We start from the raw sequence: 57671 nt of genomic DNA on the forward strand, positions 1-57671 counted from the left end.
ATATTGGCGCGAAGCATGAATTCTTCGATCAGCTTCTCTGCGTCGCCCCGTTTTCTGACGGTAACGTCTACGGGAACGCCCTTCCGGTCCAGTATGATTTCCGGTTCGTCGATATTGAAATCGATACTGCCCTTCTCAAAGCGCCGCGCCCGCAGTATCTTTGCAAGCCGGTTCATCTCCATAAGCGTATCGGCAATGTCCGTATATTTTTCACGCTCCTCCGCATCGCCTTCCAGCAGGCGGTTTACCCCGCCGTAAGTCAGCCTATGGGCAGACCGGATCACCGTGTTTTCCATTTTCTGAGCTGTTACGTTCCCCTGGGCATCAATTTCCATGATGCATGAAAGCGTCAGCTTGTCTTCTCCCGCGTTCAGCGAACAGAGGCCGTTTGAAAGCTCCTGGGGAAGCATCGGCACCACCCGGTCCACCATGTAAGCGCTCGTTCCCCTGTGGAGCGCCTCTTTGTCAAGCGGCGATCCCTCGCGTACATAATAGCTCACGTCCGCAATATGAACACCAAGCTCATAGTTGCCGTTTTCCAGCATTCGGAGCGATACCGCGTCATCAAGGTCCTTTGCGTCCGCGCCATCGATCGTAAACACCGTCTGCCCGCGCAGGTCAAGCCGCCCCTCAAACTCCATTTTTTCCTGTGCCAGGGCCTGTGCCTGCCTTTTGCACGCATCCGGGAACCTGGAAACCAAACCAAAACGCCGCGCGTAGGCAAGAATATCCACGCCCGCTTCTCCCGTCCGCCCGAGAATCTCCATGATTTCTCCTTCCGGGCTCTTTCCCTGATGGGCGCGCTGTGTGACATTCACGACGACCTTCTGTCCGTTTTTTGCTCCGCGCGTCCGTTTCTTGGGAATATAGATATCATCCATGCCCGGCGAATCGCTCACAACGAATACCGTTCCGTTTTTGGCCTGTACCGTCCCTACCGTTTCTACCGGAAGCAGCGAGAAGACCTTCACGACTTTTCCTTCCAGGTGCTTTCCGCCCTGCTGCCGTTTAGACAGCCTGACGAGAACGTCTTCTCCGTTAAAAGCGCCGCCTTTATGTGAAGGTGAGATAAAGATGTCCTCCATATCCTCCGGCGTACGCAAAAAGGCAAAACCGCCCTGTTTACAGTCAAGCGTTCCCCGGAACAGCCCCATCGTGGATGCCAGCGCGTATTTCCCGCCCTTGGTCCGTTTCACAAGGTATTCCCGTTCCAGTTCGCTGAGAACACCCTCAAGCGCCTCTTTGGGCATATCCACCGCTCCAGCAAGTTCGTCAATGCCGATATAAATCCTGTCTCCGATCTTTTGCAGAACCTGTTCTGTTTTCTCCAAATAAATATCTCCTGTCTTTCATAAAAAACACACCCTCAAACGCGTGGGTGTTTTTCCGATTCCAAATTCTTATTTGCCTACATCCAATACTTTTGCATGATGACAAGCAGAACCGCGAGTACCATGAAGCCGATTGCTGCGATTCTTGTAAGCCGCACCAAGGTCGCTTCCATGCCACGCGCCTTTTTCTTTCCCCACATTGCTTCCGCACCGCCACTAATGGCACCGGGCACGCCCGTCTTCGCTCCCGACTGGAGCAGTACCACGACAATCAGGAAGCCTGAAAAAACAACCAATACTATTTTAATAATGAGAGCTAATATCTCCATAATAACCTCCGATTAAAATACATAACAGAAGTATGATAGCATGAACCGCCATAAATTGCAACCTATTTTTTCTACAGGCAGGACAGCAGAATATCTTCAAGCTGTGCATAGGTCTCCACCCTCACGACCTGTGCACGCAGCTGCGCCGCCCCCTTCATCCCTTTTATATAATGCGGGGCGTGGCCCCGCATTTGCCTCATAGCAAGCGCTTCCCCTTTCTTCCGCACGGCAATGCGCGCCTGCCGGAGGCACATGTGGATTCTTTCTTCCGGCATAGGGAGGGTCTGCACGCTTCCCGTCCGCAGCAATTCACTGATCTGGGTAAATAAAAAGGGATTCCCCTGCGCGCCGCGCGCTACCATCACCGCGTCGCACCCAGTTTCCCGGAACATAGTTACCGCATCCTGTGCGGCAAATATATCTCCATTGCCAATCACCTTGACCTTTACGGCCTGTTTTACTTCGGCAATGATACCGAGGTCCGCTTTCCCTCTGTAGTACTGCTCACGCGTCCTCCCATGCACCGCAACCGCATCCGCGCCAGCATCTTCCATCACCTTTGCAAAGGCCGCAGCATTCCTGTCTTTTTCCGTAAAGCCAGCCCGGAACTTGACGCTCACCGGAACGGGAACCGCCTTTTTGAGCGCGGAAACGATTCTTGCCGCCAGCGCGGGTTCGCGCATAAGCGCGCTTCCCTCGCCATTATTTACGATCTTGGGTGCGGGACATCCCATGTTCACATCTATAATAAACAAACGTTCTCCAAGCAAATCGCATATTTTCCGTGCAGTATCGGCAAGGATCTGCGGTTCGCGGCCAAACAACTGGACCCCTGCTTTTTCCTCCGCATCCGAAAGCTCAAGCAGCTCGTGGGTGCGTCCGTTTTGGTAGGCAATTCCCTTGGCGCTCACCATCTCGGTGAAGGTCATCTGCGCGCCGCAGAGCGTACAGACCTCGCGCATGGCCGCATCCGTCACGCCCGCCATCGGCGCGAGATAAATTTTTGGTTCGTCCATTTCCTCTTCCTCCCCGCCGCACGGCTTTTTGCACCCCTACGGCACGGCCCCAAGGCCCCAAACAACAAAGCGCGCTCTGCGGCGCGCTTTGTTGTTATTCTCAAGCTTCCGGGCTTTCCGTCCCATCCGGCTGTGCCGCGGCCCCGCCGGTGATTCCAGCAGCTTCCTCCGCCGGCGGCGTTTCCGACGGCTCAGGCGCGGCTGCTTCAACAAGCTTCATGTCGTCAATCACCCAAGCGTCTCCCGCCTTCACCATGGAAAGCTCATATTTCCCGTTCAGCCATTCCGGTGGCTTTTCGCCGCTTTGATCGGCCTCTTCGTTTTCGTCTGTCACAGAGATCTTATGCCCCGCAATTTCAGTGATGACATCGTCTGCCGATACGGTAACCTCCGTCTGCCACGGCCAGACGATCGGGGGGTTAATGTCCGTCCTCTGGTAATAATTCGTAATCTGGAACTCTTCATAGGCGGCTCCCGTCAGAACCGAATCCGTCACCAGGAAATGCTCCGTAAAAAAACTGCCGAGCTGGGATGAATCCACTTTCTCTTCGTCGTGCATAAGCACGGCCTCCGCCCGCAGCGAAAGCGCATCTTTCGCCACCATCCGAATATTCATCGTATTCATCGCGGCATAAAAAGCGACGATTACAAGCGCAACAACGACAACAACGATTGCAAGCCGCGATAGTACGTATAAAATACCTCTGGCAGGCTTATTGCCGCCTTCTTTTGCCACCATAATTACCTCATTCTCAGGATCAGAGCGTATCCTTTGGTTTCATTGTCGGGACCCTTTTTGTGGTTCTTTCATACTCGACCAAGCTGGTGTTAATACTATTAAATTCTCCATATTCCAATTATCCCCCATACTTCATATTTTTGCTCTACTTTGAGTCACTTTGCGGGCAAATGATGTAAAATATGATGTAAATGATGTAGGGCGATAGTAGTATATGCAAGAGCATATTTATATACAAGAAATTATAACTTCTCTTATTTACAATGTCAATCCACATCAAAGTAACGCTGCCTTATCTTTTCCTGCTTCAGAACAAGAAAAAAGAACACACAACACTCTGTATGTTCTCTTTCTGTATGTGAAGTCCAATATTATACTTTGAAGTAGCTATCCAATCCTTTGAACTCTGCCGCTTTCATTTCTTTTGTAACATCAGCATAGATGTTCAGTGTAGTTGAAATATCTGAATGTCCAAGTGCATCTTGAATGACCTTTATATTTACTCCAGCTTCACACATTCTTGTTGTAAATGTATGTCTAAGCGAATGACAGCTAAAATGAGGAAGTAACACATCAGGTTCATCACTGTGCAAAAACTGCTCATCATTGCAATCACGGATAATTCTTCGGATTGCTTTGTTGAGTGTGGCTTGGTGCTGTACCTGACCAAAACGATTGATGAAAATAAAATCTGTATATCCGTCAATCGTGACCTCGCAATGAAGTCCTAAATCTTCCTGCTTCTGTTTCTCCTGTTCAAATGCTTCTCTCACAAAACCGAGCATTGGAACCTGCCTCATACTCGCCGGAGTCTTCGTTGTATTTACATTGAAATAACAGCCACTTTTACTCCCCTCAGTTCTGTGGTCATAATATACAAGAGTATGATTAACATCAATCATTCCACTTTCCATATCAATATCACACCATCTCAATCCAGTTACTTCCCCCACACGAAGTCCAGTTCCTATCATTACTGCAAAGACCGGATACCAATGTTCATATACAGGGTGGGTTTTCATGAAATTCAGAAATAGCTCCTGCTCAAGTTTCGTCAACGCTCTACGCTTTTCCGACTGAAAACAATGTGCTTTTTTCAATTCTCTCAACACATTATCTGACGGGTTATTTCTGATAAAGTCATCATCGACAGCAATCTGTAAAACCTGATGAAGAACCGTATGTATATTATCAATCGTTGAAGGCTTCAAATTTCTTTCATCAACAAGATAATTGTAGTATTTCTTAATATCTGATTTCTTCAACGTTGATATTCTTTTACTTCCAATCACTGGTCGCACAAAGGTATTGTACATATATTTGTAATTTTCAAAGGTATTATTCTTCAGCCCTCTTTTCATATTTGCCCAAAGGTCAAATAATTCATCAATGGTTGTGTATCGTGCTTCGGTCTTAATACCATCACATTTATCTTTCTGAATACGCTTCTCTTTTTCTCTCAGGTCATCTAAAGTTCTTGCGTAAACAAATCTTCTTTTCATCTGGCTGTCCTGCCAGCTAAATTGATAAGTACCGTCTTTTCTCTGAACCTCTCCGGTTTTCAGAACAACTCTTGATTTATCTTTTCTTTTTGTCGCCATTGTGTCCTCCTAAATTCTAAACTGCTTATCTATATATTTGTCCAGTCGTTCCCTCACAATATGAATTTTATTGCCTATCCATATTGCAAAGGGACAACCTGCTTGATTAGACAACTCACGCAACTTCGTTCTTCCTATACCGGAATATGCTGCGGCTTCTTCGATTGTCAGCCACTTTCTTTCCCATATTGGTTCTTCAGCATTGCTTATGAGTTTTTCCTGATATGTTCTTACTTCGGCAAGTAAGCGTTCATCATCATTCAAGGAAAGTAAGTTTTTCAATGTATTCATCAAAAATCCTCCTCTTAATCATTCGACGATTTCCTATATGAAGAACAAATGGGCATTCTTCTTGGCTTGTTAGTTTTCTCAGTCTTTCTCTACCTATGCCAGAATATTCAACTGCTTCATCAATCGTCAAATTAGACTTATGCCATATCGGCACATCATATTTTTTTCGGATAATCTTTTCTGTATCTGCCATTACGGAAGCACCTCCTTGTTTTTTTCTGCCCTTATGATAATTAAAAAATGGCGATGAGCCTATTATGCGAACCGACCCATCGCACATTTTACAAATCAGCTATATCGAATACGCATTATCAAGATATTCGTCCAGTTTTCTTCTTTTAATCAGTCGCTTACTTCCATTCCAAAGAACAAAAGGGCAAAACTCCGAGTCGGACATTTCTCTTAATTTTCTTGAGCCAATACCACAATAAGCTGCGGCTTCTTCTACTGTAAGATTGGACTTCTTCCAGATAGGAATAATGATTTTATTTTCTGTCATTGCTCCCCCTCTTTTCTTCCTTTGATGAATATCTGTCGGTAACAACATAATCCCAACCATCTCCATCACACTTATCACATCTGTCTTTTCGCTTTGCAAATGGGTCAAGTCGTCTTACGATATAGTCTGGATTGTGAATGTAATCATTCAGGCACTTCGGGCATAAGCAACGAATATTTTCTTTCCCCTCCGGCTTGTAAACCCAAAGTCCAAAAGTCTTTTTCAAAGTTGCGTTTATCTGCCTGAAAAGTTTATCATCATCTACCGTACCTATGTATTCACGCAAATCTTCTCTATTGACTGTCCGTATCTGTTCCAAAAGAACCATTGACGGTTTCTTCAATCCAAACTCCTCACCAAGAATAATGTGCGATGGCAAATATCTTTTCTTGATTACACTTGTAACCGCTGCAACAATAATCGTCGGAGCATTCTGGTTATAATCGTCTGCCTGAACGACAAGCACCGGACGCTCTCCGCTTTGTACTGAACCACTGTTATCTCCAAAGTCATAGTAGAATAAATCCCCACGACAAATCATTTTTTCTTTCATATACATAACCTCACAAGAATCAAATTTTTAAAGTGTCATTCGTATCCGGAATGAAATAACCCCTTCACTCATTTGGACAAAGGGGTCTGAAATGCACACCCAAAATCAGAGATTTTCATAAAATTTGATAAAGTTTTTCTTTGCCGCAGCAATAGACTTATCTACGGAGCTGTAATATACTCCCTCCTGCTTTGCAATCGCTCTGGAACTCAGACCGCAGCACACATTCTTCATAAGGCGTTCCCTTTGAAGTGGCTGCAACATTGAAAGTGCTATCCTTGCTTTCCTGATTTCACACTGACGCAATTCTTCTCTTTCCAGTTCAAGCCTTTCTTCCTCTGCTCTTTCAAACGGGTCGTCAAACAAAATGGCAAGTTCTTTATGGAACTGTGAGGACATTTCATCGTCATATCCATAGCAGTCAAGTGTGCGACTGCTTCTCTTTGCATACTTGTCCTCATTTCGGTTTGCATCGTCAATTACCTCTCCCTGAGCAATGGAAAGATGAACAAACGGAGAATATCTTTCTATAACAAGGGGATACTTCTCCCAAAGCTCTTTTACAGATAATTCCGTAATAATCGCCCATCTTTCATCTCCGGTATAACCGTTATATTCGTATTTAAGGTTTATCAGTTTACAATCCTTTGCAAATAATTCTTCTTGTTCTGTTAATGTAAGTTTGTTTGTCATTTCCGTAATCTCCTTTGAATTTTGAAAAATTGATAAGTTTCAAAATTCGGAGATTACGGGTACTCAGCTATCTGGCACTGCCAAACGGTATAAAACATAAAAGTCCTTTCCCAAGTAAGGGAAAAGACCTAATACTGCACGAAGCATAATCGAGTAAAACAGCAACAAAAAAGCACCGTCGAATCTGGACAGCAAAGAATACTTCTATTCTTCACTTATCCGGCTTCGTACGGTGCTTGGTAGTTTAGCAAATAAATTGCTTATCTCCGCTTACTCGATTAGAAATCGTTTCAATATTTACTTGTAATCTTCATCGCCTGCAATTCCTGCCATATCCGTTCCTACGGATTCTGCGGAAGTAAGCGAGATTTAAGATGTGGACATTCTTGCATTTCTGACACTTCACACTCAAATGTCCGGTTGCATCTGAAAAAACTCTCTGTATCCTGAACCCACAAGTCGGGCAGAGAATATCACGCTCTTTCAGGCTTTCTGCTTCTACTCTTGACAGAAGCAATCTCTTTTGTATTTCAGGTGCTACCTGAGTCTGTAACCTCATTGTGAAACACCTCCCAGATTTAACTCATTGGAAATGTACTCAAGGATATTGTGATACTCAAATAGTCCCATATCTCTCAATCTGATAACCAAGGCTGTATAAGATACTCCGATATAAGCTGCCATTCTGCGGATAACTGCTTTATCCTTTGAAGTAATGGTATTATCGCCATAAACTCTTATCGGATTTGACTGATTATATTTCGCCAAGGCATTTTCAATAATTCTTCTCGGCATAAGAAGCGAAGCTCCCATTGTATCTGCCTGCCACTCAACAGACGCAAACATCTGAGCCAGTTCCTCTTTGGAATAACTACGCTCACTGTCATACTCTGCATGAAAGCGTCCTTCACTCGGCATTGCATACATCTTACTCAAGATATGATGTGACGCTTCGTGTGCCATTGTAAATCTGCGACGTCCCTGCTCCTTTTCAGCAAGAAGAAATTTATCAAGTACGATGGTATCTTTCGGGAAAACAAAGGGAATAATTTTTCCGTCCTGATGTACCAGCAGTGGTGTTGCTCCATCTGCCAGAAAACCAATCCTGCCTGCATCATCTTCTGCGAAAGAAGCGTATTCAATTCGTAACATAAGAAATTCTGTAATGAAATGTTCTATGTCGATGGATTGAATCACTCGATTGCTAAACTTATTAGCATAAGCTGTTATCAAGCCTTCGCTGATTTCTTCCAACTCGGCTCTTGACATATAAATACTCAAGTTGTGTCCACCTCCGACTCCACCTTGTCCGGCGGTGCAACTCCTCCGGCAAAGTTCTGTTGTATTTCCGCACTATCCAAATTGATTAGATAGCGAATTCCTTCAAGTGTTCTCATTCGTCTGTCCTCTGCTATAGTTCTTTGATGATGTGACAAGCCACACCCTGAATGCAGCACTCATCTACAATGATGTCTTTCATCTTCTTATTTTCCGGATGGAGAATGATTTTCTTATTCTCATCATCTCTGAAGTAACGTTTCAATGTATTCTGATTATCCACAAGGGCAACTACTATATCGCCCTCATTGGCTTCTACCTGCTTTTTGACAACCACAAGGTCGCCGTCATCAATCCCTGCTTCAATCATAGACTGACCGCTTGCTCTTAATATAAAGAAATCTCCTTTGCCGAAAATAGCAGTAGGAAGTGATACATATTCTTCAATATTTTCTTCCTCATACTGAGGACTACCACAATGAATAGAACCTACAATCGGTGTCTGTGTCTGTTCGCCACTGTACTTACGGGTCACATTGGTGCGAATCTCCTGCCCGTCGTACTCAATCATATTCTTCTCAGCCATTTCTACCAAGTATTTGTATGCTGTACCTCTGGCAATACCAACAGCTTCAGCAATCTTTGTAGTCGATGGGGATTGTCTGTTTTGCAGGTAATAATCCTCGATATATTTTTTTATCTCACTCATAAGTTCAGGACTCTTGCTTCTCATACCTGCACCTCGCTTTCTTTTCTATCGGAAGCAGTTTGCTTTCGATAGTTTTATTATACCTGATACGAAAAATTTTTCAAGTAGGTTTTTCGCAAAAGAAAAGAGGTGTCGCAATTTGCTAACACCTCAAAATTTCTTTGCTTGCACTGAAATCATTAACTCCAATGGCTTACTATTTTTCTCTATCCTCATCTTTTCTTATACAATACAAGTTCCGGATTCTTACCGTCTTCTTCATAAGTGCAAATAAGAATAAAATCCATATCTGCAACAACGCCGAAACATCTATCGCCGCCGTATTCACATTCAAGCTGATTGCCCAGATATGTCTTTGCCTCATTCAAAAACTTAGCCGCTTGCCCATTCGGAAGCCGGTACTCAAGATTCACATACTTTCCCACAAGGGTATTCAGTTTTTCCACCTTTGGCATTCCGTCAACATTCAATTCGTTAATTTCATTGATTAACTTTTTCTTGAATTCTTCAAACTGACCGTTATCACTAAGCTCATCATATTTCTTCCAGTAATCCAAAGTAGGAAGCAGCTCTTTCATATAAGAACGGGCTTGTTCCTCCGTGAAATTCTCGCTTACCATATTCTTAACACAAACTTCAATCAAATCGTCCATATCATTGTAAGTATATGTTCCATCGGCATAACACCACTTACAATAGTCCTCGTTGAAAGAACCGTCGTGATTGTGTCCGATAATATCATCATCTTCAAGCGGCATTCCGCAGCATTGACAAATAAGCTTTCTCGGTGAGCCTAAAAGTGTATTTATGGAAACATCTAATACTTTTGACAGCAATTTCAATGTTTCCGTATTCGGAACTGTTTCTCCGTTTTCCCAACGTGAAACTGCCTGACGACTTACAAAAACTTTTTCTGCAAGCTCATCCTGCGACATTCCCTTTTGAGTGCGAAGTTCAAGTATAACCTGTTTTGTATCCATTATGCAGTACCTCCCTTACACCTTTATTATAGTCTCACGCATTATCTCAAACAAGCAACTCGCAGTTGCTGTCCTTATTACTCAGCTTTTTCGTTCACGGCTAACAAATTTTCACAATAATAGTTTGGGTCGGTTGTATCCGCAGACGGATAAACTTCAAACTCCACGCCCTCGGCATATTCATACTGCGAGCTTTTCAAGAAGATTCTGCCGTTTCTTGACATCGTATGCTTTGGAGTGTTAGATTTCCTGTTCTTTGTTTTCTTTTTGCTGCATACCCTCATCGGCTTGTGCAATCATCTGCCTGTACTGTTCTTTCACACTTTCCGGTGCAAGTATTTGTACCTTGCCATTAAAGCCAAACACCCAACCAAAAAAGGTCGGACTGGCTGATACTTCGGTCTGTACTCTGAAAGAAGTCATATCATACGCAAGGGTTGTCACATCTTCTCCAAAACGGTCAACCATTGTTTTCATCAAGCTGTTATCACACCGTAAATCCACAAGAACTTTCTCGCCTGAGAACATAAAGAAAACTTCCTTTGTGTAATTCTCAATATCAAAATCATCCGGCATAGGAATAATATCTTTATCCAATATCTCCGGCTTGGAAGCAATACGGTCTACCCTGAAATTGATAACCTTGCTTTTCTTCTCTGAATATCCGAGAACATAATAATAGTCCCCACACCAGAGAAGTTTATACGGGCTGAGCTTATACACTTCGCCCTTGTTCTTCAGAACCTTTTTCTTTAATCCGGTATAATCATAATACTGAAAAGAAATCTGTTTACCTGTATTGATGGCATCGTTTATAGCGTCAATGATATAATATATCTGCTCATTATCCGGCTTAATTCGATTGACCACATAGTTATTACGCTTCAACTTTGCCACCTGCCCCGGACTGGTCATCGTATGTATCTTCTCAATCAGCGTTTTGCTTTTCTTCTTTGTAATAAACTTCGATGACTCCACTGCATCTATCAGCAGTTTCAGTTCCGGCAATTCAAACTTACGACTGGCTACAAAGTATTTGCTCTGAGTAGAATGGATAGTAACAATATCCATTCCAAACTCCTGAAGTGCAGCAATATCTTTTGTGACCGTCGTTCTATGTGCAGATATTCCGTATTCATCATTCAATATATTGATTAGCTGCGTCGTCGAAAGCGGATGTTCCTCGTCCGTTCGTTCCTCTAATATTTTCTTTAAGTATAATATTCTCGGCTTTGTTTCCATTGTTTGCCCTTTCCAATCTATTACTCATATAGTCCTTTGAACATTTCTCCCTGTATCACGCTGATTTGTTCAGTCGGAATTACTGTTTCATCCTGCATAATCAGTTTGCGTTCAAATTCATCAATCTTTTTCACTATGCCGGAATGCGTGAGATATGCTCCTCCGGATTTTTTATCATCAGGCACGAAATAAGTTATTGATATTTCCTGTTCTGTGCCGATATTATCTCTAATCATATTTAATTGGTCATTTAATTTCATAATGACTTCATCGCTTAACTCTAACCGTTCATCTGTTAGCCTTGCAGTCTCTTTAATGGCTGCATCGTGTCCTGTAAGTGCCGCAAAAGGTGCAAACTGTGCTGCTCTGTCGTGAAGTGACATACGAGGATGGTTCTTCGATGTCGGATTCGGCAGATTGATTATATCGTCATAGGAATGTTCATCCATCTGTTACAGCACCTCCTTTGCTCGACAAATTTGAATTTATAGTCCTCTCAAAACCAATTTGCTTTTTCTTCTCGAAATACGGGAATATCACTATCTCGATATGGATTGTAATTATGAAGATTGCAACCAAACTCTTTTAATGATTTTATTTTGTTATCCTGTGTCCATACAATTAAAGATATTCCGTCAAATTCTTCAACATTTACTTTTTTTATCAAAGTAATTATCAAATCCCATCAGAACATCATCATTCAAATCAAATTTTCTTGAATTAAAAACTATTTCTAATATGCCCATATTTTATTCCTCAAATTTCAGTTTGTTTAAGCCTTATGACCGCCGATTTGCTCGTTTCGGTCTTTGGCGGTTGCACCTTCTTCAAGGTTCATTCCCTTCAACACAGCATTCTTGCCAAACTTCTTTTTGATACTCAGCATTGCTTCTTGCATACGCCTTTCCCGTTCTAATTTTTCTTCTTCCTCCGCCTGCTTCTTCCTCTGTGCTTCGTAATCGGTAAAGAGGTCGAGTTGCTGGTATTCATCTTCCTGCTTGACGGATTTTTCATCAACAAGTTTATTCGCTGTGATTGTTATTCTGCGTACAAGCAAATGCTCGTCAACTATCCTGTCATACAAGTCCATCACGGCGTTGGTAATCAATCGAGTAGAGGAAGTCTTTTTCTCAAGATTCGCTGTTCCGTGTGCGTGCTTTGGAACTTTGCGTCCATATCGGTCAATCGTAACCTCGCCTTTGTATTGATATTTTAGGTTCGGATTACTTAAATTCTCAATATCATAGCCGATTGTCAACACAAGCTGGTCAGTTACAAGTCCTTTATCCACCAAATCAAGCACCATTTGGTCGGTCATTTCTTTTACAATCAACTTTGCCTTTTCGTAATCATACGGGCAGTGAAGTACCTGTCCTGAACATACACTATTGGTTTCCGGCTTATAGGCTTTGACCTGCTCCATCGTACAAGGTTCATATCCCCAAGCATGGTCAATTAGCAATTCCGCATTGATACCGAACAGCTTGTACAGCAATTCCTCGTTATACAGTTCATTCGGCTTTCCGATAGAACATCTTGCAATATCGCCCATTGTATAAAGTCCGTGTTCCTCTAACTTCTTCGCATAACCATTTCCGACTCTCCAGAAATCGGTTATCGGGCGATGACTCCACAATTTCCGGCGATATGACATTTCATCCAATTCAGCTATTCGCACACCGTCCTTGTCCGGCTCAATATGCTTTGCCACGATATCCATCGCAATTTTACACAAGTACATATTCGTGCCGATTCCGGCTGTTGCTGTGATTCCTGTTGTTTTCAAAACATCCTGTATCATCGTCATGGCAAGTTCCCTTGCAGTCATCTGATAGGTGTTCAGATAATTTGTTGCATCTATGAATACTTCATCAATCGAGTAAGGGAATATATCTTCCGGAGCAATGTATTTCAAGTAAACACTGTAAATCTTAGTGCTATACTCCAGATAGTATGCCATACGAGGTGGTGCAACGATATAATCAATCTCCAATGCTGGATTCGCATTTAATTCTGTACTGTCATCAGATGAACCAGTAAATGTACGATTTGGTGCTTTCCATCTTCGGTTGTTATTAGCTTCTTTTACCTTTTGCACGACTTCAAACAAGCGTGGTCTGCCGGGTATCCCATAACTTTTTAATGACGGAGATACCGCAAGGCAGATGGTTTTCTCTGTCCTGCTTTTATCTGCAACCACAAGATTTGTTGTCAAAGGGTCACGATTTCGCTCTTTACACTCCACAGAAGCATAGAATGATTTGAGGTCAATTGCGATATAGGTCTTTTGCTTTGCCATCATTCTATGCTCCCTTCTAAAATTCCTTCGAGTAAATTATGCTATCGTTAGTGTCAATCCTCGGTATAAAAACCATCCAATACATATGTTGTGACTGGTGTTATATACAATTCATATTTAATAACCAGTCTGATTAAATCATTTCCGTCAATCAATGTTATCGGCGTACCTTCTCTCGCAGCCTCTCTTGCCTTATTGGTAAATCGGCTATTAGTAATAAATACTCCATAATCGGCTTGATATTTGTTCATTGCCCCAAGAAATTGATTGATATCCGGCTCACTCACTGGATTTGAATTAAATCTTTTACACTGAATAACCACTCTGGTTGTTCTAAAATCATCGGCATCTACGTGATATCCATAGCCATCAATACCACCATCATTTGACACCTGAACGCCTTTGTTGGTAAACTCCACTCCCATCTTTGTAAGAAGTGCTCGTGAAAATTGTTCAAACTTTGCTGGAGACATATTTGCGATTGCACTCTGAAGTTTTACCTTGAAATCATCTAACAATTCGTCATCTGTGGATTCATTCTCCTCATCTTCAACCTCCAGTGTTTCTACTGGCTTGTTTTTCGATTTGTTCTTAGTCGAATGTTCCTCCCAATAGCTTCGTGCCTTATCCCTTACTTCTGTCTTAACATCAAAATCTGTTAAATCTACATTTGCTCCATCTTGAGTAAGTGTAATCTTTGGATTGAATTTCACATAAGATATGAGTCCGACATAACTAAGCTCTTTAATAGCAAAATTAAACTTAAAATCAAATTTTTTGTAATGATTTCCTGTTTTATTAGATGTATATAGTTTCTGTTCAAATTCAGCAATATGCTCATCTAACTCACTAATTCTGTCTCTAATTTCAGAACGCTCTAACTGTCCACCTGCTTCCTGAAGGACTTGAAGGATTGGTTTAATAAGATATGATACTTGTTCTTCTGTATTTAAATCGTCATAAAACATATTTACATTTACACCTCTCATTTACTGTGCATACTTCTTGAAATTCTCTGCCTGCTCAAGAACTTCCTTGTAAACATCATCAATGGTTACTGGCGGATAGCCGAACTCATCAAGCAGCAATATCAAATCCACTTGCAAGTTTGCCTTAATATCATCACGGGCAGACCAATCGGTATAGCGTGACTTATCATCAACAATCAGCTTTATCCTTTTGGAAAGTTCAATCATTTTATCGTCCGGATATTCAAACTCAAACTTCTTGGAAACTGCTTTCAAAATATCATAGAAAGCCTTTTCTTCATAATCTATTCCCATATTCTTGAAGGAGTTCTTTTCTGTTTTCAGTTCAGACAACAACTGTGCAAGCTGCTCCGCAACATCATCAAGGACTTCATTGGCATACGCTTCATCACGACGTCGGTTATTATACTCATCAACAACTTTCTTGAGTCTGTCTGCAAATTCCACACCCATAATTTTATTAACTTTCTTAAACTCGTCAATCGCCTGAGAAAGAAGTCTTTGAAGTATCTTGATTTTCGTATTCGGCAACTGAATAGCATTTATCTTATCCATATACTCATCGCTGAAAATATCAACCGATATATGTTTTCCGGTTTCAAACAATTCCTCAATTCCATCAGACTGAATTGCACCCTCAAGCATTTTGCGGACACGAGCGTTCATCTGCTCAATATCCGGTGCATCGCCTTTTGTCAACTTGAAAAGGATAGAACGGACAGCACAATAAAAATGGATATAATCCTTATCTTCATCGGAGAATTTCTCACTTGAACTACAAAGGTTAAATGCCTGTTTCATTCTCTTGACTGCTGCCATAAATCTTCTTTCCAGTTCTTCAGACAACTGCACATACTCAACCGCACGGTTCAGGCAGGCAAGCTGTTCGGTAGGCGAACCATTGAAGAAATCACTACCGTTAAAGTTATGGAACATCTGACCGAGAACTTCTAACTGGTCTTTTACAATCGTGATGGACTGCTCAACACCTTCAAATTCTTCACTCTCAAAATTCGTATATTTCTTGAGGGCGGTATTCATATTTTTCTTGATACCTATGTAGTCAACAATCAAACCTTTATCCTTGCCCTCGCATACACGATTTACACGGGAAATCGTCTGAATAAGGGTATGCTGCTGAATAGGCTTATCAATATAAATCGTATCAAGCTCCGGCACATCAAAACCAGTCAGCCACATATCTACAACAATGGCAATCTTAAAGTTCGATTTCGGGTTCTTGAACTGACGGTCAAATTCTTTCCTGTCCTCTTTTGTGCCAAGCATATCAAATAGGTCTTTTTCATCATCTTTATTACGAGTCATAACCAACTTGATTTTTTCCATTGGCTTCAACTCTTTTTTATCTTTCTCACTCAGAACAACACCGTCATCACAAATCTTCTTTTCTGTCCATTCCGGTCTGAGTTCCTTTACTATCTTATAGAAATCGTATGCTATATTTCGGTTGGAACATACAAACATTGCTTTGCCTGCTACGGTTGCACCTTCTGCCACACGGGTTTCATAATGCTTGATAAAATCCTCCGCAACAGCACGAAGTCTATCAGGGTCGCCAATAATAACTTCCATTTTGGCAACTGCTTTCTGACTTTCTTCTACTTGATGTTCATTTGCCCCCTCAAGTTCACACTGAGCATAATATTCTTCAATCTGTCTTACCTTATCCTGATTGAGCATAACCTTGGCTGCACGACCATCGTAAACAAGATTAACTGTAATACCGTCCTTAACAGCTTCCGTCATTGTATATGCGTCTACAACACCACCAAAGACTTCGATTGTTCCATCAACCGGAGTTCCGGTAAATCCAACATAAGTCGCATTTGGTAAAGAATCGTGCAGATACTTGGCAAAGCCATAGGTTTTCTGAACACCTGACTCTGTAATCTTAACCTTTTGGTCGAGATTGATTTGGCTTCTGTGTGCTTCATCAGAAATACAAATAACGTTCGTTCTGTCTGTAAGAAGCTGCAAATCCTCTGTAAATTTCTGAATGGTAGTCAGATAAACACCGCCACTCTCTCGTCCCTGAAGCTCCTCACGAAGTTTCTCACGGGATTCAATGCTTACAACAGTTTCATCTCCGATATATTTCTTTGAACCGACAAACTGCTTGGAAAGCTGGTCGTCAAGGTCTGTTCTGTCTGTAATAATAAGAATAGTCGGGGAGGAAAAGTATTTGCTTTTCATCAGCATACGGGTAAGGAAAAGCATTGTATAACTCTTGCCGCACCCTGTTGCTCCGAAGTATGTACCACCTTTACCATCTCCTTCAGGGCGAAGATGTGCCTTGATATTCTCATACAATTTATTTGCCGCAAAGAACTGTGGATAACGGCACACTATCTTTAAATCCTTATCTGAGTTATCCGGAAAATAAATAAAATCTTTGACAACTTCAAGCAAACGGTCTTTTCGGAAAAGTCCCTTTATCATTGTTACAAGAGAATTGATACCGTCCAGTTCTTTATCGTCTGAGTTTATCTTTCTCCACGCATAGAAGAAATCATACGGGCTGAAGAAAGAACCATATTTATTATTTGCTCCATCACTGATAACAACAAACGCATTATATTTGAAAATCTCCGGAATATCTCTACGGTAACGGATTGTAAGCTGCTTATATGCGTCCATTATGGTCGTATTCTCTTGTACCGCACTCTTAAATTCAAGAACAACAACAGGAATACCATTTACGAACACAATGCCATCAGGAATACGCAACTGATTATTTACGCCTTCAATTTCAAACTGATTAACCACTTTGAAAATATTGTTTTCAGGAGTGTCGAAATCAATAAGTTCAATATAGAGGTCTTTCTGCGTTCTATCCTCACGGTTAAGAATAAATCCATCGCAGAGCAACTTAAATACAGCTTTGTTTGCTTCATAAATTGTACCGGAAATATTACGCAGCATTAGAATGACACTATCCACCTCACTCGGTGTGATACCATCTTTCGCATAGCGATTATAGAGGTATTGCTTCAGGTCGTCCGTAAGCAGAACCTCCGTCCTTTCTCTGTGTATCTGGTCGCCACTGACATAGGTGTACCCCTCGTCTTTGAACAACTCCATTATTGACATTTCCAATGCGTGTTCATTAAAATTTGCCATTGCGTTCACTCCTTTGGTATTCTGCATCAAATTATGATGCAACTACACTTGTATAATAAGCATTATAAAGTGCTTGTACTGTTTCATAATATTTATCTTCATAAGTTTCTGCTTGTGCGTCGGTATACTCTAAGAAAAACTGACAATCAACATCTTCGCCAAACTTATTATTTATAATTGTTGCTATATTCTCAACAAGTTCCATCATCCACATACAAACGGTTTCTTCTCTTGTGTGTGCTAGACTTTGATATTCCCATACATAATCAATCGGAGGTATAGGTGTTTCCTTATCAAAATCCATTTTTTTATCTACGAAATAATAGAAATATTCATCAATATACTCTCCAATAGATATTTGAGCCACATTCAAAATCATCATCAGACGATTTTCTTTGTTTATAGGTTCAAAGATATTAGGAGTGCCGTTCCATTCTAATTCTCGGTATCTATCATAGCTTCGATGAAAATATTTTGCTCCATCATACAAATAATCCCTTCCCAAATTATATTTCTCTATATCTTGCTGAAGTTTATCTATACATCCCTGTAACCAATACTTTCCCGTAAATTGTTTAATCTTATATCCGGCTTGATTTAATATCTCATTTTGTAATTCTTCAGAACACCGGCAGTATTCCGAATAAATTTTCCTTGTATGCTTTTCAAGCGGGTATAGATTAGCTGCTATAATACACCACGGCAAATAATCTCTTTCCTCTTGATTATCAATTAGAAAAAGTCGAGCTTTTTCTTGCAATGCTATATGTTCCTTTTCGCATTGCAATTTCTGTATTTCCTTTTCATGTCGTGATTGCAACCAATAAATCAAAAAAGAAACTGCTATTGTTGCCACCAGTGACAATACTCCGATTATAATCTGAATTATATCTGCTAATGACATAGGTTCCTCCTTGTAAATGATAATTTAGTGGCTTGATAACTGAGCCAAAGCTGTTGCTTGCAGTTCTTCAAGTAGAGCGATTTCCTTTGTGTTTAAGGTCATTTGCTCAACTATTGCAGCAAGATTCAGTTCTTCAATAAACTCAGACGGAGGAACAACAATTTTTATGTTATCAATGAAGTTCTTACTGAGGTTATCTTGGGCTCCACCATTAGAAAGTCTGCTTATTGCCGCTTGGCTCTGAATTAGTGAGAAGTACAAGTATGCTGCATCAGCTTTTGAATTGCAAATCATACCACAAATAGCTTGGTTGGTCGTTGCTTCAATAGCGAGATAACCAACTTCTCCAGCGGTAACGCCATACATCGCCATTAAAACGGTGTCCTTTGGAAGCAGTTTTGTGGAACTCTCACTCAACCCTAATGGAGTGATGTATTCTTCCGTTTGAAGCGTAATATTATTATGGACTTCGCCTGATTTTACCCAAGAAATCGTTCCGTTCTCCCAATATTCGTTGTTGGTACGAGATGGAGTAGAACCAGATTTTGTTTCTCTACAAAATTCAGATACGGTTTGAATTTCAAAATCATCAGGCAAAGTCAGTCTATCCATTTCTGGCTCGGTTAGATTTATCAATGCACCTCTGCCGACATTCTTTTGGATAGAAGCTGTGCCAACCGCCACTAAATTATCATTTATCTTCTGTTTTAAAGCTATTCTATCGGTTAGTGTCTTGTAGGCTTTCACTATTTTTCTCTGCTTTTCAATATCCGGTACTGGAAGTTCCACCATGCAAAGCTCATTCCAATCAAAAATCTCTCTCACGCTTCCGTGTGACTTATATCTTGCATAACGGTCAAATTCTGGTCGGCTGAACCAAAGCATAAGATATTCAGGGTCAAGTTCCTCTTTATTTTCAACTTCAAAAACTGTATAAGAGCTTGAAATGATACAATCTTCTTCATCTAAATAAGCAATAGAGATTTTTTCTCCATTTCGTGAAGTAACGGGTCCATATGCAAACTGTCCCGTTCTAACTATTTTATAATTCGATAAATCAGTTCCTACAATATTTGCGATTGAGGGAATAATTTTTTTGCTTATACTTACGCCGAGCAACTTTGTTACGGATAAATCCTTATTACGCTCGTCCACAAGTCGAATGTAATTGCCTAATATCTTATATCCTTTTTCCATTCCTACCACCTTAACCAATGTATTTTCTATGAGCAATTTTCACATTACTCTGTTTAACCATTGCATATTGCAATGTAGTATCTATTCTTTTATGTCCCAAGAGCTGCTGAAGCTGCTCTATTGGCATTCCTTTGTCTATTGCCATTGTCGCAAGTGTTCGCCTGAATTTGTGAGGGTGTACCTTATTTAGTCCCAATCGTTTTCCAAGCTGTCGTAATCTCACTTCAATACCTCCGATATTCATTCGATTGTACGGAGATTGCAATGATACAAAAAGTGCCGGATTATCGTCCTTGCGACTATTCAAGTAATTCTGCAAATGTATCTTTGTTCTTGCATCAAAATATACTATTCGCTCCTTATCGCCTTTGCCGAAAACAACACATTCTCTTTCGTTAAAGTCTATATCCTCACGATTTAGTAACACCATTTCTCCGACACGCATACCCGTTGAAGCAAGCATATCAATCATTGCCAAATCCCTAAGTTCCGTGCAATTATCCCTCATCAATTCAAGTGCTTCATCTGAATAAGTTTCTTTAATGTTCGTTCCGGTCTTAACCTTATGTATTCGCCTGACCGGACTTTTCAAAATATAATCCTCGTCCTCAAGCCAAGAGAAAAAGCTGGAAAGTATTCGTCTTATATTATCTATCGTAACCTTACTTGATTTTTTCTTAGCCTGATACTCGGTCAAATACCAACGAATATCGTCGGTCACAATATATTTGATACCCTTTCCAATGCCATCAAGCATCGATTGTATCGTTGCATTATAGTATTTCAAGGTTTTCTCAGAACAGCCTTCAATACGCTTTGCCGATAAGAAAGACTCTACTAAATTCTGTTCTGAAAGTTCCTTATCTCTTTCTGTCTTTGTTACCTCATAATCAAAAAGTGTATGCTGCAACACTTCTTGCAATCTTTCTGTCTGTGCGTTATTCAAATAAGGCAACATTCCTTGAATAACATCTGTAATTAGGTTCTGTTTCATAGTCAATTCTCCTTTTATTTTTTAAGAGAACGACTACCAGTGGCAGTCCCTTGTTTTAACTCCCGCCACTGATGGGAGTTCTATTGTAAATGATAATTTACTGGCTACCACACAGGCTATTTATAAGTCGTGGTTTGTTGATTTTGAACCATTCGACAATGTTTGCCCTTCAGATTGGGGAAATGGCTGTGTTGATGATATTGCCGAGTTCTATGATTCAATGCGTAAACCGCTTTCCTCATTAGAACGAGCCGATATGGAACGGATATATCCCTATTATGGAGCAGTCTCCATTGTCGATTATGTCGATGACTTCATTTTTGACGGAGAATATCTACTTCTAAGCGAAGATGGAATTTATGTTGTTGATGAAAATGGTCATCCACTTCTGCAACATATTACTGGAAAGTTTTGGGCAAACAATCACGCTCATATTCTCAAAGGGAAATCCGGTTTCAACGAAGACAGTTTGTATCTGTTTTTGGCAAATACAAATATGGCTCCCATTGTTACTGGTGCAGCACAGCCAAAAATCAATCAAGCTAACCTAAAGAGTTTCTCAATTACGATACCTACCAGCGAAGTAATTGAGAATTTCAACGCTCTTATTCAGCCATTTTTTGACCAAAGACTTTCAAACGAGGCAGAGGTCAAAAAACTGGAAAGTCTCAAAGACTTGCTTTTAAGTCGCCTGGTAAACTAAGCCGCTAAATTATCATTTATCTTCTGCTTTAAAGCAATTCTTTCTGTAATTGCCTTATATCCGTCTACAATCTTTTTTTGCTTTTCATAGGGCGGAACTGGTAACTCTACCTTACACATTTCGTCCCAATCCATAACTTCTCGTACACTTCCGTGTGACTTAAAGCGGGCATACCTATCAAATTCCGGTCTGCTAAACCAAAGCATTAAATACTCCGGAATAAGTTGTTTCTCATCTATTATCTCAAAGACTGTATAAACATTACTTACAAGTCCTTCCTCATCATCTTCCAACAGAGCAATCCCTATTTTATCTCCTCGTCTTGATGTATCTGGAATATATGTAAACTGTCCTTTTTTTACCACTTTATATTTCTTAAAATCCGTTCCAACTGTATTTGCAATAGATGGAATAAATTTCTTTTGAACAGAAACACCAAGTAAATTTTCTTCTTTTCCCTCAGAATTTCTAACATCAACCTGACGGATAAATTGCCCCAACTGTTTATAATTCGATTTCATATCCCAACTCCTTAAATACAGCAAGCAAATCTGATTTGGATTTTTCCTCTTGAACAAGAAGTTCTTTAAGTTCTCCCTGCAATGACTTCATTTTTGTATCAAAGTCGATGTTCTCATCACGATTAACAAACTCAATATATCTGCTCGGCACAAGAGTAAATCCTTTTTCCTTTACTTCATCAAAAGAAGCAGAATAACAAAACTCTGGTACATTCTCATAAGTTTCCTCATAGCCTTCCTGCTGCCAGTTATGATATACACTTGTAACTTTGGCTCTATCCTCCTCTGTCAATTCAATGTACTTCTTCTCATAAGGACTGCCCATCTGTCGTAAATCCATAAAGAGTATTTCATCTTCTCGGTCACGATAGCGTTTGAGCTTTCCGTTCTGTTCCACAACACGAGCCTTTTTATTCTTATTGAGTACCCAAAGGGTAACGCTGATGTCAGTGGTGTAGAAAAGGTTTCTCGGAAGAATAATAATCGCTTCTACCAAGTGATTTTCTATAAGCTGCTGCCTGATTTTCAGCTCTGTACCATCATCAGATAATGCACCATTGGCAAGCAGAAAACCTGCCACACCGTTTTGTGAAAGTTTAGAAACAATATTCAGTATCCAACCATAGTTTGCGTTGCTTGTTGGTGGAACTTCATATCCATTCCAACGAGGGTCGTCTACAAGCTCATTCTCGGCTCTCCACTGCTTCTGATTGAAAGGTGGGTTTGCCATAATGAAATCTGCTTTAAGGTCTTTGTGTTGGTCGTTGGTAAATGTATTGGCTGCCATCTCTCCAAGATTTGCAGAAATACCACGGATAGCTAAGTTCATTTTTGCCAGTTTGAAAGTGGTATTTGTGTATTCCTGACCGTAAATAGACACTTTCTTTTTATTACCGCTATGTGCTTCTACGAACTTGATGGACTGCACAAACATGCCGCCCGAACCGCAACAAGGGTCATAAAGTATTCCATCGTAAGGCTCAAGCATTTCGGCAATCAGATTTACAATACACTTTGGTGTGTAGAACTCTCCTTTACCTTTTCCTTCTGCAAGAGCAAACTTACTAAGGAAATACTCATATACACGACCTATAATGTCGTTCTCTTTATCATCTGTATTGATACGATTGATTTCATCAAGCAAAGAAGCCAACTTTGCCGTATCAATATGTAAGCGGGAGTAATAGTTATCCGGCAAAGCACCTTTCAGTGCCGGGTTGTTCTTTTCAATCGTATAAAGTGCTGTATCTATCTTCAGGGCAATATCGTCCTGCTTTGCATTTTCAATAATGTACTTCCAACGGCTTTCTTCAGGCAGATAGAATACATTTTCCTGAGTATAAAACGGTTTCATATCCGCATACTTTTCGCCGTGTGTAGCAATAATCTTATTACGGCATTCCTCAAACTTGTCACTGGCAAATTTAAGGAAGAATAAACTCAGAACAACGTGCTTATACTCCGCAGGCTCAACAGAACCTCTCAGTTTATCAGCACTTTTCCAAAGTGCTTCTTCCATTGATATTTCTTTCTTTGGTTTAGCAGCCCTTGCCATCTATAATTACCTCCGTGTTTTAATCTTCATCTAAAATAACTTCGCATATATCTCCGATGTCGCAGTGAAACACCTGACATATCCTCATCAGTACTTCAAGAGATACCGGCTCATTCTTATTTATCTTCGTTGCAGCGTATGATGTAATTTCGGCTGCACGCATTAAATCCTGTCTTTTCATTTGATTGTCAATCATAAGTTTTTGAAGTTTGTTATAGCATATCTTCATCAGTAACACCTCTTCATCTTATAATTCTTCTTCGTTACAGTTAGTCATTTAACATTATATATTAAATTTTCAGGCATTTCAAGATTTCAGGCAGAAATGTAACCTTTCAGACACTAAGGTGTCACTTTTTGCAAACACCTAATGCAACTCTTCTAAAGAATAATAAAAATGAGATGCCGAAGCACCTCAATTATACATTCTATTATTAACATTCAATGCAATCATTGCTATGACCTTTTCTATCGGCGGCTCTTTTCCGTCCGGTGCAACTGCTTTCCAAAAAGCTATTGCTTCTGGTTCAGCACTTTTCATTGCTTCCCGAATGGCAAACTGCATTTCCTCTTTTACTGCTTTTTCGGTTGTTCCATTTTCTTTTGCTATTTGTCTGAAAATGTCGTTCACTTCTACTTCCTCCTATGTCTATTAGTATGTGTCTATCACTGACAGTTGTTGTTATAGCATATTCTCTCTGTCGAAGTCCCGAAAAATTTGTCGATAGCAGAAATTTTTTATACTGAAAAAAAGAAAGCTCGTCGATTAGGACGAACTTCTGTGTTTTATGGAAGTATTTGCTTTGACTGCTTCACAAGTGTATCTATGACTTCATAAATTCTGTTTCTATCTTCAGGAACAAGTTTTTCAAGCTTCTCATTCAGCATTGAGTTCTTGACTGTATATCCCGTTTCCAGAACATCTGTAAGAACCATATCCGATGATACACCTAAAGCATTTACTATCTTTATGAAAGTTTCGAGTGACGGAATTTTCTCTCCACGCTCAACCATACCAATATAATTTGTTGTCAAATCTGTTTTCTCAGCCAAATCTTCTTGGCGTAATTTCCTTGCAAGTCGGAACTTTCTTATATTCTTGCCGATTGTATCGAGCTTCATCACATCACCTCCCTTAGTGTGTTTCCATAACTAATAGTATAGGTTAAGTCGATTTCAAATCACACGCACCCAAAGGAAGTCAAACCAACTATTAGTGATGATTCCCAACTATTTTTATGTTATACTATAAAAGTAGTAATTCACGATTGTTAATGGCGAAAGACAAATCACAACCCAAGAGCCAAGTTAAACAATCTCCATAGAATAAACTTAGGGGTAAAAGGAATGGACGAACAAAAGATAATATTCAGTAATCGGTTTGAAAAAGAGAAATTTGAGGATTACAAAACAGATTTGGGAACTGACAGCTCAGTCACTCCCGACTTTACGGAAGCTGATGATTTTTTTAAATTTATACAGAAGAACCGCAGAAGTGTTCCAAGTAAAGAGCGAATTGCTGACAAGGATAAATTTATCAAAACCGTTTACGAACTATCCAATAGCTTTGAAATTGACGCTGACCTGATAGAATTTGCCGAGGGATATATCGCCAACATCTATGTAGATTATGCCTGCTACACTGGATATATCAAGAAGCTGTTAGCAATTCTTTTTATCCTTGCCGATGATATTTCCTTTTTAGACGGCAGCAAAGAAAATGCCGATATGCTTTTCAGCTTCACTTATCACACACACCATATTTTCCTGAATAACAGAGAAACAACTGATTTCTCATAATGTACCCGATGGCTACTCAACTGAGCAGCCATCTTTTCAATTTTCCAGACACCGTCTGGAATTTTTAATATGCCGGAATACCGTATCCATAGATATTGCTGCTTCCGACTGCGTACTGTCTTTGCTTGCAGGCGTCGCCTGAGTTGCCCTCTACGGTATAAACTGTGCCATTCTCACACTTCTCTACGATACCAACGTGGTCTGTTGTACCGTCGCCTTCCCAATCAAAGAAGATAATATCTCCTACCTTTGGTTCATAAGTGCGGTCTTGCCATTTCCCATTTGACTTAAACCAGTTTGCACCATCCACGCAACCTGCAAATTTCGGAACAAGTCCGCTTTCAATATACCCGCATTGGTCAGCACACCAAGATACGAAGCAGGCACACCATTCCACTCGACTGTTAAAGCCGTACCAACTCCAGTAAGGTTGTCCGCCCTGATTGCCTAGCTGTGTCAAGGCAACCTCAACAATCGCCTGATTACCTCCGGCAGTAAAGGCTCGCCCATACGGATAGTACCTCAGAACGTGAGCCGGATATTGGGTATCTCCATAACTGTCCCAACCAAGCCTTTGTGCCTGCTGAGTGGAAAACTCCACTGCATTGGCATAAGAATAACCGCCGTAATTCGTTTTTGCCCAAGAAATATATCCATTACCGAAGTTGTAGCCTTGCAAGGCAAGTTTGATATGCTCCATATCAATCGGACTTTCCACCTCTGCCGAGGTAAGAGCCGCTTTCAATTCCTGAACACCACACTGGATAGAATATTCAGGGTCTTTAATTCCATTAGGTTCGTGCGGATACTTCGTATTGAAACTTCCTTCTGCTGCCTGCATAGGGTCAAGTCCTCTGCCGCCGCTTTCCTGCATCATAACCGCCTTGATAAGTTCTACATACTCAGGAATGCCGTACTCCTTGGCATACTTCTGTATGATAGGTTCATAGGCTTCTACCTCTGCACTTACCGGAGTATAGGAATTACTGTCACTTCCTCCTCCAAACATTGCTACGGCAGCACCAAACAATACGACAATCATAATAATCAGCACCGCTATCCAACCGCCTGCTGCGATTGCTGCTACAAGTGCTTTTGTCCCTGCAATAATCGCTTTGACTGTCGCAACAGTAGCTTTCGCTGTCGCTTTGACGGTATCTGCTGTGGCTTTCGCCGCTTTCTTTGCCGCCTGAGCCGCTTTCTGTGTTGCTTTGGCTGTTGTTTTTGCTGTTTTCTGTGCTATAACGGCAGCTTCTTTTGTGGTCTTAATAGAAGTCTTTGCCGTTTGTTCAGCAGTCTTAACCGACCTTTGAACAGTATTGGTTGCACCTTTCGATACGGTCTTGACTGTCGTATTTCCTGCCGACCTTGCAGACTGTTTAATTGTTTTCTCCGTACGCTCCAGAGTTCGGATGCTCTGTTTTCCGACAGGATTGACCGATTGTTTTTGAAGCTGCTTCTCTGCACGCTTGGTCTTGAAATTCTCAATTCCCCTTTTGGCTTTCTGATAATTCTGTCTTGTTTCACGCACACCCCATCTGCCGACTTTATCCGCACGGTATGCCGTTTCGTGAACAGTCCTATCCGTTGCCGCTTCGATTTTATCGGAAGCATATTCCTCTGCGGAATTTTCCGAAGCGTTGGTGGAATGTTCTGCCTTATCTTTCGTCATCACATAGGCTTTCTTCATTCGCTCCGTGGCAACTGCTGCCTTATTTATGGTCTTGATTGTACCTTTGCTTGTATCTCTTGTTTTTATATCAGCCATCGGTTTCCTCCTTTCTCGAAAAATAATAGAGAGTGGGGTTTAATCCACTCTCTTAGCGACAACAACAAGCCTGCCATTGCTTCTTGAATATTCACAAGTAGAAAGAGAAATCAGCCTGTCGCCATACTCTGCCGATACTCCGGTATCATACAGAGAAAGTTCCTTGCACTTAGCAACATACGCATCAAACTCTGTCGCATTTTCTGCGTCCGTAAACTCATAATACTTAAAGCTATCGGAGCTGTTTGTATAAACAACCGTCTTAAAGACTGCAATCACTTCATACTGGTGTCTGTCCGTCAGTGTATCAAAAGTAATATCCTTATGTTCTTCCCAAAAGCTTTTATTTCTGTACTTCATCAGTCCCGTAAACATAGAACCGTCATTCATGTGGTGTCCGTAAATAATGATGTTGTCTGAAGGTTTCTGCACATCACAATTTTCCTGCACATATGGACAGCCATAAGCAGAATAGGTCTTATCAAACTTGTGCTTCAGGTAGAAGTTCGGCTCATTTACAGACTGCACGACCGGATAGTTGATATTGGTATCCTCAACCTTTATCCAACCCACCATATCCTCATTCTGCCGATAGAGTTCAAGATATTCCGCAAGATAGTCCTTATCTTCCGAAAACGTCACGCCCTCATTTTCCTTTGGCGGCTCGTCCTCCACAATCTCCGCAAGGTTATCATAGACTTCATTCTGCTTGGCAGAGTCAATGTGATTACGGATAATAAAGAAGGTGCTTACAGACAACACTACCGTAAACACCACCGCAATAATAATATAGATTTTTCTGCTCATTTTCTCTTACCTTTCCATATCGTTTCTCTTAGGTGGAGTCAAATCTCTGCAATACTCCGGATACCTCAACTTGATACCCTCCATAAAATACGGAGCATATCCGCAACAGAACAGTTCCTCCGGTGTATAGAGATTTTCCCTGCCTTCTTCCGTAAATCCATTCCAGAGATTAAAGGCAAGGTGGCAGACCTTGACTGTGCCACTTGTCTGCCAACCGCCGTGCATACCTTCCGGTATGATACAGTCCCTCTTGAAATCAAACATCTTTCCGATGTTCATTCTCGTTTCTTCTGAAATACCCATCACATAGAAAAATGCTCTGTGATAGCAGTCATTGACTTTACACTTATCCAGATTTTCCAATACAAAATCTCTGTGTGCAGCATTGCGAAATTGAATTTTAGACATTATAAATCCCTCCTTATGCTTCGCCCGGCTTGGTCGTCATCAGTTTATAAAGTTTCGTGTTCTTAGGGAATTTGTTTGCAAACGGTACAAGAGAACTTCCCACCTTGATAAGTCCGTGTCCTGCTTCCACATTCGTGATATAGGACATCTGAAGGTCGGAAATATTCAGAAGTTTTGCAAGCTCAAGCCTGTCTGTGGAAGCCTGATTCAGCATAATGATAAACTCTGAGTTTGCAAGCATTGTTCTCGCTGTGTGGCTCTGCAAAAGGTCATCGACGTTCTGGGTAATTCCACTTGCGTATGCACCGTATTTTCTCACACGCTTCCACAAGGTAAAGAGGAAGTTTGCAGAATATTCGTGCTGGAACAGAAGATAAATCTCATCAATGAAGATAAAGGTATTCTTACCCTTTGCACGGTTCTGTGTGATACGGTTCAGGATAGAGTCAAGGACAACAAGCATACCAATCGGCATAAGCTGTTTACCCAAGTCAAGAATGTCATAGCAGATAAGGCGGTTATTGGTATCCACATTCGTCTGCTTTGCAAAAGTGTTCAGAGAACCATGCGTAAAAAGCTCAATAGCAAGTGCCAGTTCCTTTGCTTCCGGTTCGTCCTGCTGCAAAAGTTCTGCCCTGAAATCCTGCAAGGTCGGTATATGTCCCTGATAGTCATTCTGCTGATAACTGCGGTACACGCTTGCCGTGCAACGGTCAATGATAGACTTCTGCTTTGCTCCGAGATTTGTTCCGCCGATGAGCTGTTCACAAAGGGACATAATGAACTCAGATTTCAAAATGACAGGGTTTGCACCGTCGCCGTAATCCTTATTCATATCCATTGCATTGATGTGATTGTCGGAAGTAGCAGAAATATTGATTACTTCTCCGCCCATCGCATTGACAAGCTGTGAATACTCTCGTTCAGGGTCGATAATGATAATATCCGCATCTGAAGAAAGCACCTGATTGATGATTTCTCCCTTTGCCGCAAATGACTTACCGCCACCGGATACACCGAGAATAAAGGAGTTACCATTCAAAAGCTGCTTACGGTCTGCGATAATCATATTTTTGCTGATAACATTCTGACCGTAATAGATACCGTTCTCGTGGAAAATATCCTGCACCCTGAATGGGATAAATACCGAAAGACTCTCCGTTGTAAGTGTTCTGAACGCATCAATCTTTCTTGTTCCAAACGGCATTACCGTGTTGAGTCCATCTACCTGCTGAAATCTCAGTGTTGCAAACTGGCAAAGATGTTTTCTTGCTGTGGTAAGCAATGCTTCCGTATCATTCTCAAGCTGTTCCTTACTGTCTGCTGTAATAGCCATTGTGATAACAGCGAACATCATTCTCTGGTCACGGGTCGTAAGGTCATCGAGGAACTCTTTCATTTCTTTCTTCTGCTGCTCCATATCATACGGAACAGTTGCAGAGAAGTTGTTATTGGCATTCTGCCTACGCTGCCAGTTTGTAATATTGGTTTCCACACCAAGCAGACGGTTTTCTGCTTCCTTTACTGCTTCATCAGTCGGAACAGGAACAATATCAATAGACATCATCAGATTTCTGTTCATATCCGTAAGTTCCGCTACCATACTGTCTTTGATATAGGACGCATATTCACGAAGAAAAAGGACTCTTCCATAACGGTTTCCCATCTTGAAATAGTCCTTTTCAAATTCCATTGTGTCGGGGCAGATATAATCCTTAAAATCGTGTCCCTTTTTTCTTGTTTCCTTAATATCAAAGTGGAAAGAGCTTTCTTCTCCCACACGATAGAAGTCGTGGAAAATACGAAGTCTTTCGTCTGTTTCCAGTTCCACACACTTACTTCCAAGCCTGCCGAAGTGAGCAATCAAATCTGCACCGACACGGGCAAAATAAGTTCTTGCGTCCTCCACACTCTTTTTGTTGATGGAAATGGTAATATACTTATCCTGAACAATGGAGTTTGCACCCGTTGCCTTATCAAGAAGCATTTTGTTGTATTCCTCTCGATACTCGTCCAGATTATCTCCGGTTGTCGGAATAAGGATTGTCTGCTCAAAATCCAGTCTGTTGAGCCGACGATTATTGATTGTGATTTTTGTCGTTGCACCACTGTCAAGAGAGTTCAGAAGTTCGGAATATTCAAGGAACATCGCTTCCTTATCCTCACGGCTCGCCACTGCATAGTTAATATCCGTAAAGCGGTAGGTCTTTGAATATTTATCCTTTCCCACTTTGAAAATGCCATCATCAAAGATAGCTGCCACGGGAATCACGTCCTGCACCCCTTTCGGTACAACAAATTTTTCTTTATCCTGCTTAAACAGGTTCGTAAGAGTCTTAATCATTTGACTTCAATACCTCCTTCTGCTTCTGTTCAATGCTTGGCTTCATCAGTTCGTAATAAACATTGGTGGAGTGAAATACCAACTTCTTCGGCATTAAAAACTCCGACTTTATCCACGCATAAATTGCTTTTTCTGCGGTCATACCGTTGTACTTCACAAAACCAAGTGCCGCAAACGGAGCAGCACCCAAAATGCACACCCACGATACGGTTTCCGTGCCAACATACGGTCTGAGCAAGAAATACAGTCCTACTGCAACGCCACAAGCGAGAACAGAAAAAATGAACTGTCTGAGCGACAGTCCAAAAAACATTGACTCTGTATAATTTCTGATTTCTCGGTTAATTTTTACTTCCATATCTGTTTCCTTTCCTGCGATTTCGGTCTTTCTCCCTCACGCATTTATCATTCAGGCAAAAGACTTTGCCCTTCCGTTTACCGCCATAGTAAACACATTTCTTACAATCTCTTTGGTTCATCTCAAAATCTCTCCTTAAAGTCCCATCATCTCTCGGATAATACGGTCAGACATTTTCACTGCACCGACAAGAACGAGCATATTAAATACCAATTCCCCGATATATGCCCACACCTGCGTAACTGCTGCTGCGTCAGGATTAACCACTGGCGGCGATGAAGCAAATACGGAAAAAATAATACAAGCAAGTACGATGACTGCTCCCTCAAGCAGAACGGCACAATAGCTCTTGATAAAACTCTTGCCGACATTCTGTGTCGGTTCTCCTGCAAATGTGGAAAGCGGTATCGGTGCAAGTGCTGTGTACATATACAACTTGAAAAATCTTCCGTACACCGTCATTATCAGAATAAACGACAGCACCGTGATAAATAATCCTCCGATAAGCGTTACCGCCCACAAGGGAATACTCTCGAAAAATCCGCAGTCCTCTATGGTCGTTATCATCTCTGCGGGCAAGGTCGTCTGTTCCGGAGTTCCAAATCCGGCAGCATTCATAATGGTTGAAATTGTCCCTTGCACGATATTAAATAAAGCAAGCATAAGCTCCATTCCGTATGTGATAACACCTTTCGCCAATGCAAAACGAACAAAGAGTTTCAGTGCGTGTTCCGGTTTCTTCGCATCTGTAAAACTTCCGCAGGTCTTTACCATACCTATCACAAAAAACAATACAAGTAAGGCAAGCCCGATAGCCTGAACCGCACCATTGATGTCAACGATAACCTTCCAGATATTCCCGCCCTTAAAGTTCTGCGGTGTAGTTGTGATGAGTGTCCATATTTCCGACAGTTTTTCATTCCAAGTTTCAAGGGCATTTTCAAGATTTTGAACTACCCAGTTATCACTCATTCAAAGCACCTCCTTACAATTAAGAGGTGTACCTTAACTTGGCACACCCCTCGATAACTGTGTAACTCTTATCTTAGCCTGTGATAAGAGTAAGGATTTCTTTCGCAAAAGTGATAATGACACCACCCGCAAGAGTCAGGAAGCCATTGGCTCTCTGAGAAGGGTCGTGAGATTTGAGTGAAAGACCGACCTGCACGATACCAAAGCCAAGTAAAATCATACCGATGGCACGGATAAGTCCGAAGATAAAATCGGACAGATTATTGACTACGGTAAGCGGGTCATTCGCTGCAAATGCAGTCGTTGTCATTCCAAGTGCCAACGCACCGACAATGACCATTGTGCAGTAAGCACGGAAGCCTTTCTTAACCTTTCCGGTCATAGGCAGTTTCTTTGTTTCCTGAATGTCAGTTGCTTTTTTCTTAAAAATAGTCATAGTTGAATACCTCCAAAATTTAATTTGTTTGATTGTTTATGAACAGAGCTTCCATCTCCTCATCGGAAAGAAGTTCCCAGTTCGTTTCTTCCATTTCCTTTTCAGGAAGTGTTGCAGGGTCAATGTCCCAAATGGCAATCGAAGCAATATCTTTTGTGACTTCTCCGTGCTTATAAGGACTCGCCTTTCCGTCTGTGGTAAGTGCCACATTCGGGTGTTTCATAATGTCATATTTGAAATCCATAATGGGTCTTTCCCCACGGATAAACAAAATAGCGTACTGATTATCGAGCATACGCACCTCATCAGGGGTAAGTAACTCTCTGCCGCTTATCTGATAGTTGGTGGAATAGTTACCGCTTCTTCCGGTACTTTTTCCGAACGTGTTGGTATCAATGGTTTCCTTGCCCAACAGCTCCGACACATATTTATGGGTTGACTGCTCATTTCCACCGAGGTAAAGAAATTCATCGCAGTTACCTACAATGCTCTCCCACTGTTTTTCAAACAAGGCTTTAAGCTGTGCCAAGTTCTGTAAGATGATGCTTACCGATACACCACGGGAACGCATAACCGACAGTATCTTGTCGAAGTCGTCCGGCAGTGAAACATTGGCAAATTCGTCCATCATAAAATGAACAGGCATCGGCAGACAGCCGCCGTGGATATGGTCGGCTGCATAAAACAACTGCTGAAAGAGCTGTGTGTAAAGAATGGATACCAAGAAGTTGAAACTGGAGTCGTTATCCGGTATCAGTGCAAACAGTGCCACCTTTTTCTCTCCGAGTGACTGTAAATCCAGTTCATCGGCAGAAGTAAGAGCAGCAAGACTTTCCAAGTTAAACTTTTCAAGCCTTGCTGCAAGGGTTATCTGTATGGATTTTAATGTTTTGGAAGAGCCGGAATGATAAGAGTGGTAATACTTCAAAGCAATGTGGTCAGGGTTATCTATCATCAAATCTGAAAACAGATTATCAAGCGGAGAAGGACTTGGGTCGTCCTCGTCCTCAATCGCCCCGGCTCTTAACATTTCCATTACCATTGCAAAATTCTGTTCTTCCGGCGGTGCTTCATAGTGCAGATAAAATACAAGTGCAAGCAGAAGCATTGACGCTGCCGTATCCCAAAACGGGTCATTGCTCTGTGAACCTTTCGGAGTGGTACTCTTGAAAAGATTTGTTACGAGCTTCTGCACATCATTGTCGTTCTGCAAATATACAAACGGATTGTAACAATGGCTTTTCTCCATTGAAATCAAATCAAGCACACGCACTTCGTAACCTTTCTTCTCAAGAAGACGTCCCGTATCTCGCAGGATTTCCCCTTTCGGGTCTAATATCACATAGCTGTTTCTGGCAGCATTCATAATATTAGGCTTTGCATAAAACCTCGTCTTACCTGCACCGGAGCCACCGCACACAAGCGTATTCAGATTTCGTCTGTGCTTCTTGGCATTAAGTCCAATGCACACATTCTGAGTCATCAGCTTATTTTCTGATAGTGGCTTTTGTCGGTACTTTTTATCAATGGCTCTGACATTGCCCCATTTGGCAGAACCGTGTTCTTCTCGTCTGCGGTAATTCTTTCTTGTCGAAAAGTAAATCCCGATACCCATTCCATAGCATAAAAGCAAAATGAGGACAGTTTTTAAGCTGTCCCCACATAATTTTATGGAAAATGGATTATCAAAAAGTGTCGCAAGATTGGCTGCTATCTCCGGCAATCCTCCGCTTATGGAAGGTGCAATCAGAAGTGACAGCCATATAACCGGAACGATACCGACAATGGATAAAATAATGGCAGTCTGCCTGTCATTATCTCGCTTCATCTGAGCGTTTCCTTTCAATCACTTTGAACTTTTTCAATGGGGCATTTCCGACTTTTACAAGCAGGTCGTCTACTGCGTCTGCCGACTTACCTTCCTCCATCAACTTTGTTTTCTCATCGTTTAAGGAGCGAATGACAACACCGTGTTCATAATCGTCCAAAGCAATGTGGTAGAGTTTTTCTTTTTCCATATCTGCCCTCCGTTATCTCTCATAGTCCTTTGAACGCTCCTGCTTCTTGCGGAACATTTCATCAGAGATATGACTGTGAATTTCTGCCATTGCATTTCGTGTCTTGGAAAGCTCCGCACGGATTTCTTTCGGCTCTTTGGAAGCCAGTCCCTCCGGAATACGGTTAATTGCAAAATTCTGTGTATCTACGCCATACTTCTTGCAAATCATATATCCGATACACACTGCCTGAAAGCCCATATCCCTGCGGCTGTAACTTTCGCTGTTGATGGAAAGCTGTGCATGTCCAAGTTCCTGAGCGACACACTGAGCAACTGCTACGCTGTCGCCCACATTACGTTTCACATACAAGGTCTGCTTTTCATTATTATAGAAAGCTGCCATATTCGGATACGGAAGTTCATCGGTTGCCGAAACCTCCACCGGAGATACATCAAGCATTGCCGTGATAAGTGCTTTCGGGTCACGGTTTGCTGATACTGCCGGAGCTTTTCTTCCATTTGTCTGCGTAACATCAAATACCTTTTTGACATTGTAGGAAATACCCGGAGAACCATCTGCTCTTGTGTATTCCACTGGTTCAAGGATAGAAATACTCTTTGCCCCTTTGGTAATCTTCACATTGTCCTTACCCCAATCATCAAAATCTTTAAGCTGTGTCGCCTGCGGATACTGACTGTAAATAAGGAGAGCATTTGCTGCGGAATATCTGTCCATTCGACTCTGCGTATCAAGAAAGTTCTTGAACTTCTCAGGGTCACTCACAATCTCACGGGCAGCATCATCAATCATCTGATAGACTTTTTCTTTTTCTGCTCGCTTCTTTTCTGCATACTCCTCTTTGGATAATCTTGGCTGATTACCGCCAGCCTTTGCGGGTTTGAAATCATTTGTCATAGTGAATTACCTCTCTTTTGTTTTGGGTTTCTTCTTCGGCTGACGGTGTACCGTCTGACCGTTTTTCTGCTGCGGATTCTTGCCGCCTTTCTTAACCTCCGGCTCTTTACGCTCTGCTTCTTTTTGCTGTTTTGCCTGTGCCTTGTAACGGTCAAGTTTCTCTTTGACCGATGGCTTTTCCACTGGCTTTGCAACACCCTTATCAGATTGCGTTTCTACCGGCTCTGAGTTTTGCCTTGACAGAGGGCTTTTGTCTGTTTTGGCGACTGAGGGGTTTGCGTTTGCTCGCTCCTCTTTCTGCATTGGATTTCTGACCGCTTCTTCCATAATGATTTCACTCTTGGATTTAGTCGGCTTTTCTTTCTCAACCGCTTCACGGTCTGCGATAGCCTTCTCTGCTTCACTGACAATCGAAGCCTTATCCACCTTGCCAAGTTCAAATCTTTCAACGATACGCTGAATTTTAGAAGCGTCCTCTGCTCTTGCAATAATATCTACCGGAGCGTTCTCTCCCTTTGTGTTCTTATCTCTGAGGACACAATAAAGAACGCCATAGCGTTTTGCCTGTTCGGTAAACTTTTTCAAATCCTTTTGCGGAATGGAAAAGACTTTCAGCTCCTTGCCTGACTTAATCATATTGGTAAGCCTTGCTTTGCCCTTCGTCTTTTGTTCCTGCTTCAGAACCGATACCAAAAGCAATGCGATATTCTTCGCCGCCGAACCGCTTAATCTTGCAGCAACTTCAAAGCCTTCAAGCGAAAGCCTAACGACCTGCTCTGCTGCGTCACCACCGTTGTTCATAGCGTGATTTCTCCTTTCTCTGCTGTTTTTGTTCCTCTGTTTCGATATGCTCAAGGTTTTCTTCCATAACCTTTGACCTCTCCGCAATATCCTCGCAGAGTTTTACTTCCCGTCGGAGTTTTTTCAATTCTCCATTGATAGAAGCGATTTCATCTTTTGCCGCCTGAAGCTGACCATCATCAATATTTGTTCTTATCTTTTTTCGGAGATGTGTTCTTCCGGCAATCAGATTTTTCATCTGCTCCTCTAAGGAAGTCTTATATGAAAAAAGCTGTTCGTCCGTGGAAATATTTTCTCGTCCGAGCAGCCTTACTTCATCAGTAATCTTATCGAGCTTCATCAAATCATCTTTCAAAAGATAATGAAGCCTTGCGTTATTCTGTTTCTTATACTTTGGCAGATAACCGAGTCTGTAACAGTAATACAGATACAGCCCATAAAGTCCGCCTTTCTTTTTCAGCTTCTGCCCTCTGGTCTGCATACGGTACTGTCTTGGTTTATAAGTCGCCCTCTGGAACGGCTCAATCTCTGCCCATCTGTCACGATTTTCTTTGATACGCTCTACAATCCGGTCATTGGTATAATCTGCTCCGAGATTTTTCAGTCGTATCGGCTTATCGTATCCCTTTGGAATGACCGTCCAGTATTTTCGGCTTGGACTTAGGTTATAGGCATATCCCATTTCCTTGAGAGCAAACTGAAATTCTTTCAGGGTCTTGCTATGGTCGATAGCATAATCAATGGCTTCTTTTGCAACCGAATAGAGTGTCGGCATACCTGCCTTTTCTTTCATCGTCAGATAATCCGACTGCTTACTGCGGTTCGGATTCGGGTCATAGTAAAGTCCGTACTTCTCACAAATTCTGTCTGCAACTTTTCGGAATTTGAACCACGCTTTTTCCTCTCCCCACAAATGTTTGCCATCGACAAAAGAAATAGAGTTGATGACAAAATGGCAATGCAGGTGCTTTGTGTTCAGGTGGGTTGTCACAACGACCTGAAATCTTTCACCCCACACTTCATTTGCAAATTCCATTCCGATTTTCTGTGCCATCTCAGGAGATATATCTGTTTCCTTGAAACTCAAATATCCGTGATAGGCTTGGATACCGTCTGTCTTTTGGTACTGCTCCTTAACCGTTATGAATTGGTCACGGGCAATCGCTACATTACAGTTGATACCCTCAACATAGAACTCACGCTCTGTTTTTTCCTCGTCCTTTGCATAAGCAATAACATCTGCAAGAGCCTGATACTGTTCCGGCGAAAACTCCCTTTTGATTTTTGCAGAAGTCTTTTCCGGATTGGTCGCATAGTCAATGACCTGACCGAGCCTTTCTGTTACCGACCACAACTTTGTTACTGCCATTTCATTTCGCTCTGATTTGGACGAAGATATGTCCTCTCAATCTCTGACTGGAACTTATTCCACTTCGCAGCTTCATTCTTCAGCATAGGTGCGTCAATGAAACCAAGCGTATTTGCTTTAGCCGCAAGCTGATTGATGTTATTACCGATAGAGGAAAGTTCCCTCATCACATCATAGAAGCGGTCATCGGGTTTCTCTTTCGGCTCGTAACCTCTGATAAGTAAACGGATAAGTCCGGCTTCGGAAAGACAAGCCTTCTTTGCCTTTGCTGCCAAGTCCTGTGCTTCCTTGCGGTTAAAGCGTACAATCTTCTGAATGTTTCTCTTTCTCATAATCGGTATCTTCCTTTCTCTTTATTCTGCAATCTTTGTTAATCTGGAATAAGCACATCATCGTAACGCCAAGACAACTGCCGAACAGTGTTCCGGCGGCGATAAGTAATAACTCTCTCAAATCAAGTTCTCCTTTCTCACGGGGTATTAGGGGCAACCCCTAACGAGCCTTTTACCGTTTGGGAAACTGTGTTTATCCAAATGGTCTGCTCGCTAAGAATAAACATCTCCTCCGGGTTGCCCCGTTCTCAGTCTACTATCTCTCATAATCCTTTGATTTCGGCTTAAAAGGTTCAGCCACGATATTGCCGCCCACATCCTTAGAAAAGCGTTCAGGATACTTGAACTGTTCCTTATACTTCTTCATCATATCGTCCGGCAAGCTCTGAAAACTCTCACTCTCAGGCGGTGCATAACAGATAAAGAACTTGCCGCAGATAATATCTACCATCTCTTTCTTATCATTGTCCTGCACATAAACTGCACGGTTAAGCGGAAGTCCTCTCATCTTTCCTTCCTCATTACAGATGATTGCAACATCATCGTCATAGGGCATATATTCCTCAATATCCCCGCCGACAACCTCCTGCATTGCTTCCAGACTGTCGTCGATTACAATTTCCTTCGGGTACTTTTCCGGTTCTACCAAGAGAACTTTAATCTTAGAATCATTCATCGTTCTTCATTCCTTTCGTGTGTTTTTTTATTGTAAATGCCCATCCGCATACAAAGAAAATCGTTGAAGTCCTTACCTGCTTTTGGTGGCTCATCAACGATTTCATACTTATCCGGCAGAATGGTTTTTAAGGTCTGTGCTGCCTTTCTGCCCGCTATATCATTGTCAAAATGGATACGGATTTTCCTGACAGATGGGTTACTGCCAAGATACTTTTCCAGTGCAATCGGCACTTTACTGTCCTCAATTTTCTTTGCCGGAGAATAAACCCCGGACAGCGAAACAAAGCTCATTTCTTTCCAATCCTGCCCGTTCAGCTTCGCAAGCGTGGCATAGGATTAATCAGATAATCCAAAGCACTCCTGCCACCGATACCTCTCGACCACCATATCCATTTCCCGTTTGAAATCTTCAAACTATCGTGGGTTCTGGTGCAATAGGTGTTACCTGAAAACTTAACCAGCTCATACGGTTCATAATTTTTCAGGTAGGTTAATAAGTCCATCTGCTTCGCCTGAATGATTAACTCAGGTGCGATAAATGGCATATCGACCACCTCCTTCCTGTTTATCTCTCATACGATTTCTCCTTTCTGCCGCCGACTACTTCGCCCTCATCAGGCTCTCCGCCGACAATCTCATTTTCCTTTTTATCCATATTGAGCAGGATATTCAGCTCATCAAGTCTGGCAGTTTTTGCCCTCAATTCGTCCTCCTTTGCAAACGGCTTTTCGATTTCCTGCTTCGCTGTTTCATACTGCTTCTCCGTATTTTCAAGGCTGTTTTTCGTATCAGCAAGTGCTTCCTCAAAGCGTTCTATGCCGTTATCTATTCTCACGATATTACCATGAGCATCATCGCCAAGCGGTACATCTCTGCTTGTTTCGCCTTTTAATTTCACAACATAATTACGCTGCACCGTATCAAAATACAGTTCCATTTGAAAGCCACGGTACTCGCCAAGTGGTATCGCATCGGGACTGTTCATTGACTTGCAGGCATTGATGATTGCCTGACCTGCTTCGGCTTTTTCGGAATAAGAAACACCCGATACCATCATTCCAAGCGGCTGCTCATCTATCGGTTTCGGGTGTAATTTTGCTGTTTCAACATCTTTTGTAAGTCCCTCTACACGGGATTTCAAGTAAGCAATCTGTTGTGGGTAGAACTTGATGACCTTATCCTCCAGTCCGTATTTCTCTGATAAGAAATTGGATTTTAACATCTTCAGCTTCTGTACCTGAATGTCTAAGTCCATCTTTTCTTTGATATACGGATTGCCTGTTGCAAGCATTTTTATCTCCGCATAGGACAGTGCGGTTTCATCAATATCCTCTGCCGACCTGACCGGAGATTTGCTCGTCATAATCTGACTTGCGAACTTCTGCTTACCTTCCACAAGCTGATAGAGGTATGCATCAAAGGTCTGCTCTGTTACATAGCGGTAAATATCTACCTGCGGATTTTCATTGCCCTGACGGACAATTCTACCGGAACGCTGCTCCAAATCTGAAGGTCGCCACGGACAATCCACATCGTGAAGTGCGATAAGTTTATCCTGCACATTCGTTCCTGCTCCCATCTTCTGAGTAGAGCCAAGAAGCACCCTGACTTCTCCCTTGCGGGTCTTTTGGAACAGTTCTTTTTTCTTCATATCCGTATCAGCTTCGTGTATGAATTTCACTTCACTTTCAGGAATACCTCTCTCAATCAGCTTCTTCCTGATGTCGTTATAGACGGAAAATGTGCCGTCATTCTTCGGCGTGGAAAGGTCACAAAAGACAAGCTGTGCTGATTTTTTGTCGGCATTTTCTTTCCATATCCGATAGATGTTATCGACGCAGGCATTGATTTTACTGCCCTCAAAATCAGGCAGCATATCGTTTAGCATACGCTGGTCAAGAGCCAGTTTTCTTCCGTCATTCGTGATTTTCAGCATATTATCTACGCTTGAATCCACACCGCCGCCACGCACCTGCTCGGCTCTCTCTGCAAGGGAAGCAACCATTTCTTTCTGCATTTCTGACGGCTTTACTGCAATGTTATGGTACTTTGCTTCCGGTACTGGCAGGTTCAACATATCCGCTGTCTTAATGTCCGCTATCTCCTTGAACATCGCCATTAGTTCAGGCAAGTTATAGAATTTTGCGAACCTTGTCTTTGCTCTGTATCCTGTTCCTTCCGGTGTAAGTTCCACTGCCGTAATGGTTTCTCCGAAAGTGGAAGCCCAGGCATCAAAGTGCTGCAACCCATTTTTCACAAGCGTGCTGTACTGCAAATATCGCTGTATCGTATAGAGTTCCACCATACTGTTTGAGATAGGTGTACCCGTTGCGAACACGGTTCCTCGCCCTCCTGTAATCTCGTCAAGGTAACGGCACTTCATAAAGAGGTCGGAAGATTTCTGTGCTTCCGTCTGTGCGATACCGCCCACATTACGCATTTTTGTATAAAGATAAAGGTTCTTGTAATAATGGCTTTCATCAACAAAAAGCCTGTCTACACCAAGTTCCTCAAAGGTTACAACATCATCTTTTTTCGTCTGGTCATTGAGTTTATCAAGTTTCTGCCTGATAGATTTCTTTGACTTTTCAAGCTGCTTTATGGAGAAGTTTTCCCCTCGGTTTCGCTTGAGTTCCGCAATTCCTCCGGTTATCTCCTCAAGCTGCTGTTCTAAGATTGCCCTCTGTCTTTCAATGGACATCGGGATTTTTTCAAACTGTGAATGTCCGATAATAACAGCGTCATAATCTCCAGTTGCAATCCTGCCGCAGAACTTTTTACGGTTCTTGGTTTCAAAATCTTTCTTTGTTGCGACAAGGATATTCGCCGCCGGATAGAGCTGCAAATACTCAGCCGCCCATTGTTCGGTCAAGTGATTTGGTACAACAAACAGTGACTTGTTACAAAGCCCAAGCCTTTTCGACTCCTGTGCTGCCGCTACCATTTCAAAAGTTTTTCCTGCTCCGACTGCGTGTGCAAGAAGTGTATTTCCTCCGTAAAGGATATGGGCAACCGCATTTTTCTGATGTTCCCTGAGTTCAATTTCAGGATTCATACCATTGAAGATGATATGACTTCCATCATACTCACGAGGTCTGACACTGTTGAATTTCTCATTGTAGGATTTGCAAAGCCTTTCCCTGCGTTCAGGGTCAGACCATATCCAGTCCTGAAATTCCTGCTTAATCATTTCCTGCTTCGACTGAGCAATTGCTGTTTCCTTTTTATTCAGGACAGCCTTTTTCTTTCCCTCATCATCTTCGATATAGTCAAAGATACGCACATCTTTTAAGTTCAGCGTTTCCTCAATAATCTTATAGGCATTGATGTGGGAAGTTCCGTAAGTGTTATATGCCCTTACATTTCCTTTGTCGTAAGATTTACCCTCAATATTCCACTCACTCGTAAATGGAGAGAAGTGAACTTTAATATTCCACTGTGCATAGCGTGGTGTTTCAAGCAAATGAAAGATAAACTCCTGCACATCGTCCGGTGGCAGCCAAGTTGCACCAAGTCGCACGGAAATTTCACTTGCAGTCAGGTCTTTCGGCTGCACCTTTTGAAGTGCTTCCACATTGACCTTATAATCTTCCGGATAGAGTTCTGCCGAGTTCTTTGCAATCCTCAGCTTTTCCCTGACATTACCCGAAAGGTATTCATCAGTCATCAGATACTTCGGTTCGTAAGAATTTCCATACTCATAAAGCGGGTTTAAGAAGATAACACCCTTTAAGTCCTCAAAGATTTCATTCTCCGATTTACCGGAAAGCTCCATCATATAGTCCATATCAATCGTGGCTTTTTCTCCAAGAGATACCGCCAATGCTTCGCTTGCCGTATCAACAGAAGTAACCGGAGTATGCGGCTTAATTGTCCTCTTAGAAAACATATCAGCCTTACGCTCCAGTTCTCCGTCCTCTCCGATTATCTCCAATGCGGAAAGCAAAGAGAATGAACTGTCCTGCGAGAAAGCAGAAGTATTTGCACGGCTGTTAATGAGTCCGTACTTACCTGAAAAGGTATCATAAAGTCTGTTTAATCGCTCCTGCTCCGCTTTGATTTCGCTGTCAGGGTAATCTTCTGTCTGCAATTCAATCAGCGTTCTGACGGAATTTCTAATAGCAATCATACCCTTAATTCGGTTCTCTGCGGTTGCCGACACTTCCACCGGAGTCATACGGGAATTTTCACGATAATAGATTTTATCGTCTACCACCGTATAGGAAAAGTTTCTCACTGTCGGGTCTGCCGGAATAGAATTATCTTCCTCCTCCAGTTCTTCCTCAGTTTCATATTCCGTGATTTCTCCGTGAATGTTTGCTACTGCTTCATCAAGCTGTGCTGCAAGGTCTGCATTTTCATACGGCACACAAGTTGCTTCCATACCGAAACGCCCCGATACCATTTTCATTTCTCCAAGTATCATTTCGGGGTGCTGCACAAAATAAGAATTCATCTTAATTCCGTTCTCATCGGTATCAAGATGAACCCAATCCGGCTCAATATCTATCAGTCTGTCACGCTTTTGCAGGATAAGAATATCCGAAACGACTTCCGTTCCTGCATTACCCTTAAAGGTATTATTCGGCAATCGGATTGCTCCAAGAAGCTCTGCTCTCTGTGCAATATACTTTCGTACTGCTAAAGTTTCCTTATCCATTGTGCCTTTGCTCGTTACAAGAACCATCACACCGCCGGGTCTTAACTTATCAAGGGATTTCGCAAAAAAGTAATCGTGTATCAGGAACTTATGCTTGTCGTATCTTTTATCTGATACCTTAAAATCTCCAAAAGGCACATTTCCTACCACTCCATCAAAGAAGCTGTCCGGCAGATTTGTTTCTTCAAATCCTTGTGCCGCAATGGTTGTTTTCTGATAAAGCTGCTGTGCAATCCCTGCGGAAATCGTATCAAGTTCCACACCGTAAATCTTACTGTCCTGCATTGTGTCCGGCAGCATACCGATGAAATTACCGATACCGCAGGACGGCTCTAACAAGTTGCCCTCCTTAAATCCCATCTGCTCCATTGCCTTATAAATGGCTGTGATAACTTCGGGCGGCGTGTAGAACGCAGTCAATGTGCTTTCTCTTGCCGAAGCATATTCCTCCGGTGTTAACACCGAAGAAAGTTCCAGATACTCCGTTGCCCACGCTGAATTATTTTCATCAAAAGCTTCTGAAAGCCCACCCCAACCAACATACTTTGATAAGATAATCTGTTCTTCAGGAGTGGCAAATCTGTTTTCTTCCTGACATTTTTTAAGAAGCTGTATCGCCATAATATTTCTGCGGAAGCGTTCCTTTTTACCAACCGTTTCAACCTCATTTTCTCTAAGATTAAAGGTGTGACGGTCTGCCATAGGCACATCAGGGTGCAAGTCAAAGCCTTTGACTTTTTTCTTCTGCTCCCAAGCGGGAACTAACGGCTCAGGCTCTTTTTCATTTCTTTCTTCGGCAGGTTCTTCCTTTACAATCAAATGCTCATTCATCGGATTCTCTCGCACTTTTCTGTCAAACTCTGTGCGTGAAAATTCCTTATTGAACAGTGGCATATCATAGTCATAGAGCATTACTCTCTCATCATCAACAGATAAGATTTCGTACTCAGAAGCACCGATATACACCTTATCGCCAAGATGATATTCATACTGCACATCTTGTAGCTGTTCTGCTTCTTCAGGTTCTTTTTCGGTTGGTTCGACCTCTTGCTCCGGTGGTGCATTAGAAAGTATCTCACGATTTCTTTTCGTTTCCTCGATTTTGGCTCTGTGTTCCTCTTGACTTTCAATCCACTGAGGATAGCGTTCTTTTTCCTTTGGATTTAAGTATCTGTCCATTCGGATAAGTTCCCCGATACGCTTCTCCACCTGCGACCACGAAAGTGTGATATGTGGATTTTCTTTACCGATGCCTTTCGTAATCGTAATACCTTTTCCATCGTGGCTCTCATCAATGCCTGCCCCGATTATGACGGGATAAGAACCGCCCCAACCATATTCATTTTTCAAGAAGTCGGCATTTTCTTTTGCAGAAAGACTTTTTTCAAACTGCTCATAAATACGCATTTTTCCCTCAGAAAATCCGCTTCCATTCGCAAGAATAGCGTCGATAATCTCCTGAGAAAAAGTAAAGGCAGAGGTTTTCTTTTCCTCTGCCCGACCGTCTAATATGAATGTCATCTGACCGTCCATTGACGGTAATGGTTTTATGCTGTCACTTAATTCTCCCAGTAATCGCATAGCTTCAAAGTGTCGGGCAATAACAGCCCAATCATAAAAGCTCTGTGCGGTTCTGCTGTCGTATTTGCCCTCCCACAAATGCAGGACGTTTTCAAAGGTCTTGTACCCTACTGTCCTGCCGTCCTCTAAAGTAAGCTCAGTATAATCATTATTGAAAATACTCTTTATATACTCTGTGCGGTCTTTGTTATCTGGATTGCGTTCATAATAATCTTTGATTTCTTCCAGACTTGCTGACAAATGTGGTGTCGTTCTGAGAATTTCATTGATTACTTCATCACGTCTAAAGAACGGAAGGCTTTTATCCTCGTGCGTTCTGTCGTAATACTCTAAGCGAATATCACTTCCGCTTTCACGATTTCCTGTGCCGAATTGCGAAGGGAGTTCATCAGACGAACCCATTTCATCATATCCTCCGCTTTCATCTGTTCGGTCACTCCCTCTTTCTGTGCCATCTGGCTCAGAATTGTTTCCTCCATCTTGCTGGCTCTCTGTTCCACTTCCGCCAAGTGCTGTGTCAGTTCGCCCCTCGTCAGGAGATTGTAGTAAAGGACTCTGTGATGTTCCTTCAGAAACTCTCTCCTCATCTGAGCGTATCTGCCCAACGTCACTTCTGGCTGCTGTGGAAGTTTCAGGTTCGGAAGGCTGTAATCGCCCACCATCGTGTAGGTCAGTTCGTTCATTGTCCAAACTCCTTTCGTCGTTATTTTCAACCTTATTGTATTCATTTCTGTCCTGACCGACAATTATACGATTTTGACGGTTGAGTGCAGTAATTGTTTTAGATATTTCCGTCAATCCCATTTCTGCAATATCACTGGTAGCAAATCCAAGTGCATTGAGTGTTTCCTGCGTATTGAAGTTGGTAACATCTCTGAAATCATCAAGTTCAAAATAACCGTCCGTATCAACGCCGAGCCTTGACATCATCATATATGCCACACTGTTTGTCACGACATTTTTATAAATGAAAGCCACAATATCCTCTTCCACTTCCTCAAAGGAACTGCCCTCGGTTGCATAGTAAAGGTCTTGCAGATAATCAGGGATATTATCCTCTGCCGCATTTCTTGCTGCTCCCATAATTGCTTCGGCAAGACTGCTCTTATTCTCAATCTCTCCGAAAGTGCTTTCCAATGTTTCAATCACATCAGCTTCGTATTCCTGACGCATATCCCAAATCGGGACTGTTCTTGAATATCTGCTTTCGTGAGTATCTGAAATATCAAAGTAATGTGTCAGTCTTTGCCGTGAACGGTTTTCATCAGCAAAAACAGCAATACCTCTTGCACCTCGGTTGACCCATCTGCCAAAAATTTTGTTCCACTGCTCTATCTCAAGAACCGCTGTTGCATCAGGTCGCTGTGCATATACAAGTAGCTGTTCGTCATAACGTAACTTATAATTTCGGCAAGCCGAAGCCAAGAATGCCTGCCAGTTCTGAGGATTTGACACAACCGTTTTGCAGGTGCGGTTGTAAAGCTCAGAAATAAGGTCATATTTTCGTGCCATTACTCTTGCACCTCCTTATCGCTGTTTTTCTCTGTTTCTGGTCTTGTTTTTTGACGGTTCGGATTGATTGACAGGTTCAACTTTACTTCCACTAAGCTCCATTTTTTCAGCAAACTCGCATATATGATAGCAGCAATTCCCGACGTACAAATGGTAGTCATCAATATACTTGCACACTCTGTCTGCTGTGTGTCCATCACGAAAAGTAATCCTGATTTTTCCACCATCGGGAATATAGAATTTCAAATTGTAATGACTGTCTATAAATCGAATTTGCTTTTTCTGCGGCTCTGCTCTATTCTCCTGTTGCTTCATTTTCCTTACCTCTCATTTTTGTTGCTTCATCAGAACCGCCGCCCAAATACGAAAAGAGTTTACCGGACTTTGTATTCTTCTGAAGCTCCATAATCACACCCATATCAGGAATCGTGATATTCGGGATTTTCAGGATTGCTTCCATATCAAGCTGCTGCAACTTTTTCTCCGTATCACAACCGGAGTCAAAGAGTTTATTCAGCACCTTGACCTTATTCTGAAAAGTTGCTTTGCCTTTCACGAAAATACCTCCTTAGCTAATGTTGATTACAATAGAAATACTGCCGCTCTGTTCTTCTTTCTGCGGATTACGTGAATACTCAGGAAAAAGGGACTGTACTCTCTGCCTTGCCCTGCGTATGGTTTCAAAACAAGGAAGTCCGTATGCTCGGTAATTAAATACAATATCCTCAAGCGGAAGATTTCCGGCTGGTATATATCCGTACCGATTGTAATAATGCAGAATGAGAAGCATATCATCATACCTCGACATCGGGCATTCCTTTAAGATTTCAAGCACTCGGCTCTCCACCGTTTTCTGTTGTTTCATAATGTTCCTCCAAAAATTAAAGGGACAGAGTTTTTTACGCTCTGCCCCGACTGGTTAATGTTCGCTTGTTACTTACTTCTTACGGTTTTTAACCTGAAGAAAGATAAAGCCGCCGACAATAACGGCGACTAATGCGATAGCGATAATTGTCTTTGCTTCCATTACTCGTTACCCTCCTTTTTCTTCTTTTTGTGTGCAACAACAGAAGTTACGGCGATACCGACAGCAGAAAGTCCGGCAAGGACATACCAAAGTTTCATATTGGTATCATCTCCTGTTTTCGGAGTATCCCTCAACTCATTGTGCATTTTTACAACGGCTGTTTCATCAAGTTTGATAGTAACATTCTGGTCGGCAGGTGTGATATATGCGGCAGAGGCATTGTTTGCCACTTCGGATACGGTATATTCGCCAATACGAAGTCCCTCTATCACAATTTCGCCGTTCTTATCTGTTTCAAATGTCATATCATAACCGTTTGCTCCGGTTACTCTGAACGCAAAACCTTTAACCTTACCATCTGAAGATGTCTTGACAATTTTCAGTGTTCCACGCATAGCTTCATTGATAAATCCAACGCCAGCCTTATTCTCAACGGAATACGTTGTTTCGTCTTTCTCAATGAAAACAGAGTATTCTCCCTTATCAAGCAGAAAGCCCTCTGGTGCTTTTGTTTCACGGACAATATATTTTCCGTAAAGCAGCTCTTTCATCTCATAAATTCCGGTTTCGGTTTCTTCAAGATTTCCGATAAGTTCATCGCCATCATCAATCTTTCCGTTCTCATTGGTGTCCTTATATACCTCAAAGGTTGCACCCGTAAGTTTGTTATCTGGATATTCAGCGTCCACCTTCGTGAGTCTGATATTGCCGTGAACATACTCATTGACAATCTCAATTTCAACTACCTGCTCGGCTTTGCTGATATTGACCTCATACGCTTTTTCATCAAGAACAAATCCCTTTGGCTGCTCGATTTCTCTTACAATCCATTTGCCATAAGGAACTTTTGCAAAAGAAAAACTACCGTCTTTTGCAGAGGTAGTCGTCATAAGTGCAGTATCCTTTGTAAATTCTGTTTCTTCGGCTTTGAAGATACCGATAACAGCACCCTCAAGTGCTTCTCCATTCTCGTCAATCTTCTTACCTGATACAGAACCATAGATAAGTTCATTCTTGATTTCTTTTCCGTCATTCACTTTGATTTCAACCGTTGCGGTATCCTGACCTGCGTATTCAAATACAACCGGATACTTCGTATCAGAGAGAATATAATGCTCATCGGTTGCAATCTCTTTGACATAGTATTTGCCAAACGGAAGGTCTGACTTCATAACAGCAGTTCCATTTTCATTTACGCTGACAATCTCAATCAGTCCATCAGCCGGAATAACGGTACCGCTTGCAGATACAATATCTTCTGCGGCATAAAGACCAAAGCTGATGTTTTTGATTTCTCCGTTGTCGCCAATACCAAATGTCTTATCCTTTTCAATGGCTTTTGCAAGGCTTACCTGAACTTTCTGTCTTTCGTTATAGAATGATGTGGAAGTTTCGGTAACAGAGATATTCTGACCTGCATAAGTAAGCTCAACCGTATGTGTTTCGCCACTCACTACCATTCCATCAGGTGCGGTAATTTCCTTGACCTCGTATTTTCCGAGATAAAGTTCTTTGCTCTTAACAAATCCATCGGAGCTTGTTGTGATAGTATCTACCACTTCGCCCTTTGAATAGCGGAGTGTACCGTCCGGTGTACTAATATCTTCCGCAGCACGGACTTCATAAACTGCACCCTCAAGTCCTGCCACTTCATAAACAGGCTGATAAATAACATCACTGTCCTCAGAACCACTTACATTGACACCGCTAAATACTTCTCCGGTCTTTTCAACCGTAACAGTACCTTTCTGTGCCATATTCGGCTTATTGACTTTCACAACAGTTATGCCGCCTTCCTCTGTGGAATTTTCTTCGGTAATATCAAAATATACCGGAGTATCATCAAGTACATACCCGTATGGAGCTTGTACCTCTACGATGGAATATCCCTTGCCATAATCCAGTTTCTCAGGTGTTACAAGAGAACCATTTGCGTCGGTATAGAACACATCAATCGTGGTTGGTGTCGGATAAGTAAAGGTCATTTTGACCTGATTGCCCTGCGGGTCGTAAATCTTAAATCCTGCTCCTGCATACGGAATACTCTTTCCGCTTTCTGCGTCCACCTTGACTACATTGACAAAGCTCTCAAAGTTACGGTTATTGATAAGATAACGATACGTCTGTGCGTTCTGTGAAATGAACACATCAAAATCGTCCATCATCTCTCTGCCTTCCCAACCAGAAGTCTGGTGTACGGTATAAATACCATACGGCATATCTTTTGTCTGACCGAAGCCATTTTCATCGCAAACAATGGTATCTCTCTCGTCTTTATTGGCTGCGTCATAGCTTCCGGCAGATTTCAAATAAATCTCAAAGGAAGCACCCTTTTCAGGAGTTTCAATCTTTGTTTCTCCATCATCAGTGTGTTTAATGATAGCCACATTGCCTTTGATTACCTGCTCGGTTACATCATTGGAAGTAAGGTTGTGTTCTACCTCATAAAGTTTCGGGTCTGCACCTACTTCATGGGTAGTCTTATCAAGCAAATATCCCTCTGATGGTGTAATTTCTCGGATTGTCCAGTCGGTATCACAAACATATTCTTTAGTAGTGAACTGACCATTTTCATCAGTAACATACTTATCTACAAGAGTTTCGCCCTTATAGATACCGTAAACTGCTCCTGAAAGTTTGGCATTGCCCTGTGCTTCGCCTTTATCAGCGTCGCTCTTTGTTACTGTTACAGTAAACTTCTTCAAAATATTGTTGAAGTTTCTTGTGGTTACTTCTTTCCACTTCACTGGTGCAGTCTGATTTTTTGGCACAACATAACGGATAGCCGTGTCTACTTCTTCAAGGGTATATGGTTCAGAACCACTGATAAGCACATCTTTGAAAGTTGCCACACCGTTTTTGTCTGTAACTGCATACTGGTCAACAGCATCACCGGAAAGAGAAGTACCGTAAAGATGGAACTTCACACCTTCAACAAGGTTATCTTCTGAGGTCTTCACTACCTGAAGGTCGCCACGCTTCAATTTGTTATTGAAATTGACCTTTGCAACCTGCCCTGCCACAACAGTAACTCTATGTGTTTCCTGCGGCTCGTACTTATCGTATGCCTGCTCGGTTACGGTATAGATACCCGGCATAAGGTTATCAATCTGGAATTTACCGCCATTGGCTGTTGTAACCGTCTGATTGATACCGTTTCCGGTAATCGTGAAGTTGATACCGTCAACCTTGCCGTCCTCACTGGTCTTTACAATCTGACAAGAACCATAGCTGACTTTCATTTTCACATAACCGTTGATACTGTCGCTTACTTCCTGAGCATAGCTGACAACATCCTGCACACTGGAATTCTGACCGTGTTTACCCTCTGACCATACAACCACACCTCTGCGGACTGCATTTTTCTTCGTTGCGGTAATGGTAAATTCCTTAATCGGTGCAGTATCCATAGAAACCGTAAGTTTGTTACCATTCACTGAAAAGCTCACTCCACTGATACTTGCTTTGAAATTATATTTGGACAGCACATTATTGGAATCTGTCAGAGTAGTTGTGTACTTGCTTCCGTTCCACTCAAGTTCTATTGTCTTTGCCGAACCGGATGATTTATTACAAAAGCTTGGTATGGTCGCATGGTTCTGTACACTCTGCACCATACTGTTGTAATAACTGAAAATCTTATTGCGAAGCGGATGCTTTACATTGATGACATCTTTCACATTGCTGCAACCACTGGCTGCTACATGATTGAAATTCGCATCACGCTCTCCGATAACAGTTTCCCAGATAAGAAGCTGTGTAGCATAAGCCTGTGCAATGCTGTTTGCTGCCGCTTCATTCTGTGACCTCCAAGAAGTCGAGATTGTCCCACGATAGCCATACTGTAAAATACGACCAACGAAAAGACGGATTTCATCTCCGGAAATAACCCCATTGGCTGCAAGGTTATTAAAATAATTTTCGTCATACTTATTCATTGTCTGACCGACCTTGAGCGAAATTCCCGGCTCAATACAATAAGCAACATTGCCTGAGTATGAGCCAATAGCCTTAAGATTGGTAAAATTGGAACGTCCGGTATGCCAACCATTTTTCAAGGTCAAATTGCTGTGTCCCCATACCCCATCGTAATTAGCATCGCCATCACGAGGGAAATCGACCATATAAACATCGGCTTTTTCTCCCGAAGCAGCATATGCTGTTGTCGAGCCAATGCCTGCAAAAGTGGTCACACACATAAGGGTCGCCAAGAAAAGCGACGTGACTCTTTTGAATTTTGACTTTATCATTGCGTTTCCTCCTGTAAAAATTGAAAAACACACCGTATCTCTACGATGTGCCTTTGTGGATTTTCTCTTACGACAAGATTTACCTGCCGAAAAACAAATGCGGATTTTTCGTTAATTTTTCATTTTACCATACACCTCCAGTCCGTTCATATTGTGCGATTGCCCCTTAGAGATAGACATATACTTTGAGATACTTATATTCAAGTGAGATAATATATATCATTTTCGGTAGGTAGAAGTATAACTAAGGGGTTAGAGTGTGAGAAAGGGGAACTGTAACTCCGGCTATCTGCTGTCACGTTCTGCACGATTACGCAAAAACTTGTTGTAATGCTCCAATGCTTTGCAAACAAAATCCTCCGTCTGACTGACGGGAATGTTTTTCGGGATAAGCTGTCTTACTCTGTCACCCCTCAACACGATTTTTTCCTTTTGGTTCGGCTTTTCCTCAGACATAACAGCGTGGATTGCTTCGGTTGTAAGGTTGCCCTCGTTGAATAACTTTCGCATACGGATTGTCTGGTCGTGTGACGGGGTAGCATCATTCAGGTCGATTTCATCAACCACATCACGCTGGCAATCTTCATCAAGATAGGAAAGCTCTACGGCAGGACGCATTTTAATACGCCCCTCGTCAACAAATTCAAGCAGTTCAGGAACAAGGTTTGTCAGACGCACATATCGGTGTATCTGATTTCTGCTGTCCCCTGTTTCCTGTGCAATTTGTTCATCGGTTCGTAAATTCGTCCCCACTGGGGACACATTTTCTTTTCTTGGTCTGCCTGCTTGTCTTTTCATTGCTTCCAAACGCATTTTATACGCAAAGGCTTTTTCACTCGGCAATATCTCTGACCTCTGAAAATTACTCTCAACCATTAAAATGGTCGCTTCATCTCTGTTCAGGTCTACAATCTCACTTCTCAAGGTTTCAAATCCTGCCAGTTCACAAGCTCGCTTTCGTCTGTGTCCTGAAACAAGTTCGTATCTGCCGTCCTCTTTCTGCCTTACCGTTGCCGGAGTAATAACCCCTCTTTCCTTGACACTCTCCACAAGCTGCATCATATCTTCATCGTCCCTGACCTTAAACGGATGGTCTGGGAAATCATCAATCAGCTCTAACGGAATATCTCGGATTTTTGAAAGCTGTTCTTCATCTCTCTGTGCCTGCGTGGTAAATAAATCATCGAGCTTCGTGAGAGTGAAGTCGCTCTTTCTTCCTGCCATCGGCTAACACCTCCTTTGTAAATTCAGCGTATGCCTTAGACACTGTGCTGTTTGGCTCATAAGCATAAATGCTTTTGCCTTTGGAAGAAGTTTCAGCGGCTTTTACGGCAATCGGGATTTGTGTTCGATACATTCTTATCTGATTACCGAAATTCGCCCTGAGTGCTTCCACCGTACTCTTTGCAAGGTTTGTTCGGCTATCCACCAAAGTAAGCAGCATACCGTCTATCTTAATATCCGGATTGATATACTTCTTTACTTTTGAAATGGTCTGCACAAGCTGTGTCATACCCTTTGCCGGCAAATACTGAGCCTGAACCGGAATGATAACACTGTCTGCCGCCGATAAAGCATTGAGAGTAACCATACCAAGTGAAGGCATACAGTCTATAATTACATAATCATATCTGTTTTTCACTTGACACAAATAATTCTTGAGTGTAGTTTCTCTGCTCATTGCGTTTACAAGGTTAAATTCCATTGCTGAAAGCTCAAGGTTTGCCGGAACAAGGTCAACACCTTCTTCGTGATGCAGGATACCAACCATAGGGTCTGTCATCGTTTCATTGATTACATCTGTGAGTTTTGTTGCAAGCGTGATACCCAAACCGTCTGTATCCTGCCAACCAAGACAAGTCGTTAAATCGCCCTGCGGGTCTGCGTCTATGAGCAATACTTTCTTGCCCTGCATTGCAAGCCCGACTCCGAGATTAACTGTTGTGGTGGTCTTTCCGACTCCGCCTTTCTGGTTACATACGGAAATCGTTTTGCAGTTTGACACTTCTTTTTGCCCTCCTTTCTGAAATTCATAGCCACCGCATTATGGCTATGTACCTGACCGACTCATTTCCTAATCGGTCATAGCAATATTTGTTCTCAACACCCCTTGCCAAGCAAAATGCTTATGGGAAGTCACTAAGGAACAGACTGCTTATCTGTATCATAGGATTCTAACCTCTGCCGGGTACTCCGCCAGCTCCGTAGAGAAGTATCATTATCATTCTGACTGTCATCGCCATATCAGGAGCAACCTAATACTCATAGCCGGAATTCTCGCTATTCTGAAATACAGAAATCACGGCGTACCTGCTAAAGTGGCTATCATCAGAAATAAAGTCTTAGTGAATGACTTATTCAATTTTCAAGCGAAAAGGCTTCCGTTTTTGCTATCTGGAATGAACCCCTTCACTCATTTGGACAAAGGGGTATGAAATGCACACCCAAAATCGCCGTTTTTCCGAAAATTTTTTTGAAAAATTTTTTGAAATAAAAAAAGCCGCCTGCTCCGGTTAGGAAACAGACGGCAAAACACGTTCTAAATGTATTCAATTTTCAATTTCTTTTTCTTTGCTTCAAGCACTTTGCAGAGGACATCATCTACTGCATCGGTGTATCGTCCCTGAGCTGCTAAATTGTTCTTCAGTTCAATGAGCGATTGTATCACTCGGCTTCGTTCTTCTTCATTTAAGTATAGATGATAGGTTTTCTCTCTCATTGGCTGTCCCTCCATCTTTCAAATGTATTTTTGATTATCTCTACATCTTCCTCTGTATCAGAAGAAATAAATATATGTACGTTCTGAAAAGCTCTTTTTAGGCTGTCGGCATAATCCAGTTCAGTGCCTTTCATCGGCAGTTTAATCAGTCTTATTCCTCGTTGCTCACACATATATGCTTTCATTATTTCTATATTCTCGTCAGCACTTCCTGACTTAATAGCCAACTTTTCTGAAGGTATGTATGTTTCAAGCGGAACTCCAAGCAATCGGTCAGAACCAAGTTCTGCTTTCAAACCTTTCTTATTAGAATAATAGCTGACAGCCAAAGCAGGAAATAGAGATAAATATTCTTGCTCACAAATTCGGCAGCCTTTATTCAATATCGTCCTTTCATTTATCTTCATACTCCATGAATGACCGTGCCTGCATTTCCACCACGCTCTCTTTGCTGAAGTTCGTGATACCTCTGTCGGCTTCAATTTATTCTGTTCATAATCCCATTCACTGAGAAGCTGACTGTCCGTTGTCGCCAAATCATTATATCCGGCAAGGACTTCTCTCTCTGCACAAACGGGGCATACCGTACCTTTCACACGGGCATTGACAACGGATTTCCACTCATTACCGCATTTTCTGCACTTCCACCAGACGTTTTTCCTCGACTTTGCATTTACTTCATCAGGTTTCAAAGGCAAGTTCTTCTCCGACCACTCCGAAGCAATTTCAGGGTGTGTTGTCTGCAAATCGTTAAACCCTTTCGAGAATATGTACCCACTGCAATACGGGCATTTACTCCCACCGGAACGGGTAGAAATAAGGGTGTTCCACTCTCTGCCGCAATCCTTACACTTCCACCACGCCTTACGATTGGCAAAGACCGTAACCTGAGTTGGAAGTAACGGATAATTTCTGTCCGACCACTCGGCAGCTATATCCGGCAGAAGCGTTGCAAGGTCATTAAATCCTGCCAACACTTTATTATGAGAGCAATACGGGCAACCCGTTTTATTTATTGTCCTGCTTTTAACGACAGCTTCCCACTCGTGACCTTTTTTACATCTCCATATCACTTTCTTATGAGAACCAATAGAAACCTCTGTCGGTTTTATCTTATTCTTTTTTGACCACTGCTTTGCCAGTAACGGCTCTAATGTCGCCAAATCGTTAATACCTGCAATCACTCTCGCACCGGAACATATCGGACATTTTTCTCCATTAGAACGAGCCTTAACGCTTGTCTGCCATTCGTGACCGCAAGCACCTCTCCACCATACTTTTTTATTTGAACCGAAAGTAATGTCATCAGGCGTAAGCGTTAAATTCTTTTCCGACCACTCCGAAATAAGCTCCGGGTGTACTTCTGCTAAACTGTTGTTCATAGCCAAACCTCAACCTCCTTGTGCTTAGAGTATATGAAGTTTTGGCTTTATCTTGTAGTTTGCAAATATCCGTATAAATAGAAAAAGCCCTTTGAGAAAAGGATTTCTCCTCTCTCAAAGGGCAAGTTGACAAAAGTGAATTTCTAATTACATTCCATACATATTGGCATTCTTTACAATCACTCTATCTCCTCTTTCTAATTGTTCCTTAGAAACTCCTCTTAACCCAAGTCCAACATGCTCTGTTTTATATCCACAACCATTTGATTTTCGTTCTTTTGTATGTATATCGATGGTAGTAATTATAGTCTCTAATACACCTCCATTTGTTTTATAAACACACGCATTTTCTCCTTCTCTACACATTCCTGTTGATATGTTTCCTGTGGCAACTGTTCCAACCCCCATAATTGTAAATACATCATCAATAATCAATTCAAAGTCTTCTTTTAAACATAATGGAACATCTAATCTGTTCATATACTCTTTTTCTCGCTCTTTTTTTCTTTTACCAAATAATCCCATAGTGTTTCTCCTTTATAACTCCCGATTTAGTGTCCTTTTATAACGGTTGCATCATCTCAAGAATGATTCCATCCGGGTCTCTGAAATAAAACGCTCTGCTTTCCCCAAATCCATTTGCCCTGAAATCGAAATACTGCGGTTCCGACAAGCACTCCACATGATTTTCGATAAGGGTTTTGTAGACAGAATCAATGTCATTCGTGTAAAAACATACTTCTGAGATAGATGTCGTAAACAAGTCTGATTGTTCTTTATAGATTTTGCTGTCTACAAACTGAATTAATTCAACCGGTGGTGCTTCAAGAGCCTTCGAACCATTCAAATATGCAACCCTTGCTTTACAATTTTCCTTGCGGAACATTTTATCTGTTTCTTTGCCCTTCATAAAGATTTCGCCTTGAAATTCAAGTCCAAGAATATCTCTATAGAACGCAATAGAGCAATCCAAATCAGAAACCGTTAGTCCTACATGATAAATTCTTCCAACCATCTTTATATCCTCCTGATGAAATTTTCGATTTTCTATTCTCTCACAAACAAATTGGAAGTTGGTTACTTCTTGTAATTCATTTTCTTACTTAATACCCCAAACAAAGCCAATAAAAATATTCCAATTCCAAGCAATACGCCAGCCCCTTTCATTAATTCATTGTTTGTATACTCTGTATCCGGAAGAATCCCATACTTGTAATAAGAATAACTAACATGGTCTGTGGTATATGCAGTTATGGAATCTCCTACATTATATTCCGAATATACAACTCCCGGTACTTGCATTCGCTTGTGATAATCATTCACTTTCCCATTGTTGTAGTAAAAGAAATAATTCTGAGATATCGTATCAACCGAAGCATCTTCAGCCCTTTTACCTGTAATCACAATATCCTCCATATAGTAATCTTCTCCCAGTACCATCTCTTCCATTTGTGTATTAAATGCTTTAGATGTCAAAAGTATATTTATCCAGACTGCAATAAAAGCTATACTTAAAATAATGAGACAAATCCAAAACAAAATTTTCTTTTGCTTTCCACTTAATAGTTCTTTTGATTCTTGGTGCTTAACCAATTTATTACTCATTCCATAATACCTCTAAAGTACTTTTCCTTCTTCCTTCCCTTCGCCCAAGAAGTGTATCTCACTCAAGAACTCGGTCAATTCCGATTTGTATTTCTGTTTGTTTTAAAAATGGGCAACTCCGATTGGAATTGCCCACTCATTGCACTAATTATGCGATTTTTTCTTGCTTGCACCGATTTCTGCATCAAATGATGTAAGTTTGATGTAAATCGCTGTTTTTTTAGTTTTTTATCAAATGAAGTACGTCCCGTCTATTCGGTAAAACGGTACATCTTTACATCATCTTAATAGAGCTTTGCACCTGCTGGAATGTGGTCATCAACCATCAGAAGATGAAGCTTTTCTTCGCCTTCTTCTTCATGAATAGCACTGAGGAGCATACC

At 41.8% G+C, this 57671-nt stretch carries 57 protein-coding genes and 2 pseudogenes (2 of these 59 running past the window's edge); 2 read left to right on the plus strand and 57 right to left on the minus strand.

Annotated elements, in window-relative coordinates; all coding sequences use genetic code 11:
• The 23 genes and pseudogenes from rnr to xerA all read right to left on the minus strand — a co-directional run.
• On the minus strand, positions 1-1331 hold the 5' portion of the coding sequence (rnr, locus tag B1H56_RS05770; RefSeq protein WP_066517917.1) for a ribonuclease R. The gene continues 757 nt to the left of window position 1, outside the view; the window shows 1331 of its 2088 coding nt (coding positions 1-1331); its start codon is at positions 1329-1331; the stop codon falls past the left edge of the window.
• A 77-nt stretch (positions 1332-1408) separates the two neighbouring features.
• Positions 1409-1660: a preprotein translocase subunit SecG gene (secG, locus tag B1H56_RS05775; RefSeq protein ID WP_066517914.1), complete on the minus strand. Its 252-nt coding sequence runs from the start codon at positions 1658-1660 to the stop codon at positions 1409-1411.
• A 71-nt stretch (positions 1661-1731) separates the two neighbouring features.
• Positions 1732-2676 (minus strand): tRNA dihydrouridine synthase DusB, encoded by a 945-nt coding sequence (gene dusB, locus B1H56_RS05780; protein WP_066517910.1) that lies wholly within the window; start codon positions 2674-2676, stop codon positions 1732-1734.
• 100 nt (positions 2677-2776) lie between these two features.
• Positions 2777-3415 carry a hypothetical protein gene (locus B1H56_RS05785; protein WP_066517909.1) on the minus strand — a complete coding sequence of 213 codons (639 nt, stop codon included), beginning with the start codon at positions 3413-3415 and terminating at the stop codon, positions 2777-2779.
• A gap of 371 nt (positions 3416-3786) precedes the next feature.
• Entirely contained in the window at positions 3787-5016 is a 1230-nt protein-coding gene (locus B1H56_RS05790) for a site-specific integrase (protein WP_066517908.1), read from the minus strand.
• 9 nt (positions 5017-5025) lie between these two features.
• On the minus strand, positions 5026-5307 hold the full coding sequence (locus tag B1H56_RS05795; protein WP_023920548.1) for an excisionase: 282 nt from the start codon (positions 5305-5307) through the stop codon (positions 5026-5028).
• Positions 5273-5500, minus strand: coding sequence for an excisionase (locus tag B1H56_RS05800; RefSeq protein WP_002594705.1), 228 nt, complete (start codon positions 5498-5500; stop codon positions 5273-5275). Before B1H56_RS05800 ends, B1H56_RS05795 begins: the two co-directional genes overlap by 35 nt.
• A 99-nt stretch (positions 5501-5599) precedes the next feature.
• Positions 5600-5806, minus strand: a complete 207-nt coding sequence (locus B1H56_RS05805; protein WP_002594704.1) for an excisionase — start codon at positions 5804-5806, stop codon at positions 5600-5602.
• A complete protein-coding gene (locus B1H56_RS05810; protein ID WP_066517906.1) occupies positions 5793-6359 on the minus strand; it encodes a type II toxin-antitoxin system PemK/MazF family toxin in 567 nt (188 codons plus the stop codon). The genes B1H56_RS05805 and B1H56_RS05810 overlap by 14 nt, the downstream gene beginning before the upstream one ends.
• Before the next feature lie 105 nt (positions 6360-6464).
• Entirely contained in the window at positions 6465-7052 is a 588-nt protein-coding gene (locus tag B1H56_RS05815) for a chromatin SPT2 (RefSeq protein ID WP_066517904.1), read from the minus strand.
• Between the two features lie 555 nt (positions 7053-7607).
• Positions 7608-8333 carry an ImmA/IrrE family metallo-endopeptidase gene (locus B1H56_RS05825; protein ID WP_002594700.1) on the minus strand — a complete coding sequence of 242 codons (726 nt, stop codon included), beginning with the start codon at positions 8331-8333 and terminating at the stop codon, positions 7608-7610.
• A 130-nt stretch (positions 8334-8463) separates the two neighbouring features.
• The gene (lexA, locus tag B1H56_RS05830) at positions 8464-9063 is read right to left on the minus strand and encodes a transcriptional repressor LexA (protein WP_066517902.1); all 600 of its coding nucleotides are present in this window, start codon (positions 9061-9063) and stop codon (positions 8464-8466) included.
• Positions 9064-9251: 188 nt separating this feature from the next.
• Positions 9252-10019: a zinc ribbon domain-containing protein gene (locus B1H56_RS05835; RefSeq protein WP_002594697.1), complete on the minus strand. Its 768-nt coding sequence runs from the start codon at positions 10017-10019 to the stop codon at positions 9252-9254.
• A gap of 77 nt (positions 10020-10096) precedes the next feature.
• Positions 10097-10243 carry a hypothetical protein gene (locus B1H56_RS14505; RefSeq protein ID WP_162938962.1) on the minus strand — a complete coding sequence of 49 codons (147 nt, stop codon included), beginning with the start codon at positions 10241-10243 and terminating at the stop codon, positions 10097-10099.
• 16 nt (positions 10244-10259) lie between these two features.
• Positions 10260-11261, minus strand: coding sequence for a helix-turn-helix transcriptional regulator (locus tag B1H56_RS05840; RefSeq protein WP_044681693.1), 1002 nt, complete (start codon positions 11259-11261; stop codon positions 10260-10262).
• Positions 11262-11281: 20 nt separating this feature from the next.
• Entirely contained in the window at positions 11282-11710 is a 429-nt protein-coding gene (locus tag B1H56_RS05845) for a hypothetical protein (protein ID WP_008118560.1), read from the minus strand.
• Between the two features lie 47 nt (positions 11711-11757).
• Positions 11758-11913, minus strand: a pseudogene (locus tag B1H56_RS05850) (nuclear transport factor 2 family protein); the annotation flags it as partial.
• Between the two features lie 120 nt (positions 11914-12033).
• Positions 12034-13560 carry a Y-family DNA polymerase gene (locus B1H56_RS05855; RefSeq protein ID WP_044681713.1) on the minus strand — a complete coding sequence of 509 codons (1527 nt, stop codon included), beginning with the start codon at positions 13558-13560 and terminating at the stop codon, positions 12034-12036.
• A 53-nt stretch (positions 13561-13613) separates the two neighbouring features.
• The gene (locus B1H56_RS05860; RefSeq protein ID WP_242862005.1) at positions 13614-14528 is read right to left on the minus strand and encodes a restriction endonuclease; all 915 of its coding nucleotides are present in this window, start codon (positions 14526-14528) and stop codon (positions 13614-13616) included.
• 21 nt (positions 14529-14549) lie between these two features.
• Positions 14550-17690, minus strand: coding sequence for a type I restriction endonuclease subunit R (locus B1H56_RS05865; protein ID WP_066517896.1), 3141 nt, complete (start codon positions 17688-17690; stop codon positions 14550-14552).
• A gap of 31 nt (positions 17691-17721) precedes the next feature.
• Positions 17722-18594, minus strand: a complete 873-nt coding sequence (locus B1H56_RS05870) for a hypothetical protein (RefSeq protein ID WP_066517894.1) — start codon at positions 18592-18594, stop codon at positions 17722-17724.
• A gap of 24 nt (positions 18595-18618) precedes the next feature.
• Entirely contained in the window at positions 18619-19791 is a 1173-nt protein-coding gene (locus B1H56_RS05875; RefSeq protein ID WP_082771069.1) for a restriction endonuclease subunit S, read from the minus strand.
• 10 nt (positions 19792-19801) lie between these two features.
• Positions 19802-20785 carry a site-specific tyrosine recombinase/integron integrase gene (gene xerA, locus B1H56_RS05880; protein WP_066517892.1) on the minus strand — a complete coding sequence of 328 codons (984 nt, stop codon included), beginning with the start codon at positions 20783-20785 and terminating at the stop codon, positions 19802-19804.
• 118 nt (positions 20786-20903) lie between these two features.
• Here xerA and B1H56_RS05885 point away from each other — a divergent pair, with 118 nt between their 5' ends.
• Positions 20904-21488 (plus strand): restriction endonuclease subunit S, encoded by a 585-nt coding sequence (locus B1H56_RS05885; RefSeq protein ID WP_278287594.1) that lies wholly within the window; start codon positions 20904-20906, stop codon positions 21486-21488.
• Here the strand turns inward: B1H56_RS05885 and B1H56_RS05890 are convergent.
• The 5 genes from B1H56_RS05890 to B1H56_RS05910 all read right to left on the minus strand — a co-directional run bounded on the left by B1H56_RS05890 (position 21485) and on the right by B1H56_RS05910 (position 24686).
• Complete coding sequence (locus B1H56_RS05890; protein WP_066517883.1) at positions 21485-22009, minus strand: restriction endonuclease subunit S; 525 nt, start codon at positions 22007-22009, stop codon at positions 21485-21487. The two genes, B1H56_RS05885 and B1H56_RS05890, sit on opposite strands and share 4 nt — an antisense overlap.
• Entirely contained in the window at positions 21993-23564 is a 1572-nt protein-coding gene (locus tag B1H56_RS05895; protein WP_066517880.1) for a type I restriction-modification system subunit M, read from the minus strand. The genes B1H56_RS05890 and B1H56_RS05895 overlap by 17 nt, the downstream gene beginning before the upstream one ends.
• Before the next feature lie 19 nt (positions 23565-23583).
• Entirely contained in the window at positions 23584-23793 is a 210-nt protein-coding gene (locus tag B1H56_RS05900) for a helix-turn-helix domain-containing protein (protein ID WP_002587820.1), read from the minus strand.
• Between the two features lie 186 nt (positions 23794-23979).
• Positions 23980-24195 carry a hypothetical protein gene (locus B1H56_RS05905; protein WP_002594687.1) on the minus strand — a complete coding sequence of 72 codons (216 nt, stop codon included), beginning with the start codon at positions 24193-24195 and terminating at the stop codon, positions 23980-23982.
• 155 nt (positions 24196-24350) lie between these two features.
• On the minus strand, positions 24351-24686 hold the full coding sequence (locus B1H56_RS05910) for a helix-turn-helix domain-containing protein (protein ID WP_055215124.1): 336 nt from the start codon (positions 24684-24686) through the stop codon (positions 24351-24353).
• Positions 24687-24911: 225 nt separating this feature from the next.
• Here B1H56_RS05910 and B1H56_RS05915 point away from each other — a divergent pair, with 225 nt between their 5' ends.
• A complete protein-coding gene (locus B1H56_RS05915; protein ID WP_015530028.1) occupies positions 24912-25364 on the plus strand; it encodes a hypothetical protein in 453 nt (150 codons plus the stop codon).
• Positions 25365-25428: 64 nt separating this feature from the next.
• On the opposite strand, the gene B1H56_RS05920 is transcribed toward B1H56_RS05915, so the two are convergent.
• From B1H56_RS05920 to lysS, 29 genes and pseudogenes are all read right to left on the minus strand, one after another.
• The gene (locus B1H56_RS05920; protein ID WP_066517878.1) at positions 25429-27132 is read right to left on the minus strand and encodes a lysozyme family protein; all 1704 of its coding nucleotides are present in this window, start codon (positions 27130-27132) and stop codon (positions 25429-25431) included.
• 39 nt (positions 27133-27171) lie between these two features.
• Positions 27172-27939: a class B sortase gene (srtB, locus tag B1H56_RS05925; RefSeq protein ID WP_066517875.1), complete on the minus strand. Its 768-nt coding sequence runs from the start codon at positions 27937-27939 to the stop codon at positions 27172-27174.
• A 6-nt stretch (positions 27940-27945) separates the two neighbouring features.
• Complete coding sequence (locus B1H56_RS05930; protein WP_002594682.1) at positions 27946-28347, minus strand: DUF6075 family protein; 402 nt, start codon at positions 28345-28347, stop codon at positions 27946-27948.
• A 13-nt stretch (positions 28348-28360) separates the two neighbouring features.
• Positions 28361-30691, minus strand: coding sequence for a VirB4-like conjugal transfer ATPase, CD1110 family (locus B1H56_RS05935; RefSeq protein ID WP_066517872.1), 2331 nt, complete (start codon positions 30689-30691; stop codon positions 28361-28363).
• Entirely contained in the window at positions 30684-31049 is a 366-nt protein-coding gene (locus B1H56_RS05940) for a PrgI family protein (RefSeq protein WP_023920514.1), read from the minus strand. The genes B1H56_RS05935 and B1H56_RS05940 overlap by 8 nt, the downstream gene beginning before the upstream one ends.
• Before the next feature lie 135 nt (positions 31050-31184).
• On the minus strand, positions 31185-32021 hold the full coding sequence (locus B1H56_RS05945) for a VirB6/TrbL-like conjugal transfer protein, CD1112 family (RefSeq protein WP_066517865.1): 837 nt from the start codon (positions 32019-32021) through the stop codon (positions 31185-31187).
• 73 nt (positions 32022-32094) lie between these two features.
• Complete coding sequence (locus tag B1H56_RS05950) at positions 32095-32457, minus strand: hypothetical protein (RefSeq protein WP_015512775.1); 363 nt, start codon at positions 32455-32457, stop codon at positions 32095-32097.
• 19 nt (positions 32458-32476) lie between these two features.
• Entirely contained in the window at positions 32477-34285 is a 1809-nt protein-coding gene (locus B1H56_RS05955; protein ID WP_066517864.1) for a VirD4-like conjugal transfer protein, CD1115 family, read from the minus strand.
• Positions 34272-34475 (minus strand): hypothetical protein, encoded by a 204-nt coding sequence (locus B1H56_RS05960; RefSeq protein WP_008789327.1) that lies wholly within the window; start codon positions 34473-34475, stop codon positions 34272-34274. The genes B1H56_RS05955 and B1H56_RS05960 overlap by 14 nt, the downstream gene beginning before the upstream one ends.
• A gap of 12 nt (positions 34476-34487) precedes the next feature.
• Positions 34488-35372: an LtrC-like protein gene (locus tag B1H56_RS05965; protein ID WP_066517861.1), complete on the minus strand. Its 885-nt coding sequence runs from the start codon at positions 35370-35372 to the stop codon at positions 34488-34490.
• Between the two features lie 6 nt (positions 35373-35378).
• A complete protein-coding gene (locus B1H56_RS05970) occupies positions 35379-36173 on the minus strand; it encodes a PcfB family protein (protein ID WP_066517854.1) in 795 nt (264 codons plus the stop codon).
• The gene (locus B1H56_RS05975) at positions 36157-37542 is read right to left on the minus strand and encodes a relaxase/mobilization nuclease domain-containing protein (RefSeq protein ID WP_066517850.1); all 1386 of its coding nucleotides are present in this window, start codon (positions 37540-37542) and stop codon (positions 36157-36159) included. Before B1H56_RS05975 ends, B1H56_RS05970 begins: the two co-directional genes overlap by 17 nt.
• Complete coding sequence (locus B1H56_RS05980) at positions 37533-37874, minus strand: plasmid mobilization protein (protein ID WP_002594670.1); 342 nt, start codon at positions 37872-37874, stop codon at positions 37533-37535. The genes B1H56_RS05975 and B1H56_RS05980 overlap by 10 nt, the downstream gene beginning before the upstream one ends.
• On the minus strand, positions 37837-38031 hold the full coding sequence (locus B1H56_RS15145) for a DUF3789 domain-containing protein (RefSeq protein ID WP_118143148.1): 195 nt from the start codon (positions 38029-38031) through the stop codon (positions 37837-37839). The genes B1H56_RS05980 and B1H56_RS15145 overlap by 38 nt, the downstream gene beginning before the upstream one ends.
• Before the next feature lie 99 nt (positions 38032-38130).
• Positions 38131-38550, minus strand: a complete 420-nt coding sequence (locus B1H56_RS05990; RefSeq protein WP_066517847.1) for a DUF3846 domain-containing protein — start codon at positions 38548-38550, stop codon at positions 38131-38133.
• Positions 38547-39097, minus strand: a pseudogene (locus B1H56_RS05995) (toprim domain-containing protein). Before B1H56_RS05995 ends, B1H56_RS05990 begins: the two are co-directional and overlap by 4 nt.
• Before the next feature lie 20 nt (positions 39098-39117).
• Complete coding sequence (locus tag B1H56_RS06000) at positions 39118-46305, minus strand: helicase-like domain-containing protein (protein ID WP_066517834.1); 7188 nt, start codon at positions 46303-46305, stop codon at positions 39118-39120.
• 15 nt (positions 46306-46320) lie between these two features.
• Positions 46321-46620, minus strand: a complete 300-nt coding sequence (locus B1H56_RS06005; protein ID WP_066517825.1) for a hypothetical protein — start codon at positions 46618-46620, stop codon at positions 46321-46323.
• The gene (locus tag B1H56_RS06010) at positions 46601-46861 is read right to left on the minus strand and encodes a hypothetical protein (RefSeq protein WP_066517822.1); all 261 of its coding nucleotides are present in this window, start codon (positions 46859-46861) and stop codon (positions 46601-46603) included. The genes B1H56_RS06005 and B1H56_RS06010 overlap by 20 nt, the downstream gene beginning before the upstream one ends.
• A gap of 12 nt (positions 46862-46873) precedes the next feature.
• Positions 46874-47170: a hypothetical protein gene (locus tag B1H56_RS06015; protein WP_055062735.1), complete on the minus strand. Its 297-nt coding sequence runs from the start codon at positions 47168-47170 to the stop codon at positions 46874-46876.
• A gap of 161 nt (positions 47171-47331) precedes the next feature.
• Complete coding sequence (locus B1H56_RS06020) at positions 47332-51582, minus strand: SpaA isopeptide-forming pilin-related protein (RefSeq protein ID WP_066517818.1); 4251 nt, start codon at positions 51580-51582, stop codon at positions 47332-47334.
• Positions 51583-51867: 285 nt separating this feature from the next.
• Positions 51868-52806: a ParB/RepB/Spo0J family partition protein gene (locus B1H56_RS06025; protein ID WP_008789316.1), complete on the minus strand. Its 939-nt coding sequence runs from the start codon at positions 52804-52806 to the stop codon at positions 51868-51870.
• A complete protein-coding gene (locus B1H56_RS06030) occupies positions 52763-53587 on the minus strand; it encodes a ParA family protein (RefSeq protein ID WP_066517816.1) in 825 nt (274 codons plus the stop codon). The genes B1H56_RS06025 and B1H56_RS06030 overlap by 44 nt, the downstream gene beginning before the upstream one ends.
• Before the next feature lie 534 nt (positions 53588-54121).
• On the minus strand, positions 54122-54301 hold the full coding sequence (locus tag B1H56_RS06035; protein WP_002594660.1) for a hypothetical protein: 180 nt from the start codon (positions 54299-54301) through the stop codon (positions 54122-54124).
• Positions 54298-55683, minus strand: a complete 1386-nt coding sequence (locus B1H56_RS06040) for a zinc-ribbon domain-containing protein (RefSeq protein ID WP_066519193.1) — start codon at positions 55681-55683, stop codon at positions 54298-54300. Before B1H56_RS06040 ends, B1H56_RS06035 begins: the two co-directional genes overlap by 4 nt.
• Positions 55684-55830: 147 nt before the next feature.
• Positions 55831-56208 carry a hypothetical protein gene (locus tag B1H56_RS06050; protein ID WP_066517814.1) on the minus strand — a complete coding sequence of 126 codons (378 nt, stop codon included), beginning with the start codon at positions 56206-56208 and terminating at the stop codon, positions 55831-55833.
• A 37-nt stretch (positions 56209-56245) separates the two neighbouring features.
• Positions 56246-56698 (minus strand): VOC family protein, encoded by a 453-nt coding sequence (locus B1H56_RS06055; protein ID WP_066517807.1) that lies wholly within the window; start codon positions 56696-56698, stop codon positions 56246-56248.
• Positions 56699-56760: 62 nt separating this feature from the next.
• The gene (locus B1H56_RS06060; protein WP_066517806.1) at positions 56761-57288 is read right to left on the minus strand and encodes a hypothetical protein; all 528 of its coding nucleotides are present in this window, start codon (positions 57286-57288) and stop codon (positions 56761-56763) included.
• 284 nt (positions 57289-57572) lie between these two features.
• On the minus strand, positions 57573-57671 hold the end of the coding sequence (gene lysS, locus B1H56_RS06070) for a lysine--tRNA ligase (protein WP_066517804.1). It continues 1830 nt past the right edge of the window; the window shows 99 of its 1929 coding nt (coding positions 1831-1929); the start codon falls outside the window, past its right edge — the gene reads right to left on this strand; the stop codon is at positions 57573-57575.

Origin of the sequence: Christensenella minuta (assembly GCF_003628755.1) — a bacterium.
Classification (GTDB): Bacteria; Bacillota; Clostridia; order Christensenellales; family Christensenellaceae; genus Christensenella; species Christensenella minuta.

What these genes read in the sequence shown, in the direction of transcription:
- secG (WP_066517914.1), bottom strand. Translation starts at nt 1,660, where the DNA reads ATGGAGATATTAGCTCTCATTATTAAAATAGTATTGGTTGTTTTTTCA.
- dusB (WP_066517910.1), bottom strand. Translation starts at nt 2,676, where the DNA reads ATGGACGAACCAAAAATTTATCTCGCGCCGATGGCGGGCGTGACGGAT.
- B1H56_RS05785 (WP_066517909.1), bottom strand. Translation starts at nt 3,415, where the DNA reads ATGGTGGCAAAAGAAGGCGGCAATAAGCCTGCCAGAGGTATTTTATAC.
- B1H56_RS05790 (WP_066517908.1), bottom strand. Translation starts at nt 5,016, where the DNA reads ATGGCGACAAAAAGAAAAGATAAATCAAGAGTTGTTCTGAAAACCGGA.
- B1H56_RS05795 (WP_023920548.1), bottom strand. Translation starts at nt 5,307, where the DNA reads ATGAATACATTGAAAAACTTACTTTCCTTGAATGATGATGAACGCTTA.
- B1H56_RS05800 (WP_002594705.1), bottom strand. Translation starts at nt 5,500, where the DNA reads ATGGCAGATACAGAAAAGATTATCCGAAAAAAATATGATGTGCCGATA.
- B1H56_RS05805 (WP_002594704.1), bottom strand. Translation starts at nt 5,806, where the DNA reads ATGACAGAAAATAAAATCATTATTCCTATCTGGAAGAAGTCCAATCTT.
- B1H56_RS05810 (WP_066517906.1), bottom strand. Translation starts at nt 6,359, where the DNA reads ATGAAAGAAAAAATGATTTGTCGTGGGGATTTATTCTACTATGACTTT.
- B1H56_RS05815 (WP_066517904.1), bottom strand. Translation starts at nt 7,052, where the DNA reads ATGACAAACAAACTTACATTAACAGAACAAGAAGAATTATTTGCAAAG.
- lexA (WP_066517902.1), bottom strand. Translation starts at nt 9,063, where the DNA reads ATGAGAAGCAAGAGTCCTGAACTTATGAGTGAGATAAAAAAATATATC.
- B1H56_RS05835 (WP_002594697.1), bottom strand. Translation starts at nt 10,019, where the DNA reads ATGGATACAAAACAGGTTATACTTGAACTTCGCACTCAAAAGGGAATG.
- B1H56_RS14505 (WP_162938962.1), bottom strand. Translation starts at nt 10,243, where the DNA reads ATGTCAAGAAACGGCAGAATCTTCTTGAAAAGCTCGCAGTATGAATAT.
- B1H56_RS05840 (WP_044681693.1), bottom strand. Translation starts at nt 11,261, where the DNA reads ATGGAAACAAAGCCGAGAATATTATACTTAAAGAAAATATTAGAGGAA.
- B1H56_RS05845 (WP_008118560.1), bottom strand. Translation starts at nt 11,710, where the DNA reads ATGGATGAACATTCCTATGACGATATAATCAATCTGCCGAATCCGACA.
- B1H56_RS05855 (WP_044681713.1), bottom strand. Translation starts at nt 13,560, where the DNA reads ATGGCAAAGCAAAAGACCTATATCGCAATTGACCTCAAATCATTCTAT.
- B1H56_RS05860 (WP_242862005.1), bottom strand. Translation starts at nt 14,528, where the DNA reads ATGTTTTATGACGATTTAAATACAGAAGAACAAGTATCATATCTTATT.
- B1H56_RS05865 (WP_066517896.1), bottom strand. Translation starts at nt 17,690, where the DNA reads ATGGCAAATTTTAATGAACACGCATTGGAAATGTCAATAATGGAGTTG.
- B1H56_RS05870 (WP_066517894.1), bottom strand. Translation starts at nt 18,594, where the DNA reads ATGTCATTAGCAGATATAATTCAGATTATAATCGGAGTATTGTCACTG.
- B1H56_RS05875 (WP_082771069.1), bottom strand. Translation starts at nt 19,791, where the DNA reads ATGGAAAAAGGATATAAGATATTAGGCAATTACATTCGACTTGTGGAC.
- xerA (WP_066517892.1), bottom strand. Translation starts at nt 20,785, where the DNA reads ATGAAACAGAACCTAATTACAGATGTTATTCAAGGAATGTTGCCTTAT.
- B1H56_RS05890 (WP_066517883.1), bottom strand. Translation starts at nt 22,009, where the DNA reads ATGAAATCGAATTATAAACAGTTGGGGCAATTTATCCGTCAGGTTGAT.
- B1H56_RS05895 (WP_066517880.1), bottom strand. Translation starts at nt 23,564, where the DNA reads ATGGCAAGGGCTGCTAAACCAAAGAAAGAAATATCAATGGAAGAAGCA.
- B1H56_RS05900 (WP_002587820.1), bottom strand. Translation starts at nt 23,793, where the DNA reads ATGAAGATATGCTATAACAAACTTCAAAAACTTATGATTGACAATCAA.
- B1H56_RS05910 (WP_055215124.1), bottom strand. Translation starts at nt 24,686, where the DNA reads ATGAAGCTCGATACAATCGGCAAGAATATAAGAAAGTTCCGACTTGCA.
- B1H56_RS05915 (WP_015530028.1), top strand. Translation starts at nt 24,912, where the DNA reads ATGGACGAACAAAAGATAATATTCAGTAATCGGTTTGAAAAAGAGAAA.
- B1H56_RS05920 (WP_066517878.1), bottom strand. Translation starts at nt 27,132, where the DNA reads ATGGCTGATATAAAAACAAGAGATACAAGCAAAGGTACAATCAAGACC.
- srtB (WP_066517875.1), bottom strand. Translation starts at nt 27,939, where the DNA reads ATGAGCAGAAAAATCTATATTATTATTGCGGTGGTGTTTACGGTAGTG.
- B1H56_RS05930 (WP_002594682.1), bottom strand. Translation starts at nt 28,347, where the DNA reads ATGTCTAAAATTCAATTTCGCAATGCTGCACACAGAGATTTTGTATTG.
- B1H56_RS05935 (WP_066517872.1), bottom strand. Translation starts at nt 30,691, where the DNA reads ATGATTAAGACTCTTACGAACCTGTTTAAGCAGGATAAAGAAAAATTT.
- B1H56_RS05940 (WP_023920514.1), bottom strand. Translation starts at nt 31,049, where the DNA reads ATGGAAGTAAAAATTAACCGAGAAATCAGAAATTATACAGAGTCAATG.
- B1H56_RS05945 (WP_066517865.1), bottom strand. Translation starts at nt 32,021, where the DNA reads ATGAGTGATAACTGGGTAGTTCAAAATCTTGAAAATGCCCTTGAAACT.
- B1H56_RS05950 (WP_015512775.1), bottom strand. Translation starts at nt 32,457, where the DNA reads ATGACTATTTTTAAGAAAAAAGCAACTGACATTCAGGAAACAAAGAAA.
- B1H56_RS05955 (WP_066517864.1), bottom strand. Translation starts at nt 34,285, where the DNA reads ATGAAGCGAGATAATGACAGGCAGACTGCCATTATTTTATCCATTGTC.
- B1H56_RS05960 (WP_008789327.1), bottom strand. Translation starts at nt 34,475, where the DNA reads ATGGAAAAAGAAAAACTCTACCACATTGCTTTGGACGATTATGAACAC.
- B1H56_RS05965 (WP_066517861.1), bottom strand. Translation starts at nt 35,372, where the DNA reads ATGACAAATGATTTCAAACCCGCAAAGGCTGGCGGTAATCAGCCAAGA.
- B1H56_RS05970 (WP_066517854.1), bottom strand. Translation starts at nt 36,173, where the DNA reads ATGAACAACGGTGGTGACGCAGCAGAGCAGGTCGTTAGGCTTTCGCTT.
- B1H56_RS05975 (WP_066517850.1), bottom strand. Translation starts at nt 37,542, where the DNA reads ATGGCAGTAACAAAGTTGTGGTCGGTAACAGAAAGGCTCGGTCAGGTC.
- B1H56_RS05980 (WP_002594670.1), bottom strand. Translation starts at nt 37,874, where the DNA reads ATGAGAAAGAGAAACATTCAGAAGATTGTACGCTTTAACCGCAAGGAA.
- B1H56_RS05990 (WP_066517847.1), bottom strand. Translation starts at nt 38,550, where the DNA reads ATGAATGATTCTAAGATTAAAGTTCTCTTGGTAGAACCGGAAAAGTAC.
- B1H56_RS06000 (WP_066517834.1), bottom strand. Translation starts at nt 46,305, where the DNA reads ATGGCACGAAAATATGACCTTATTTCTGAGCTTTACAACCGCACCTGC.
- B1H56_RS06005 (WP_066517825.1), bottom strand. Translation starts at nt 46,620, where the DNA reads ATGAAGCAACAGGAGAATAGAGCAGAGCCGCAGAAAAAGCAAATTCGA.
- B1H56_RS06015 (WP_055062735.1), bottom strand. Translation starts at nt 47,170, where the DNA reads ATGAAACAACAGAAAACGGTGGAGAGCCGAGTGCTTGAAATCTTAAAG.
- B1H56_RS06020 (WP_066517818.1), bottom strand. Translation starts at nt 51,582, where the DNA reads ATGATAAAGTCAAAATTCAAAAGAGTCACGTCGCTTTTCTTGGCGACC.
- B1H56_RS06025 (WP_008789316.1), bottom strand. Translation starts at nt 52,806, where the DNA reads ATGGCAGGAAGAAAGAGCGACTTCACTCTCACGAAGCTCGATGATTTA.
- B1H56_RS06035 (WP_002594660.1), bottom strand. Translation starts at nt 54,301, where the DNA reads ATGAGAGAGAAAACCTATCATCTATACTTAAATGAAGAAGAACGAAGC.
- B1H56_RS06040 (WP_066519193.1), bottom strand. Translation starts at nt 55,683, where the DNA reads ATGAACAACAGTTTAGCAGAAGTACACCCGGAGCTTATTTCGGAGTGG.
- B1H56_RS06050 (WP_066517814.1), bottom strand. Translation starts at nt 56,208, where the DNA reads ATGGGATTATTTGGTAAAAGAAAAAAAGAGCGAGAAAAAGAGTATATG.
- B1H56_RS06055 (WP_066517807.1), bottom strand. Translation starts at nt 56,698, where the DNA reads ATGGTTGGAAGAATTTATCATGTAGGACTAACGGTTTCTGATTTGGAT.
- B1H56_RS06060 (WP_066517806.1), bottom strand. Translation starts at nt 57,288, where the DNA reads ATGAGTAATAAATTGGTTAAGCACCAAGAATCAAAAGAACTATTAAGT.